This window comes from Lutimaribacter pacificus (genome assembly GCF_900142185.1).
Classification (GTDB): domain Bacteria; phylum Pseudomonadota; class Alphaproteobacteria; order Rhodobacterales; family Rhodobacteraceae; genus Lutimaribacter; species Lutimaribacter pacificus.
The window spans coordinates 448,284-503,480 of sequence record NZ_FQZZ01000002.1; the positions used below are offsets into that span (position 1 = coordinate 448,284).

General features: G+C 67.1%; 56 protein-coding genes (2 of these 56 running past the window's edge). 41 read left to right on the top strand and 15 right to left on the bottom strand.

Annotated features, from left to right (window positions below):
• Window positions 1-201, top strand: the final stretch of a protein-coding gene (locus tag F3H87_RS08195) for a DUF4159 domain-containing protein (protein WP_149788092.1). 2,589 nt of this gene lie to the left of the window's left edge; 201 of the gene's 2,790 nt are visible here — the last part of the coding sequence; its start codon lies off the left edge, out of view; its stop codon occupies window positions 199-201.
• The gene (locus F3H87_RS08200; RefSeq protein WP_149788093.1) at window positions 198-2,249 is read left to right on the top strand and encodes a hypothetical protein; all 2,052 of its coding nucleotides are present in this window, start codon (window positions 198-200) and stop codon (window positions 2,247-2,249) included. The genes F3H87_RS08195 and F3H87_RS08200 overlap by 4 nt, the downstream gene beginning before the upstream one ends.
• A gap of 108 nt (window positions 2,250-2,357) precedes the next feature.
• Here the strand turns inward: F3H87_RS08200 and F3H87_RS08205 are convergent, their stop codons facing one another.
• The 7 genes from F3H87_RS08205 to ispH are packed head-to-tail and all read right to left on the bottom strand — an operon-like array spanning window position 2,358 to window position 6,625.
• On the bottom strand, window positions 2,358-2,984 hold the full coding sequence (locus F3H87_RS08205) for a trimeric intracellular cation channel family protein (protein ID WP_149788094.1): 627 nt from the start codon (window positions 2,982-2,984) through the stop codon (window positions 2,358-2,360).
• Complete coding sequence (gene rnhA / locus F3H87_RS08210; RefSeq protein WP_149788095.1) at window positions 2,981-3,445, bottom strand: ribonuclease HI; 465 nt, start codon at window positions 3,443-3,445, stop codon at window positions 2,981-2,983. Before rnhA ends, F3H87_RS08205 begins: the two co-directional genes overlap by 4 nt.
• 40 nt (window positions 3,446-3,485) lie before the next feature.
• The gene (locus F3H87_RS08215) at window positions 3,486-4,091 is read right to left on the bottom strand and encodes a class I SAM-dependent DNA methyltransferase (RefSeq protein ID WP_149788096.1); all 606 of its coding nucleotides are present in this window, start codon (window positions 4,089-4,091) and stop codon (window positions 3,486-3,488) included.
• A complete protein-coding gene (locus tag F3H87_RS08220) occupies window positions 4,088-4,540 on the bottom strand; it encodes a DUF3429 domain-containing protein (RefSeq protein WP_149788097.1) in 453 nt (150 codons plus the stop codon). Before F3H87_RS08220 ends, F3H87_RS08215 begins: the two co-directional genes overlap by 4 nt.
• 16 nt (window positions 4,541-4,556) lie before the next feature.
• Complete coding sequence (locus F3H87_RS08225) at window positions 4,557-5,171, bottom strand: LysE family translocator (protein ID WP_149788098.1); 615 nt, start codon at window positions 5,169-5,171, stop codon at window positions 4,557-4,559.
• 42 nt (window positions 5,172-5,213) lie between these two features.
• A complete protein-coding gene (locus F3H87_RS08230; protein WP_149788099.1) occupies window positions 5,214-5,675 on the bottom strand; it encodes a pyridoxamine 5'-phosphate oxidase family protein in 462 nt (153 codons plus the stop codon).
• Complete coding sequence (ispH, locus tag F3H87_RS08235) at window positions 5,675-6,625, bottom strand: 4-hydroxy-3-methylbut-2-enyl diphosphate reductase (RefSeq protein WP_149788100.1); 951 nt, start codon at window positions 6,623-6,625, stop codon at window positions 5,675-5,677. Before ispH ends, F3H87_RS08230 begins: the two co-directional genes overlap by 1 nt.
• Before the next feature lie 193 nt (window positions 6,626-6,818).
• Here ispH and F3H87_RS08240 point away from each other — a divergent pair, with 193 nt between their 5' ends.
• Both F3H87_RS08240 and F3H87_RS08245 read left to right on the top strand, forming a co-directional pair.
• Window positions 6,819-8,948 (top strand): ATP-binding protein, encoded by a 2,130-nt coding sequence (locus tag F3H87_RS08240; RefSeq protein WP_188129197.1) that lies wholly within the window; start codon window positions 6,819-6,821, stop codon window positions 8,946-8,948.
• A 91-nt stretch (window positions 8,949-9,039) separates the two neighbouring features.
• Window positions 9,040-9,462: a c-type cytochrome gene (locus F3H87_RS08245; protein WP_223228010.1), complete on the top strand. Its 423-nt coding sequence runs from the start codon at window positions 9,040-9,042 to the stop codon at window positions 9,460-9,462.
• A 4-nt stretch (window positions 9,463-9,466) separates the two neighbouring features.
• Here F3H87_RS08245 and F3H87_RS08250 read toward each other — a convergent pair whose 3' ends face one another.
• Window positions 9,467-10,036 carry a LabA-like NYN domain-containing protein gene (locus tag F3H87_RS08250; RefSeq protein WP_090029050.1) on the bottom strand — a complete coding sequence of 190 codons (570 nt, stop codon included), beginning with the start codon at window positions 10,034-10,036 and terminating at the stop codon, window positions 9,467-9,469.
• Window positions 10,037-10,176: 140 nt separating this feature from the next.
• Between F3H87_RS08250 and folK the strand changes: the two genes are divergently transcribed.
• From folK to recO, 12 genes are all read left to right on the top strand, one after another.
• Window positions 10,177-10,740 carry a 2-amino-4-hydroxy-6-hydroxymethyldihydropteridine diphosphokinase gene (folK, locus tag F3H87_RS08255; RefSeq protein WP_317511202.1) on the top strand — a complete coding sequence of 188 codons (564 nt, stop codon included), beginning with the start codon at window positions 10,177-10,179 and terminating at the stop codon, window positions 10,738-10,740.
• Between the two features lie 75 nt (window positions 10,741-10,815).
• Window positions 10,816-11,175, top strand: a complete 360-nt coding sequence (gene rpoZ, locus F3H87_RS08260; protein ID WP_149788104.1) for a DNA-directed RNA polymerase subunit omega — start codon at window positions 10,816-10,818, stop codon at window positions 11,173-11,175.
• Window positions 11,176-11,200: 25 nt separating this feature from the next.
• Entirely contained in the window at window positions 11,201-13,333 is a 2,133-nt protein-coding gene (locus tag F3H87_RS08265; RefSeq protein WP_149788105.1) for a RelA/SpoT family protein, read from the top strand.
• A gap of 14 nt (window positions 13,334-13,347) precedes the next feature.
• Window positions 13,348-14,010, top strand: coding sequence for a DUF2062 domain-containing protein (locus F3H87_RS08270; protein ID WP_149788106.1), 663 nt, complete (start codon window positions 13,348-13,350; stop codon window positions 14,008-14,010).
• Window positions 14,011-14,050: 40 nt separating this feature from the next.
• Entirely contained in the window at window positions 14,051-14,800 is a 750-nt protein-coding gene (locus tag F3H87_RS08275) for a pyridoxine 5'-phosphate synthase (RefSeq protein ID WP_149788107.1), read from the top strand.
• A complete protein-coding gene (locus F3H87_RS08280) occupies window positions 14,797-15,273 on the top strand; it encodes a CAP domain-containing protein (protein WP_149788108.1) in 477 nt (158 codons plus the stop codon). Before F3H87_RS08275 ends, F3H87_RS08280 begins: the two co-directional genes overlap by 4 nt.
• Window positions 15,270-15,671, top strand: coding sequence for a holo-ACP synthase (gene acpS, locus F3H87_RS08285; protein WP_149788109.1), 402 nt, complete (start codon window positions 15,270-15,272; stop codon window positions 15,669-15,671). Before F3H87_RS08280 ends, acpS begins: the two co-directional genes overlap by 4 nt.
• A 55-nt stretch (window positions 15,672-15,726) precedes the next feature.
• Window positions 15,727-16,563, top strand: a complete 837-nt coding sequence (gene lepB, locus F3H87_RS08290; RefSeq protein ID WP_149788110.1) for a signal peptidase I — start codon at window positions 15,727-15,729, stop codon at window positions 16,561-16,563.
• Window positions 16,560-17,246, top strand: coding sequence for a ribonuclease III (gene rnc / locus F3H87_RS08295; protein ID WP_149788111.1), 687 nt, complete (start codon window positions 16,560-16,562; stop codon window positions 17,244-17,246). The genes lepB and rnc overlap by 4 nt, the downstream gene beginning before the upstream one ends.
• Window positions 17,247-17,332: 86 nt before the next feature.
• Entirely contained in the window at window positions 17,333-18,241 is a 909-nt protein-coding gene (gene era / locus F3H87_RS08300) for a GTPase Era (RefSeq protein ID WP_149788112.1), read from the top strand.
• A gap of 46 nt (window positions 18,242-18,287) precedes the next feature.
• The gene (locus F3H87_RS08305; RefSeq protein ID WP_149788113.1) at window positions 18,288-18,620 is read left to right on the top strand and encodes a DUF1491 family protein; all 333 of its coding nucleotides are present in this window, start codon (window positions 18,288-18,290) and stop codon (window positions 18,618-18,620) included.
• 39 nt (window positions 18,621-18,659) lie between these two features.
• Window positions 18,660-19,391: a DNA repair protein RecO gene (gene recO, locus F3H87_RS08310; protein ID WP_149788114.1), complete on the top strand. Its 732-nt coding sequence runs from the start codon at window positions 18,660-18,662 to the stop codon at window positions 19,389-19,391.
• A gap of 234 nt (window positions 19,392-19,625) precedes the next feature.
• Here the strand turns inward: recO and F3H87_RS08315 are convergent, their stop codons facing one another.
• Together F3H87_RS08315 and F3H87_RS08320 are read right to left on the bottom strand one after the other, a co-directional pair.
• Window positions 19,626-20,159, bottom strand: coding sequence for a TetR/AcrR family transcriptional regulator (locus tag F3H87_RS08315; RefSeq protein WP_149788115.1), 534 nt, complete (start codon window positions 20,157-20,159; stop codon window positions 19,626-19,628).
• Window positions 20,160-20,740: 581 nt separating this feature from the next.
• Window positions 20,741-21,916, bottom strand: a complete 1,176-nt coding sequence (locus F3H87_RS08320; RefSeq protein WP_149788116.1) for an amidohydrolase family protein — start codon at window positions 21,914-21,916, stop codon at window positions 20,741-20,743.
• Between the two features lie 160 nt (window positions 21,917-22,076).
• On the opposite strand from F3H87_RS08320, the gene F3H87_RS08325 reads away from it, so the two are divergent.
• The 6 genes from F3H87_RS08325 to F3H87_RS08350 are packed head-to-tail and all read left to right on the top strand — an operon-like array spanning window position 22,077 to window position 29,207.
• Complete coding sequence (locus F3H87_RS08325; protein WP_149788117.1) at window positions 22,077-22,904, top strand: FAD binding domain-containing protein; 828 nt, start codon at window positions 22,077-22,079, stop codon at window positions 22,902-22,904.
• A complete protein-coding gene (locus F3H87_RS08330) occupies window positions 22,904-25,648 on the top strand; it encodes a molybdopterin-dependent oxidoreductase (protein ID WP_149788233.1) in 2,745 nt (914 codons plus the stop codon). Before F3H87_RS08325 ends, F3H87_RS08330 begins: the two co-directional genes overlap by 1 nt.
• A 59-nt stretch (window positions 25,649-25,707) precedes the next feature.
• Complete coding sequence (locus tag F3H87_RS08335) at window positions 25,708-27,201, top strand: 6-hydroxynicotinate reductase (RefSeq protein WP_149788118.1); 1,494 nt, start codon at window positions 25,708-25,710, stop codon at window positions 27,199-27,201.
• A complete protein-coding gene (locus F3H87_RS08340; RefSeq protein WP_149788119.1) occupies window positions 27,198-28,049 on the top strand; it encodes a UPF0280 family protein in 852 nt (283 codons plus the stop codon). The genes F3H87_RS08335 and F3H87_RS08340 overlap by 4 nt, the downstream gene beginning before the upstream one ends.
• Window positions 28,042-28,626, top strand: a complete 585-nt coding sequence (locus tag F3H87_RS08345; RefSeq protein ID WP_149788120.1) for an amino acid synthesis family protein — start codon at window positions 28,042-28,044, stop codon at window positions 28,624-28,626. Before F3H87_RS08340 ends, F3H87_RS08345 begins: the two co-directional genes overlap by 8 nt.
• Window positions 28,623-29,207 carry an amino acid synthesis family protein gene (locus F3H87_RS08350; protein WP_149788121.1) on the top strand — a complete coding sequence of 195 codons (585 nt, stop codon included), beginning with the start codon at window positions 28,623-28,625 and terminating at the stop codon, window positions 29,205-29,207. Before F3H87_RS08345 ends, F3H87_RS08350 begins: the two co-directional genes overlap by 4 nt.
• 361 nt (window positions 29,208-29,568) lie before the next feature.
• Here F3H87_RS08350 and F3H87_RS08355 read toward each other — a convergent pair whose 3' ends face one another.
• On the bottom strand, window positions 29,569-29,994 hold the full coding sequence (locus tag F3H87_RS08355) for a MarR family winged helix-turn-helix transcriptional regulator (RefSeq protein WP_149788122.1): 426 nt from the start codon (window positions 29,992-29,994) through the stop codon (window positions 29,569-29,571).
• Between the two features lie 162 nt (window positions 29,995-30,156).
• On the opposite strand from F3H87_RS08355, the gene F3H87_RS08360 reads away from it, so the two are divergent.
• The 11 genes from F3H87_RS08360 (at window position 30,157) to F3H87_RS08410 (ending at window position 41,838) form a co-directional block, all read left to right on the top strand.
• Window positions 30,157-31,224 carry an aromatic ring-hydroxylating dioxygenase subunit alpha gene (locus tag F3H87_RS08360; protein WP_149788123.1) on the top strand — a complete coding sequence of 356 codons (1,068 nt, stop codon included), beginning with the start codon at window positions 30,157-30,159 and terminating at the stop codon, window positions 31,222-31,224.
• 33 nt (window positions 31,225-31,257) lie between these two features.
• Window positions 31,258-32,463 carry an ABC transporter substrate-binding protein gene (locus F3H87_RS08365; protein WP_149788124.1) on the top strand — a complete coding sequence of 402 codons (1,206 nt, stop codon included), beginning with the start codon at window positions 31,258-31,260 and terminating at the stop codon, window positions 32,461-32,463.
• Between the two features lie 78 nt (window positions 32,464-32,541).
• Window positions 32,542-34,404, top strand: coding sequence for an ABC transporter permease (locus tag F3H87_RS08370; protein WP_149788125.1), 1,863 nt, complete (start codon window positions 32,542-32,544; stop codon window positions 34,402-34,404).
• Window positions 34,401-35,180 carry an ABC transporter ATP-binding protein gene (locus F3H87_RS08375; RefSeq protein ID WP_149788126.1) on the top strand — a complete coding sequence of 260 codons (780 nt, stop codon included), beginning with the start codon at window positions 34,401-34,403 and terminating at the stop codon, window positions 35,178-35,180. The genes F3H87_RS08370 and F3H87_RS08375 overlap by 4 nt, the downstream gene beginning before the upstream one ends.
• Window positions 35,173-35,874 (top strand): ABC transporter ATP-binding protein, encoded by a 702-nt coding sequence (locus F3H87_RS08380; protein WP_149788127.1) that lies wholly within the window; start codon window positions 35,173-35,175, stop codon window positions 35,872-35,874. Before F3H87_RS08375 ends, F3H87_RS08380 begins: the two co-directional genes overlap by 8 nt.
• 75 nt (window positions 35,875-35,949) lie before the next feature.
• Window positions 35,950-36,864 (top strand): lipid A-modifier LpxR family protein, encoded by a 915-nt coding sequence (locus F3H87_RS08385; protein WP_149788128.1) that lies wholly within the window; start codon window positions 35,950-35,952, stop codon window positions 36,862-36,864.
• 127 nt (window positions 36,865-36,991) lie between these two features.
• On the top strand, window positions 36,992-38,059 hold the full coding sequence (locus tag F3H87_RS08390) for a Hint domain-containing protein (protein WP_149788129.1): 1,068 nt from the start codon (window positions 36,992-36,994) through the stop codon (window positions 38,057-38,059).
• Between the two features lie 239 nt (window positions 38,060-38,298).
• Complete coding sequence (gene rpsD, locus F3H87_RS08395; RefSeq protein WP_149788130.1) at window positions 38,299-38,919, top strand: 30S ribosomal protein S4; 621 nt, start codon at window positions 38,299-38,301, stop codon at window positions 38,917-38,919.
• A 161-nt stretch (window positions 38,920-39,080) separates the two neighbouring features.
• Window positions 39,081-40,166: a histidinol-phosphate transaminase gene (gene hisC, locus F3H87_RS08400; protein WP_149788131.1), complete on the top strand. Its 1,086-nt coding sequence runs from the start codon at window positions 39,081-39,083 to the stop codon at window positions 40,164-40,166.
• Complete coding sequence (locus tag F3H87_RS08405) at window positions 40,163-41,083, top strand: prephenate/arogenate dehydrogenase family protein (RefSeq protein ID WP_149788132.1); 921 nt, start codon at window positions 40,163-40,165, stop codon at window positions 41,081-41,083. Before hisC ends, F3H87_RS08405 begins: the two co-directional genes overlap by 4 nt.
• Complete coding sequence (locus F3H87_RS08410; RefSeq protein WP_149788133.1) at window positions 41,080-41,838, top strand: extensin-like domain-containing protein; 759 nt, start codon at window positions 41,080-41,082, stop codon at window positions 41,836-41,838. Before F3H87_RS08405 ends, F3H87_RS08410 begins: the two co-directional genes overlap by 4 nt.
• A gap of 4 nt (window positions 41,839-41,842) precedes the next feature.
• Here the strand turns inward: F3H87_RS08410 and F3H87_RS08415 are convergent, their stop codons facing one another.
• Complete coding sequence (locus F3H87_RS08415; RefSeq protein ID WP_149788134.1) at window positions 41,843-42,844, bottom strand: DUF2125 domain-containing protein; 1,002 nt, start codon at window positions 42,842-42,844, stop codon at window positions 41,843-41,845.
• A 65-nt stretch (window positions 42,845-42,909) separates the two neighbouring features.
• On the opposite strand from F3H87_RS08415, the gene F3H87_RS08420 reads away from it, so the two are divergent.
• The 3 genes from F3H87_RS08420 (at window position 42,910) to F3H87_RS08430 (ending at window position 46,662) form a co-directional block, all read left to right on the top strand.
• Entirely contained in the window at window positions 42,910-43,440 is a 531-nt protein-coding gene (locus F3H87_RS08420) for a gamma-glutamylcyclotransferase (protein WP_188129198.1), read from the top strand.
• Between the two features lie 66 nt (window positions 43,441-43,506).
• The gene (locus F3H87_RS08425) at window positions 43,507-44,718 is read left to right on the top strand and encodes a biopolymer transporter ExbB (protein ID WP_149788135.1); all 1,212 of its coding nucleotides are present in this window, start codon (window positions 43,507-43,509) and stop codon (window positions 44,716-44,718) included.
• 3 nt (window positions 44,719-44,721) lie between these two features.
• Window positions 44,722-46,662, top strand: coding sequence for a peptidoglycan -binding protein (locus F3H87_RS08430; protein ID WP_149788136.1), 1,941 nt, complete (start codon window positions 44,722-44,724; stop codon window positions 46,660-46,662).
• Between the two features lie 4 nt (window positions 46,663-46,666).
• Here F3H87_RS08430 and F3H87_RS08435 read toward each other — a convergent pair whose 3' ends face one another.
• The 3 genes from F3H87_RS08435 to gloB all read right to left on the bottom strand — a co-directional run bounded on the left by F3H87_RS08435 (window position 46,667) and on the right by gloB (window position 50,888).
• Window positions 46,667-47,629, bottom strand: coding sequence for a M23 family metallopeptidase (locus F3H87_RS08435; protein WP_149788137.1), 963 nt, complete (start codon window positions 47,627-47,629; stop codon window positions 46,667-46,669).
• Entirely contained in the window at window positions 47,629-49,956 is a 2,328-nt protein-coding gene (gene clpA, locus F3H87_RS08440; protein ID WP_149788138.1) for an ATP-dependent Clp protease ATP-binding subunit ClpA, read from the bottom strand. The genes F3H87_RS08435 and clpA overlap by 1 nt, the downstream gene beginning before the upstream one ends.
• A gap of 164 nt (window positions 49,957-50,120) precedes the next feature.
• Complete coding sequence (gene gloB / locus F3H87_RS08445; protein ID WP_149788139.1) at window positions 50,121-50,888, bottom strand: hydroxyacylglutathione hydrolase; 768 nt, start codon at window positions 50,886-50,888, stop codon at window positions 50,121-50,123.
• 64 nt (window positions 50,889-50,952) lie between these two features.
• Here gloB and F3H87_RS08450 point away from each other — a divergent pair, with 64 nt between their 5' ends.
• The 5 genes from F3H87_RS08450 to atpD all read left to right on the top strand — a co-directional run.
• Window positions 50,953-51,705 (top strand): methyltransferase domain-containing protein, encoded by a 753-nt coding sequence (locus F3H87_RS08450; protein WP_149788140.1) that lies wholly within the window; start codon window positions 50,953-50,955, stop codon window positions 51,703-51,705.
• A 306-nt stretch (window positions 51,706-52,011) separates the two neighbouring features.
• Complete coding sequence (locus F3H87_RS08455) at window positions 52,012-52,572, top strand: F0F1 ATP synthase subunit delta (protein WP_149788141.1); 561 nt, start codon at window positions 52,012-52,014, stop codon at window positions 52,570-52,572.
• A complete protein-coding gene (gene atpA, locus F3H87_RS08460; RefSeq protein ID WP_149788142.1) occupies window positions 52,573-54,108 on the top strand; it encodes a F0F1 ATP synthase subunit alpha in 1,536 nt (511 codons plus the stop codon).
• Between the two features lie 12 nt (window positions 54,109-54,120).
• Window positions 54,121-54,999, top strand: a complete 879-nt coding sequence (locus F3H87_RS08465) for a F0F1 ATP synthase subunit gamma (protein ID WP_149788143.1) — start codon at window positions 54,121-54,123, stop codon at window positions 54,997-54,999.
• 18 nt (window positions 55,000-55,017) lie between these two features.
• On the top strand, window positions 55,018-55,197 hold the 5' end (the start) of the coding sequence (atpD, locus tag F3H87_RS08470; protein WP_149788144.1) for a F0F1 ATP synthase subunit beta. The gene runs 1,245 nt beyond the window's last position; the window shows 180 of its 1,425 coding nt (coding positions 1-180); it begins with the start codon at window positions 55,018-55,020; the stop codon falls past the right edge of the window.

The following is a 55,197-nucleotide window of genomic DNA, read 5'->3' on the forward strand; positions in this document are numbered from 1 at the left end:
GGCGGCAATGACTGGGCCGCGGCCTGGGCGATGGATACGCGCGGCAACCCGCTCTATCCCGTCGGCCGGGGGTTCAGCGGGGAACGCCAGCGCGAACTGGCCTATCGCTTCGGGGTGAACCTTGTGATGCATGTGCTGACGGGCAACTACAAATCCGACCAGGTGCATGTGCCTGCGCTGCTGGACAGGCTGGGCCAATGACGGGAACGGTGATCTTCGACCCGCTGCTGCCCTGGGCGGTGCTGGCGGTGCTGGCGGCGGTGGCTGCGGCGGGTGTCGGGCTGGCGCTGTGGCGCGGGCTGACCGGCTGGGCGCTGCGGGCGCTGGCCGCGCTGGTGGTGCTGGGCGCGCTGGCCGGGCCCGGCTGGCAGACCGAGGACCGCGCGGCGCTGTCGGATATCGTGCTGATGGCGGTCGACGGCTCGTCCAGCCAGCGCCTTGGCGACCGTGCCGCGCTGACCGAGGACGCCGCCGCCCGGGTCGAGGCCGCCATCGCCGCGCGCCCCAATACCGAGCTGCGCCGGATCGAGCTGGGCGATGGCGAGGACGACAGCGGCACGCTGCTCATGACCGCCATCAACGAGGCGCTGGCCGAAGAGCCGCGCGGCCGTATCGCCGGTATCGTCGCGCTGTCGGACGGTCGCGTGCACGATGCAGGGCTTGCCGGCGACCTGCCCGCGCCCTTCCACCTGTTGCATACCGGCCGCGATACCGACTGGGACCGCCGGCTGGTGGTCCAGAACGCCCCGGCCTTCGCCATCCTGGGCGAGCCGGTCACCCTGTCGATACGGATCGAGGACATGGGCGCCGCCCCCGAGGAAAACGCGATGGCGGCGCTGGATATCTCGGTCGACGGGGGCGAGCCGCAGCGGTTCGACCTGCGCGTGGGCCGCACGGTGGACCTGCCGCTGGAATTGCCGCATGGCGGGCGCAACGTGATCCAGTTCTCGGTGCCCGAGGCCGAGGGTGAGCTGACCGACCGCAACAACACCGCGCTGGTGCAGATCAACGGCGTGCGCGACCGGCTGCGCGTGCTGCTGGTGTCGGGCGAACCCCATGCCGGCGGGCGCACATGGCGCAACCTGCTGAAATCCGACAGCTCGGTCGACCTGGTGCATTTCACCATCCTGCGCCCGCCCGAGAAACAGGACGGCGTGCCGGTGGCGGAGCTGAGCCTGATCGCCTTTCCCACGCGCGAGCTGTTCCTGGACAAGATCGAGGATTTCGACCTGATCATCTTTGACCGCTACAAGCGGCGGGGGATATTGCCGTCGCTCTATCTCGACAACGTGCGCAACTATGTCGAAACCGGCGGCGCGGTGCTGATCGCAGCGGGGCCGGATTTCGCCAGCGCGGATTCGATCTATCGCTCGCCGCTGAGCCAGGTGGTGCCGGCCGCGCCGACCGCGCGGGTGATCGAACAGGGCTATACCCCCGCCGTCACCGATATCGGCCAGCGCCACCCCGTCACTGCCGGCCTTGCGCCCGGGGGCGAGGGCGACTGGGGCCGCTGGATGCGCCAGATCGAGGTCGAACCGCAGGCCGGCCACGTGGTGATGTCAGGCGTCGAGGACAAGCCGCTGCTGGTGCTGAACCGCGTGGGCGAGGGGCGGATCGCGCTGCTGGCCTCGGACCAGGCATGGCTGTGGGATCGCGGGTTCGAGGGCGGCGGGCCGCAGCTGGAACTGCTGCGGCGGCTGGCGCACTGGATGATGAAGGAACCCGAGCTTGAGGAAGAGGCGATCTGGGCCGAGCCCACCGGCCAGACCATGCGCATCATCCGCCGCACGCTGGGCGACAGCGTGGGTGACGTGACGGTGACCACGCCCTCGGGCGAAGAGGTGCAGGTGCCGCTGCAAGAGGTGCGCCCGGGCCAGTACGAAGCGATCTACCAGGGCCCCGAGATCGGCCTTTACCGCCTGCGGGAAGGCGAGGAAGAGGCGGTGATCGGCCTTGGCCCCGCGGCGCCGCGCGAATTCGTGCAGACCATCGCCACCGACACGGTGCTGCGCCCGGCAATCGACGCGCGCCGTGGCGGCGCGGTGGCGCTGGCCTCTGACGGCGTGCCGCAGATCCGCGCCGTGCGCGAGGGCCGCCCGGCCGCGGGCCGCGGCTGGATCGGCATCACCCCGCGCGAGGCCTATCAGACGCTGGACGTGACCAAGGTGCCGCTGCTGCCGGAATGGCTGGTGCTGCTGCTGGCCTCGGCCCTGATCGTGGGCGCATGGCTGCGCGAGGGCCGGCGATAGGTCAGCGGTGCGGGCCTGCGCCCGCGCCCGTATATGCATCGCTGGCGCGATGCGGAATGAGGGGCGCTGCCCCTCAAACTCCCCGGGATATTGTCGGAGAGAGGAAACTCAGGCGCGCGGCGGGCGGCTGCGGTAGACCGGCAGGCGCCAGCCGAAGCGCAGCGAGCCCGCGCGCAGGGTCAGGGTGACGGCGGCGCAGGCGCTCAGGGTGATCCAGAGCGCGGCGCCCAGCCACCCGGCAAGCACGGCGGCCGAGGCACCGGCGAAGGCGGCGCTGACGTAAAGCTCGCCCTGTTTCAGCACCAGCGGCACCTCGCCCACCACCACGTCGCGCATCAGCCCGCCCATGCAGCCGGTGATCATGCCCATGATGATGACGATCGGCGCGGGCTGGCCCATCGACAGGGCGACGCCGACGCCCGCCGTGACCGCGACCGCCAGCGCACAGGCATCGAGCCACAGCAGCGCGCGGTAGCGGCTTTCCAGCAGGTGCGCGGTGAAGAAGACGAGCACGGCGGCGGTGATGGCGACCGCGAGGAAACCGGGCGCCGCGATCCAGAATACCGGGTCGCGGTCCAGCAGCACGTCGCGCAGCGTGCCGCCGCCCACCGCCGTCAGGCAGGCGAGAAAGGCGAAGCCCACGATATCGAGCTGCGCGCGGCTGGCCACCAGCGCGCCGGTCAGCGCAAAGATCAGCACGGCGATGTAATCGAGGGCGGGGACCAGCGCGCTCATGCCGGTTTGCCCGGCTTGAAGGGCGCCATGCCGGCGCGGGCCAGTTCGTCGGCGCGTTCGTTCTCGGGGTGGCCGGCATGGCCCTTGACCCATTCCCAGGTCACGTCATGGCGGCGCTGCGCCTCGTCCAGGCGCTGCCAGAGTTCGACATTCTTGACCGGTTTCTTGTTCGCGGTCTTCCAGCCGTTCCGCTTCCAGCCGTGAATCCAGCCGGTCACGCCGTTCTTCACGTAGGCGCTGTCGGTGACGATGGTGATCTGCGACGGTTTCGACAGGGTTTCCAGCGCGGCGATCGCGGCCAGAAGCTCCATCCGGTTATTGGTGGTCGCGGGCTCGCCGCCGCTGAGCTCACGCTCCTTCAGAACGGTGTCGCCGTCCATCGCGCGCAGCAGGACGCCCCAGCCGCCCGGGCCGGGATTGCCGGAGCACGCTCCGTCGGTATAGGCGAACAGCTTTGTCATGGGCGCATCTAGCGGAGGGCGGGGGCGGGGTGCAAGCCGGTCACGCGCGGGCGGCGCGGATGGCGACCCAGTCGGCCGGTTTGCCGTCAAGGCCGGGCTCGCGCCCCTGCCTTTGCGCCTGCGGAACCAGCCCGGCGGCGCGCAGCAGCCCCGACAGCTCGTCCGGCATGTAATAGGTATAGGTCCGGCCAAGGCTGTCGCGCGCCTGGCCGGTGCCGATTTTGACCGCGATGTGGAATTGCCCGCCGGGCCGCAGCGCGGTGTGGATCGCGGCAAGATAGCCGGGCAGGGCCGCGCGCGGGGCGTGCAGCAGGCTGAAATTGGCCCAGATGCCGTGGTAGCTTTGGCTGTGGCGTTCGGTCACGAACATGTCGAAATCGGCCTGCCGCGCGGCCACGCCGTCGCGGGCGCGGGCCAGGTCGACCATGGCGGCCGAGGCATCCATCGCCTCGACGACAAGGCCGGCGGCCGCCATGTGCCCGGCGTCGATGCCCGGCCCGCAGCCGAGGTCGAGCACCCGCCCGCCGCCGGGCAGCGCCGCGATGAAGGCGGAAAGCAGCCGGCCCGGCGCATCCGCCGCCGTCACCCCTGCGTATTCGGCGGCGCGGGCGTCATAGACGCGCAGGGTTTCGTCGTCGCGGCTCATCCCAGCAACGGCACGGCAAGGCAGGCGATGGCGACCACGCTCAGCATCACCCGCAGCGACATCCACCAGGGCGGCGCGAGGCCCTGTTTCCAGAACAGCCAGTCCAGCCCCAGCAGGCCGGTGAACCCCGCGATCAGGCTGATGCCCGCGCTGGTCGGGCCGCCGCCGGTCATGAAAAAGGCCCAGAGCGCGGGAATGACCGACAGGGCATAGCCGGTGGCGGCCACCTTGCCGCTGGCGCGGGTCGCAAAGCCCCAGAGCACACCGGACATGAAGGACAGGATCACCGCGCCGTAGAACAGCCCGACATAGGGCCCGCTAAAGCGCGGGCCGATGGCGCGCGCGCTCCACATCCCGAGATCGGGAAAGACGGTGGTGACCGCGCCCCACAGGAACGGGATCAGACCGGCAAGGCCAAGCAGAAGGGCGGCGCGGGGTATCGGTGTCATGCCGCCTTTATGGCCCTCAGGCGCGCTCCAGCGCAAGACGCCCGGCGAGCGCGGCAAAGATCGCCGCGAACGAGCGGTTGAGCCAGGTCATCACGCGGTCGCTGCCAAGCAGCCAGTCGCGGGCGCGGGCGGCGAAAAGACCGTAAAGGACGAACACGGCCAGGGTCATGGCCATGAACACCGCGCCCAGTATCGCCATTTCCAGCGTCGCGGCGGCGGGATCGCCGGACAGGAAGGGCGGCAGCAGGGCAAGAAAGAAGATCGACAGCTTGGGGTTCAGGATGTTGATCAATGCCCCGCGCCGCGCGATGCGAAGGCCCGGATCGGATTGCGTGGCGGGTTTGATCGCCAGCGCCCCGTCGCTGCGCAGCGCGCTCCACGCCAGGTAGAGCAGATAGGCGACACCGGCGAATTTCACCACGTTGAACAACAGCGCCGAGGCATGAAGCACCGCCGCCAGCCCAAGCGTGGCCGCCAGCAGGTGCGGCACGATCCCCAGCGTGCACCCCAGCGCGGCGGCGATGGCGGGCCAGCGCCCCTGTCCCAGCCCGACGGCAAGGGTATAGATCACCCCGGTGCCGGGGGCGATGACGACGACGAAGGCGGTCAGCAGGAACTGGAACGAGATCATGCAGCCATGATTGCCCCGGCGGGCGCGGCCTGTCCAGCGCGATCAGCGCGGTGGCGCAAGATCGGGGCCGGTGCGGAAATAGCTGACATCGTTGGTGAAGGTGCTTTCGGGCACCAGCCGGATCAGCCGGCCGGACGGGTCTTCGATCCGGGCAACATGCTCGATGAACCAGGGGTTCCACGTTTCCGCAGGGCCAAGATAGCGGCGCAGCAACCGGCGGAACAGCGCCGGGTCCATCGGTTCGACGCTGGCCCGCCCGCGCAGGCCCAGGTGGCGCAGCCGCCCGGCGGCGTTGTCGTAATCGACGATCTCGACCGAAACGCGCGGATCGGCGGCGATGCGGCGGGCCGAACTGGCGCTCTCGTCGCTCAGCATCCACAGCGCGCCGTCCTCCCATGCGAACCACACTGGCGCGGTGCAGGGCGCGCCATCGCCGGACAGGGTGCCCAGCGTGGCCATCAGCGGCAGGCGCAGCACCTCTTCTGGGTCGAACGCGGTCGGCATCACGCGTCTTCGCGCAGCACGCGGGGGACCTTGAAATTCACCCGTTCCTGCGCGGTTTCGACAAGTGACACCGTCACGTCGTAGCGGTCGCGGAACGCGTCGATCACCTCGGTCACCAGCACCTCGGGGGCCGAGGCCCCGGCGGTGATGCCAAGGCTGGCGATCCCGTCCAGCGCGCGCCAGTCGATATCGCCCGCACGTTGCACCAGCTGCGCGTAGGCGCAGCCGGCGCGCGCGGCCACTTCGACCAGCCGGCGCGAGTTGGACGAGTTCGGCGCCCCCACCACCAGCAGCGCATCGCAAAGCGGCGCGATCTCCTTGACCGCCTGCTGGCGGTTGGTGGTGGCGTAGCAGATATCTTCCTTGTGCGGGCCGGTGATGGCGGGGAACCGCGCCCGGAGCGCGGCCACCATTTCCGCGGTGTCGTCGATCGACAGGGTGGTCTGCGTGACATAGGCCAGCTTGCCCGGATCGCGCACCTGCAGGGTGGCGACATCGCCGACGGTTTCCACCAGCAGCACCTCGCCGGCGGGCAACTGGCCCATCGTGCCGATGGTCTCGGGGTGGCCGGCATGGCCGATCATTACGATCTGTAACCCGTTCTCGGCGTGGCGCTCGGCCTCGATATGGACCTTGCTGACCAGCGGGCAGGTGGCGTCGACATAGATCATCTGCCGCGCCTCGGCGGCGGCGGGCACGGATTTCGGCACGCCATGTGCGGAAAAGATCACCGGGCGGTCGCCGGGACATTCGTCCAGCTCCTCGACGAAAACGGCGCCCTTGTCGCGCAGGTCGTCGACCACGTATTTGTTGTGCACGATCTCGTGCCGGACGAATACCGGCGCGCCCCATTTCTCCAGCGCCATCTCGACGATCTTGATCGCGCGGTCCACGCCCGCGCAAAACCCGCGCGGGGCTGCAAGGTGAATGGTCAGCGGTGGCTTGGTCATCGCGGTCTCCGGGCTTTGGCCCACAGGTAGGGGAATGGCACGCCCGCGTCCAGTGCGGGCGCCCCATCCTTGCCATGATTTGACCGTCCTAATTCCACGGTACCATGCGATCACGATCCCGGCGCAATCCGTCCGCCGTGCCCGCGGCGGCGCAGGCGTGCGTATAAGAACCAGTGATTTTCGAGGCGACAACGTGAGCAACGAGCCAGACCTTTTGTCCGACGGCGACGTGCACATCACCTACACGGTGCGCGTGACGGCCTGGATCGTCATCACGCTCAGCATGTTCTGGCTCATGATGAGCCTGGCGGCACAGCAATGGGTGGTGGGGGCCGTTGCGGGGTTCGTGCTGATCGGCACCTGCCTGTCGCTGCTTGCGGTCCTGCTGGGCTACAGCCTGCTGGGGCGGGTGGTGTGGTATTTCATCTGCGTCGCGGCGATCACGGTTGCGGTGTTCCTCGTGCACCCCGCCGGCAATGTCGAGACGATGTATGCCGCGCTTTTGGGGGGGCCGTTCCTGACCTTCTCGCTCATACGCGAGCGGAATTACCTGATCGCGGCGGTGCTGGGCGTCATGACGGCATGGCTCGGCACCCGCTTTCTGGGGCACGATTATTTCGGGCCGCCGCTGCTTGGCGCGGAATTCGCAAGCCAGCATGTCTCGTTCTTCGCGCTGTCCAGTACCTTCATCGTGGTCAGTTTCGAGATGGGCGTATTCACCTACCTGATGTACAGGAACAACGAAAGCCTGCGCGCCTCGCGCGAGGCGGCGGATGTGGCGAACCGCGCCAAGAGCGAATTCCTCGCCGCGATGAGCCACGAGATACGCACGCCGATGAACGGCGTCGTGAGCATGGTCGAGATCCTCGAGAATACCGAGCTGACGCCGGACCAGCGCCGCATCCTGCAAACGGTGCAGGAATCCTCGGCGTCGCTGCTGCGCATCATCGAGGATATCCTCGACATGTCCAAGATCGAGGCCGGCAAGCTGGAGCTGGTGAACGAACCCACCGACCTGCTGCACACGGTCGAGGCGGCGGTGGATACGCTACGCTCCTACGCCGACTCCTACAATGTCGAACTCGGCCTGCACTTCGACATGTCGCTGCCGCGCGAGGTGACCTGCGATGCCGGCCGCCTGCGGCAGGTGATCCTGAACCTGCTGGGCAACGCGATCAAGTTCTCGCGCCGGCCGGCGGACGAGGCGGGCGGCCATGTCGATCTGGTGGTGACGCGGGATGCCGACGACCGGATGCGCCTTGTCTTCCGCGACGACGGCATTGGCATCAGCGAGGAATTCCAGCAGCAGCTTTTCGAGCCGTTCCGCCAGTCCGAAGAGGTGACGACCCGGCGCTTTGGCGGCTCGGGCCTGGGGCTGACGATCGTGCATCAGCTGGTGACCAAGATGAACGGCACGATCTCGGTCGAAAGCACGCCGGGGGAGGGGGCGGAATTCACCCTGTGCCTGCCCATCGTCGCGCCGTCGGGCGCCATGGACCGCCCCGATTTCACCGATACCGCCTTTGTCGTCTATCGCGCGGGGCAGCGGCACCTGGCGGCGTGGAAGGATTACATCGGAGCCTGTGGCGGTGTGATGATCGCGCTCGACGACCGGGGCGCGCTGTGGGACCGCGCCCGCGCCCTGACGCGGGACACGGTCTTTGTCATGGACATGGAGCCCGACGCCCAGCCCGCGCGTGACGCGCTGGTCGCCGGGTTCGGGCAGGATTTCCCACAGGCCCGGATACTGGTTCTGAATCGCACGCGCAGCCTGCCGGGCAGTGCGCCGCTCGATGGCACGGCGGCGGTGCAGGCCGGCCCGCTGCTGCCGTCGGAACTGTGGGATGCACTGCGGCAGTTGCGCAGCCGTGGCGCCCCGGGCCAGGAGGGCAAGTCGCTGCGCCCCGGCGCGATCACCGCAAGGCCCTCGGCCCTGGTGCCGCGTATCCTCGTGGCCGAGGATAACGAGATCAACCAGGTGGTCATCCGCCGCCAGATCGAGCAACTTGGCTACCGCGCGACGATCGTCGGCGACGGACGCGCCGCGATGAAGGAATGGCTGAACGGGGATTTCGACATCGTGCTGACCGATTGCCACATGCCCGAGATGGACGGTTTCGCGCTGACCCGGCATATCCGCGAGATCGAATCCGCCCGCCCGGGCGGGCATATCCCGATCGTTGCGATCACCGCCAACGCGCTGAACGGCGAGGCCGAGAGATGCCTTTCGGCGGGGATGGACGGCTACCTGTCCAAGCCGGTGAAGCTGGCCGAGTTGAAATCCACCATCGACACGCTGGTCCGCCAAAGCGACGCGGCCTGATCCTCACGCAGATGTGGGTTGCGCGGGCGCCGGTCTGTGGCAGCCTGTGGCCATGTCGGCAGGAACGCTTCCCATTCCCGCGCTTTGCGCCATGATACTGGTTCTCCCGGGCCAGGCCACGGCCTCGGACCATGGCGGGATCCTGCCCTACCGCGATCCGGCGGCGCTGCGCGAGGGCGCGCGGATCTATGCGGATTACTGCGCCAGCTGCCATGGCGTGCAGCTCGAAGGGCAGGAAAACTGGCGCGACCGCGATGCCGAGGGCTATCTGCCCGCGCCGCCCCATGACGCAAGCGGGCACACGTGGCATCACCCCGACGACCAGCTTGTCGCCATCACGAAATACGGGATCGAGGCATTGGTCGGGAATGGTTACCAAAGCCGGATGATCGGCTTTGGCGATGTCCTGAGCGACCAGGAGATACTGGCGACGCTGGCCTATATCAAAAGCACCTGGCCCGCACAGATCATCGCCCGCCACGACGAAGTCAATGCCATGGCGGCGGACGATTGACCCCTCAACCGGCCTGGTAGGCGGTTTCGCGCTGCGCGCTGGGTTCGCGGGGCGGGCGGCCGATCACTTCCTTCAACTCGTCGAGTTCGATGAAATTGTCGGCTTGCCGGCGCAGCTCGTCGGCGATCATCGGTGGCTGGCTGCGGATCGTGGATACTACCGAAACGCGCACGCCCTGCCGCTGGAGACTTTCGACAAGGGGGCGGAAATCGCCGTCGCCGGAAAACAGCACGATGTGATCGACGCGCGGTGCCAGCTCCATGGCATCGACGGTCAGTTCGATATCCATGTTGCCCTTGACCTTGCGGCGTCCCTGGCTGTCGGTATATTCCTTCGCCGGCTTGGTCACCATGGTGAAACCGTTATAGTGCAACCAGTCAACAAGGGGTCGGATAGGCGAATACTCGTCATTTTCCAGCAGCGCCGTATAGTAGAATGCACGCAGCAGCTTTCCGCGGCGCATGAATTCCTGTCGGAGCAGCTTGTAATCGATGTCAAAGCCCAACGCCTTCGCTGCGGCGTAAAGGTTCGACCCATCGATGAACAGCGCCAGCCGTTCGTCTTTATAGAACATAAAAGGTCCTTCCGATTGTACCCGAAGACGACACTCGTGAGTGAAAATGTGCGGTCGCTTCAGGCGTGGCAAAAAAATACGGCTATCGGTTGCCTCCGGCAAGGGCTTTATTGTCGCAAAAGGATAGGGCTCCGATGACGATGGATCAACGTTGCTTGATCGCCTTGGGCGCGAATATGCCAATAGGCGACAAATTACCGCAGGTTGTTCTGCGGGATGTCTTGTCCCGCATCGGTAATATTGTCGGCCCCGTTTCCGCCTGCAGCCGGTTCTATCGCACGCCCTGTTTCCCGCCCGGTGCGGGGCCCGATTACGTCAACGCCGCCGCGCAGGTCGAGAGCGCCCTTGCCCCCGGCGAACTGCTGGACCGGCTGCACCGGATCGAGGCCGCTTTCGGCCGCGAGCGCACCGAAAGATGGGGCGCGCGCACGCTGGACCTGGACCTTCTGGGCATCGGCGACCTGGTGCTCCCCGACCGCGAGACGCAGGCCGCATGGATGCGGCTTGGCCCCGACGAGCAGCGCGAAAAGGCGCCCGACCGGCTGATCCTGCCGCATCCGCGCCTGCAGGACCGGGCCTTCGTGCTGGTGCCGCTGGCCGATATCGCCCCCGGCTGGCGCCACCCCGTTCTGGGCCGCAGCGTATCGCAGATGTGCGCCGACCTGCCCGAGCGGGACCGCGCCGCGGTGATCCCGATCGCGTGAACGCCCTTGTCATTTCCCCGGCGATGCGGTAGGCACCGGCTTTCTGACCCGCCCACGATGATTGGAGTGTGCTGAATGGCCCGCGTGACCGTAGAAGATTGCGTCGACAAGGTTCCCAACCGGTTCGAGCTGGTGATGCTTGCCGCACACCGCGCACGCGAGATTTCCGCCGGTGCCGGCCTGACCGTCGACCGCGACAACGACAAGAACCCGGTCGTGGCGCTGCGGGAAATCGCCGAGGAAACGCAATCGGCCGACGAACTGCGCGAGCGTCTGATCGAATCGAATCAGACCCAGATCGAGGTGGACGAGCCCGAAGAGGATTCCATGGCGCTGCTCATGGGCCGTGGCGAACCCGCCGACAAGCCGGCCGAGGACGATCTTTCCGAAGAAAAGCTCCTGCGCGCCCTGATGGAAGCACAGGGGCAGGGCTGAGCTCGCCGAACGGGACGCGGATGGAATGATCGCGGCTGACGACCTGATCGCGCTTGTCCGCAACTACAACCCGAAAACCAACGAGGCGCTTATTCGCGCGGCCTATGACTATGGCCTCTCGATGCACGAGGGGCAGTTCCGCCGCTCGGGCGAGCCCTATTTCACCCATCCGGTTGCGGTGGCGGCGATCCTGACCGAACAGCGGCTGGACGACGCGACGATCATCACCGCCCTGCTGCACGACACGATCGAGGATACCAAGGCCAGCTATGCCGAGGTCGAAACCCGGTTTGGCCACGAGATCGCCGAACTGGTCGACGGCGTCACCAAGCTGACCAACCTGCAGCTGTCCAGCACCGAAACCCAGCAGGCCGAGAACTTCCGCAAGCTGTTCATGGCGATGTCCAAGGATCTGCGCGTGATCCTGGTCAAGCTGGCCGACCGGCTGCACAACATGCGGACGATCAAGGCGATGAGCGCGGAAAAGCAGGCCAAGAAGGCGCGCGAGACGATGGATATCTACGCGCCGCTGGCCGGGCGCATGGGTATGCAGTGGATGCGCGAAGAGCTTGAGGACCTGGCCTTCAAGGTGCTCAACCCCGAAGGCCGCGCCTCAATCATGCGCCGCTTCATCACGCTGCAGAAGGAAACCGGCGACGTCATCCCGCGCATCACCGGCGACATGCGGACCGAGCTGGAAAAGGCGGGCATCGACGCGCAGGTGTTCGGCCGCGCCAAGAAACCCTATTCGATCTGGCGCAAGATGCAGGAAAAGGACATGGGCTTTTCCCGCCTGTCCGACATCTACGGGTTCCGCATCATCACCCGCTCGGAAATGGATTGCTACAAGGCGCTGGGCGCGATCCACCAGCGCTGGCGCGCGGTGCCGGGCCGCTTCAAGGATTACATCAGCCAGCCGAAATCGAACGGCTACCGTTCGATCCACACCACGGTGTCGGGGCGCGACGGCAAGCGGGTCGAGGTGCAGATCAGGACGCAGGCCATGCATGACGTGGCCGAAACCGGCGTGGCGGCGCACTGGTCCTATCGTGACGGGGTGCGCAGCGAAAACCCCTTTGCCGTCGACCCGGCCAAATGGATCAGTGGCCTGACCGAACAGTTCATCTCGGAAGAGGATCACGAGGATTTCCTCGAGGCGGTCAAGCTCGAGATGTATACCGACAAGGTGTTCTGCTTCACCCCCAAGGGCGAGGTGGTGAAGCTGCCGAAAGGCGCCACGCCGATTGATTTCGCCTATGCCATCCACACAAGGATCGGCAACGCCTGCGTCGGCGCCAAGGTCGATTCGATGCGCGTGCCGCTGTGGACGCGGCTGAAGAACGGCCAGTCGATCGAGATCATCACCGCCGAGGGCCAGACGCCCCAGGCCACCTGGCTTGAGATCGCGACCACCGGCAAGGCCAAGACCGCGATCCGCCGCGCCCTGCGCGAAGCCGACCGCGAACGGTTCTCCAAGCTGGGCCGCGAACTGGCGCGCGCCGCGTTCGAGAACGTCGGCAAAAAGGCGACCGACAAGGCGCTCGATACCGCGGCCAGGCAGTTGCGGCTGTCGGACCGGAACGAGCTTCTGGCGCGACTGGGCAGCGCCGAGCTGACCGGGCGCGAGGTGGTGCAGGCGATCTACCCCGACCTCGCCCCCACCAAAACCGAGGAAATCGACCGCGCCCGCGCCGTGATCGGCCTGTCGCCGGACCAGAGGTTCGACCGCGCGCCCTGCTGCCAGCCGCTGCCGGGCGAGCGGATCGTCGGCATCACCTATCGCGGCCGCGGCGTGGTGGTCCATGCCATCGACTGCGAGGCGCTGACCGAATACGAGGACCAGCCCGAACGCTGGCTCGACCTGCACTGGCACAGCGGCACGCACCCTGCGATCTATACCGCGACGCTGGATGTCACCATCGGCAACGACGCCGGTGTGCTGGGACGGATTTGCACATTGATCGGCGAGCAGAAGGCCAATATCTCGGACCTTGAGTTCGTGGACAGGAAACCTGATTTCTATCGACTACATATTGATGTGGATTTGCGCGACGCCGAGCATCTTCATTCGCTTGTCTCCGCGCTTGAGGCGGAAAGCGATGTCGCCGCCGTCAGCCGTCTGCGCGACCCGACGCGCCTGAACGCGCAAAGGAATTGACGAAAGGGCCCGAGGTGGTTTTCAAACGCAGGGACAGACGGCCGATCTGGAAGATCGTGCTGGAATTTTTCTGGCCCCGCGGCGGTTGGCGGCGGGCCGCGCTTTACGTCAAGCACCGCCTGCGCCGCCTTCCCGATCCGCCCCACCGCATCGCGCGCGGCATCTTTGCCGGTGTCCTGACCACCTTTACCCCGTTTTACGGCCTGCATTTCGTGATCGCCGCGACGATCGCCTGGATCATGCGCGGCAACATCATCGCGGCGCTGCTGGCGACGTTCTTCGGCAACCCGCTGACCTATGTGCCGATCGGGGTCGTATCGCTGAATACCGGCTATTGGCTGCTGGGCATCAACAAGCGCGCCCATGCCGAGATGCACGGCTCGTTCGGGCGGATGTTCGTGGATGCGGGCGCCGACCTGAAACACAATTTCGTCGCCGCCTTTACCGATGCCAATATGGACTGGTCCCGCCTCTCGGTCTTCTATGACGAGGTGTTCTTTCCCTATCTCATCGGCGGGATCATCCCCGGCATCGTCGCCGGTGCGGTCTGCTATTACATCAGCGTGCCGCTGATCCGCGCCTACCAGAATCGCCGCAAGGGTGCGATCAAGGCCAAGCTGGCGGCGTTGCGGAAGAAACGGCAAGCGGCCGCAGAGGATCGCGCAAAGGGGGATTAGGCTGCCGCGCAACCTGCCCCGTCAGAGGAAAGGACAACCGATGGAGCCGTTGGGGAAACTGCGCCTGGGTGTGAACATCGACCACGTGGCCACCGTGCGCAACGCGCGCGGCGGGGCCTATCCCGATCCGGTGCGCGCGGCGAAACTGGCCGAAGAGGCCGGTGCCGACGGTATCACCGCCCACCTGCGCGAAGACCGCCGCCACATCGCCGATGCCGATATCGACGCGCTGACGCAGGCGCTTTCGGTGCCGCTGAATTTCGAGATGGCGGCCACCGACGAGATGCAGAAGATCGCCCTGCGCCACAAGCCCCACGCCGTCTGCATCGTGCCCGAAAAGCGCGAGGAAAAGACCACCGAGGGCGGGCTCGAGGTTGCACGCGAGGAAAACCGCCTGGCCCATTTCATCGCCCCCCTGCGCGATGCGGGTTGCCGGGTGTCGATCTTCATCGCCGCCGACCGTCCGCAGATCGAGGCCGCGGCGCGCATCGGCGCGCAGGTGATCGAACTGCATACCGGCGCCTATTGCGATGCCCATGCCGAAGGCCGGTTCGACGCCCGCGATGCCGAGCTGGAGCGGATGCGCGACATGGCCGCGCTGGCCCATGACCTCGGGCTCGAGGTCCATGCCGGCCACGGGCTGACCTACGACACCGTGAAACCCATCGCCGCCTTCCCGCAGGTGATGGAGCTGAATATCGGCCATTTCCTGATCGGCGAGGCGATCTTTCGCGGGCTGGGCCCGGCCATCGCCGAAATGCGCCGCCTGATGGACGAGGCGCGCGCGTGATCCTGCTGCGCCGCCTTGCGCCGGTGCTGCTTGCCGCGATGGCGGCGGGCGTTGCGCGGGCGGATTGCGCGCTGCCGCCCGATGCGCAGGCGCAGGCCGCGCAGGTGGTCGCGCTGGTCAACGGCGAACGGCAGCGGCACGGCCTGCCCGCACTGGCGCAGAGCGGCGCGCTTGCCGGGGCGGCGGGCGATCACTCATGCTTCATGGCCGCCACCGGGCGCATGTCCCATACCGGCCGGGGCGGCCGCAAGCTGGGCGCGCGGCTGCGCGATGCGGGCTATGGCTATCGCGCCGCGGCCGAGAACGTGGCCCATGGCTACCGCGATGCCGGGGGCGTGGTGGCGGGCTGGATGCAGTCAGACGGCCACCGCCGCAACATCCTGATGCGCGACGTCACGCAGGCGGGCGCCGCGATGCGCGCGGGCGGCGACGGGCGCCCCTACTGGACGCTGATCCTGGGGCGGCCGCGATGATCCTGGGCATCGGCACCGACCTTGCGAATATCGAGCGTATCCAGAACACGCTCGACCGTTTCGGCGACCGCTTCCGCAACCGCGTATTCACCCCCGTCGAACAGGCCAAGGCCGAACGCCGCCGCGACACCGCCGGCACCTACGCAAAGCGTTGGGCCGCGAAAGAGGCGTGCTCCAAGGCGCTTGGCACCGGGCTGCGCATGGGCATCGCGTGGAAGGACATGGCCGTGTCCAACCTGCGCTCGGGCCAGCCGGTGATGGAGGTGACGGGCTGGGCAAAGGACCGGCTGGACGAGATGACGCCGCCGGGCCACGAGGCGATCATTCACGTAACCTTGACCGACGATCACCCTTGGGCGCAGGCTTTTGTCGTGATCGAGGCCAGGCCGCTGGCTTGACTCCCACCGCCCCCGCCCGCATGAAGCGCCAGACCCCAACCGCAAGGAACACGCAATGACCTCCGAGGCCAAGAAGGGCAACGCCTTCGTCGAAACCGTCAAGACGATCGTCTACGCGCTTCTGATCGCGGGCGTCTTTCGGACGATCTTTTTCCAGCCGTTCTGGATTCCCTCCGGGTCGATGAAGGATACGCTGCTGATCGGCGATTTCCTGTTCGTCAACAAGATGACCTATGGCTATTCCTACGCCTCCTGCCCGACGATCCGCATCCCGGCCATCGGGCTGCATATCGACGCCAGGAACATCTGCGGGTTCCTCGACGGCGACAACACCCGCATCCTCGGCGGCGAGCCCAGGCGCGGCGACGTGGTGGTGTTCCGCCACCCGGTCAACGGGACCGATTACATCAAGCGCCTGATCGGCCTGCCCGGCGATACCGTGCAGATGCGCGAGGGGCGGCTGTTCATCAACGGCACGCCGGTCGAACTCCGCGATGCCGGCACGTTCGAGGAACTGGCCCAGCCGCAGGGCCCGCAACGCCTGCGCCCGCGCTGCGAAAACGGGCCGGTGGGCATGGGCGCGGTCTGCACCAAGTCGCGCCAGATCGAAACCCTGCCCGAAGGGACCGAACACGCGATCCTGAACATCACGCGGCAGGGGTCGGACGACACGCCGGTCTACACCGTGCCCAGCGGGCATTACTTCTTCATGGGTGACAACCGCGACAATTCCACCGACAGCCGCGTGCCGCCGCAGGCGGGCGGCGTGGGTTTCGTGCCTTACGAAAACCTGATCGGCCGCGCCGACCGGGTGATGTTCTCGTCTGCCGGGCGATCAATGCTGGCCTTCTGGACATGGCGCGGCGACCGTTTCTTCAAGGGGATCGAGTGAAGCTTGCGGCCGAGCTGAAGGCGCTTGAGGCGCGCATCGGGCACGGGTTTTCCCGGCCCGACCTGCTGACGCGCGCGGTCACGCATTCCTCGATGTCCTCGCCGACGCGCAAGGACAACCAGCGGCTTGAATTCCTGGGCGACCGGGTGCTGGGCCTCGTGATGGCCGAGGCGCTGCTGGCCCATGACACATCAGCGACCGAGGGCCAGCTTGCCCCGCGCTTCAACGCGCTGGTGCGCAAGGAGGCCTGCGCCGATGTCGCGCGCGAGATCGGGCTGGGCGAGGCGCTGAAACTGGGCCGCTCCGAGATGCTGTCGGGCGGGCGGCGCAAGCAGGCGCTGCTGGGCGACGCGATGGAGGCGGTGATCGCTGCCGTCTATCTCGATGCCGGGTTTGACGCGGCGCGCGACATGATCCTGCGGCTCTGGGGCGACCGCATCGGACGGGTCGAGGCCGACGCCCGCGATCCCAAGACCGCGCTGCAGGAATGGGCGCAGGCCCGCGGGATGCCGCCGCCCGCCTATTCCGAGGTCAGGCGCGCCGGCCCCGATCACGCCCCCGAATTCACCATCGCCGTCGAATTGCAGAACGGCGACCGGGCCGAGGCCGTGGCCGGATCGAAACGGCAGGCCGAACAGGCAGCCGCCAAGGCATTGCTGGAACGGTTGTCGGCCGGGGCCTGACCCGCCGCCGCGCCCCGATCAAGCGGACTCGCCTTGGCCGCCGCAATCGGCTATGCCCGCCGCACCATCACGAAGGATAGACCCAGATGACCACGCGCTGCGGCTTTGTCGCCCTGATCGGCGAACCGAATGCCGGAAAATCCACCCTCACCAACCGGATGGTGGGCGCCAAGGTGTCGATCGTCACCCACAAGGTGCAGACCACCCGCGCGCGTATCCGCGGTGTCGCGCTGCAGGGCGATGCGCAGATCGTGTTCGTCGACACGCCGGGCCTGTTCAGGCCGCGCCGCCGGCTGGATCGCGCGATGGTCGCCGCGGCCTGGGGCGGGGCGGCGGATGCCGATATCGTCGTGCTGCTGATCGAGGCGCATCGCGGCGTCACCGAGGGCGTCGAGGCGATCCTGACCGAACTGCCCGAGGTGGCGAAGGGCCGCAAGGTCGCGCTGGCCATCAACAAGATCGACCGCGTCGAAGCGCCCGCGCTGCTGGCGCTGACCAAGGACATGAACGAGCGTTACGATTTCGCCGAAACCTTCATGATCTCGGCGGAAAAGGGGCACGGGGTCGAAGACCTGAAGACATGGCTGGCGGGCGAATTGCCCGAGGGTCCGTGGCTTTACCCCGAGGACCAGATCGCCGACCTGCCGCTGCGCATGATCGCAGCGGAAATGACGCGCGAAAAGCTGACGCTGCGGCTGCACCAGGAACTGCCCTATCAGCTGACCGTCGAAACCGAGAACTGGGAAGAGCGCAAGGACGGATCGGCCCGGATCGACCAGGTGATCTATGTCGCGCGGGACGGGCACAAGGGCATCATCCTTGGCAGGAAGGGCGAGACGATCAAGGCGATTTCCAAGGCCGCGCGCGAGGAGCTGGAGGAATTCCTGGGCCGCCGGGTGCATCTGTTTTTACAGGTGAAGGTGCGCGAAAACTGGCTGGACGAGGCGGAGCGATACTCGGAAATGGGCCTCGATTTCCGCGACGGGAACGCCTGATGGCAGGCGTTTTATCGAGTATTTCCAGAACGATGAAGGGGGCCGCGTGGGCGCGCGGCTGACAGCGCGGTTCTGGGTGGATGCCTATCTGGCGCGGCTGCGGCTGCTGGATATCCCGGCCTTCGTGGTGGCGCATGGCGACGACACCGGCGGCGCGGTGCTGGTCAAGCTGAACACGCTGGACGGACAGGCGCGGCTGTTCCACCGCACCTTCGATTTGATGAGCGGCGACAGGGTGTGGGACGTGCTGGCCGACGGGGTTGAGCGGGATGTCGACGCCACCCTGGCGCGGCAGCGGGCGACCGATCCCGACCTTTGGGTAATCGAGGTCGAGGACCGGCAGGGCCGGCACCTTCTGGACCGGGCGGGGCTTGGATAAGCCCTTGTTTTTCTGGGGCTTGCGCGGGATGATCCGGGCATGGAATGGCGCGATCAGGGGATATTGCTGCACAGCCGCCGGCATGGCGAAAGCGCCGCGATCATCGAGGTGTTCACACCCTCGCGCGGGCGCCATGCGGGCGTGGTGCGGGGCGGTGCGGGGCGGCGGATGGCGCCGGTGCTGCAACCGGGCGCGCAGCTTGACCTGACGTGGCGCGCGCGGCTGGAGGATCACATCGGCGCCTTCACGGTCGAGCCGTTGCGCAGCCGGATGGCGGCGGTGATGGGCGACCGGCTGGCGCTGGCCGGGCTGAACGCTGTCGTGGCCCTGTTGCAGTTCGCGCTGCCGGAGCGCGAGGCCCATGAGGGGCTGTATCGGCACAGTCAGAACCTTCTGGATTTGCTGGGAAATTCCGACCTCTGGCCGCTGGCCTACTTGCGGTGGGAGCAGGTTTTGCTGGAGGATCTGGGCTATGGGCTGGACCTGTCGCGTTGCGCTGTGACGGGGGGTGAGGAGGGGTTGGCCTATGTCTCGCCGCGCACCGGGCGGGCGGTTTCGCGCGCGGGTGCGGGGGAGTGGGCGGACCGGTTGTTGCCCTTGCCCGCCTGCCTTTTGGGGCAGGGTGAGGCGGCGGATTCCGAGATTTCCGAGGCATTGCGGGTGACGGGGTATTTCCTGACGCATCACCTGGCGCATGACCTGGGCAACAGGCCCTTGCCCGAGGCGCGTCAGCGTTTCCTGGATGCGCTGGCGCGGCGTGCGGTGCGTTAACCGCGCGGTCGGGCTGCGAAACCGCGCGGTTCCTGACAAAAGGTTAAGAAAAACCGCGCGGTTGCGGGCACAGGCCGCGCGGTTCCTGACGAAAGGTTAACGGGTGGAGGGGCGAAACGGCCCCGAATTGGCCGAACGCGCCCCGATTTCGGGAAAACCGCGCGGTTTCGCTCTGAAATCGCGCGGTCGTTAAGTTTTGGCGTGATGTGCCTGTCGGGCCAGCCCGATGAGCGCCTAGCGCAGCGCGAGCACCAGATCGACCAGCGTGCCCATCGGGTCGCCCCCGGTCTTTGCGGGCAGCCCGTTGGCGGCGGCGAGGATCAGCTGCGCGATTTCGCGGTTCGACACGCCGATCCGGTCGAGCAGGGCGCCGATCACCTGCAGCCGGGCGCTGTCGATCGTGGCGATGGCCCCGGCCGCGCCGTCATGCGATGCGGCCCAGGCGCGCATTGCCGGTTCGGCGCGGGCGAAGGGATCGCGCGGGTTCGGGGCCGCGATCTGCTGGGCCATGCCGCGCAGCGCGGCGGTGTGGGTGTCGGCCTGTTCGGCGGCATCGAAAAGCGCGATATTCGCATTGTCGGCCCAATGCGCGATCAGTTCGGCGTGAAAGGCCGGCACATCGGCGAAATGCCAGTAGAACGACCCCTTGGTGGTGCCCAGTGCGCGGGCCAATGGCTCGGCCTTGAGCGCGTCGGGGCCGTGCCTGGCCAGGGCATCAAGCCCGGCATCAAGCCAGTCGGATTTCCTGAGACGTGATGATCTGGCCATGTCCGTTCCGTGATCCCGCTGTCGGGGTCACGCATACAGTGCCGGGGCGCAAGGTCCAAGATCAATTGAAAATGGCCACATGGGTGTTCCACGTTCTGCCGGAAAAACCGGCAAAACCAATGCACCGGAAAGCACATGACGCAGATGCGTTTCCATTTGGGACATATGGTTCTGCCATCCGGCTTGTGCCATTGTTCGAACCTCGCACCCTGCCCGGAACAGCCGCGCAGCGGCCCGGGCACCGCACGGCCGCCCCCGACCGGGCGATTGGCTGCCGCAAGTGCCACGGTCTGAGGGAGGATGTGGCGGCGCGATAAACTGCCACTCACAGTCGTCGGATCGCCCGACCGCGGCCATGCGCTGCCCTTCGGTTGCGCTTAACGTGGAATGTTGGCTCGGCTCGATCCCGTCATTCGCTGCACGTCGCGCGAAGGCCCGCCGACAGTCCTGACTCAGGCCGCAGCCTCTCGATCCTCGATAAAATGGAAAAACCGTTGTCGAAAACGGCAGATCCCCGCGTTGCGCGTCATCAATCGCGCCGCCGGGGCCGTCCCGCGCGGGATTTTCAAATAATCACCGCGTCACGACACCACCTGCGGCAGGCGCATGGCGGGGGGCGTGTTTCGGCTGCGTTCCGAGCGCACGATACCGTCGATGATCATCATGCCGACGCCGGGCAGGTTGCCCAGTTGCACCGATTCGAGGATGTGCTTGCCCGGCGCGTGCTGGGCCTGGTCCATCAGCACGAAATCCGCCGCGCGCCCTTTTTCGATCAGCCCGCAATCGAGGTTGCGCCGCCGCGCGGTGTTGCCGTTGGCGAAGCAGAACGCCACCTCGGCCGGGATGTTGCCGAGCGCGGACAGCATCGCCACCATGCGCAGGATGCCCAGCGGCTGCACGCCCGAGCCCGCAGGGCCGTCGGTGCCGAGGATCAGCTGGTCCATCTTGTCCAGCTCGCGCGCGGTGTTCAGCGTCAGAAGGGCGGCGCGTTCGTTGCCGTTATGCACGATTTCCAGCGCCGCCTTGCAGTTTTCGCACAGGCACACGATCTGGTCGTCGGGCAGGGCCGAGTGGCCGCCGTTGATATGGCCGACCACGTCGGTGCCGGTTTCCAGCACCATGTCGGCGTCGATCAGCCCCGAGCCGGGGATCGACGGGCCGCCGGTGTGGATGGTCGATTGCATCCCGTATTTGCGCGCCCAGCCGATCATTTTGTTGGCGGTCTTGCCGTCCTTGACGGTGCCAAGGCCGACCTCGCCGATCAGGCGCACGCCGGCGGCGGCCATTTCCCTGAAATCTTCCTCTTCAAGACCCTGCTGGAGCAGCGGCGCACCGGCATGGACCTTCATCCCCGAGGGGCGAAGGTTGTCGTACCAGCGTTGTGCTGCAATCGCCATCGCCTTGGTGCCGATGGGGTCGTTGGGGCGGCCGGGCATATGCACCTCGCCCGCCGAGATCATCGTGGTCACGCCGCCATGCAGGGTGCTGTCGATCCAGTGCAGCTGTTGCTGGCGCGGGGTGTAATCGCCCACCACCGGGTGCACGTGGCTGTCGATCAGGCCGGGGGCCAGCGTGACGCCCTGCGCGTCGATCGTGGTATCGGCGCCGGAGGTATCCAGATCGGCCTCTTTCCCCCAGTCGGAAATCCGGCCGTCGAGCGCGATCAGGCAATCGGCGTCGTAGATCGGTTCTTCCATCCGGCCCGAAAGCATCAGGCCGATGTTGCGGATGACAAGTTTCTTCGGCGCGTCTGACATGGCCGGCGACTCCCTGTTGCAATTCATTTGAACGCTAACAGAATTGGCAAAGCGATCAAGACGGGGCGTTTGCATTTGCAGCAAATGGAAAAGGGTTTGACAGAATCCCCCGCGGGGCGCTTTCTTGTTCGTGTGCAAACGAAATCACGCGGGGTTGCGCATGGGGTTTCACCGGCCTGACAGGATCGACGACGCGCTGGCCGCGCTGGGCGCGGGCGCGTCGGTGATCGCGGGGGGCACCGACTGGTACCCGTCGCGCGGCGACGGGCCGGTGCCGCAGGACGTGCTGGACGTGACGCGCCTGCCGGGTTTTCGTGGGATCGCGCGCGACGGCGATGGCTGGCGCATCGGCGCGGCGACCACCTGGACCGAGATCGCGCGCGCCGAGCTGCCGCGCGGGTTCGACGGGTTGCGGGCCGCGGCGCGGGTGGTCGGGTCGGTCCAGATCCAGAACGCGGGCACGGTGGGCGGCAATATCTGCAACGCCTCGCCCGCCGCCGACGGGATGCCGCCGCTGCTGACGCTGGACGCCACGGTGGAGCTGGTGGGGCCCGGGGGCGTGCGGCAGGTGCCGCTGGACCGCTTCGTGACCGGCGTGCGCCGGACCGGCCTGCGACCGGGCGAATTGCTGCGGGCGATCCACATTCCCGATCCCTTGTCGGCGGGGGCGGCGTTCGAAAAGCTGGGGTCGCGGAAATACCTCGTGATCTCGATCGCGATGGTGGCGGCGCTGGTGCGGGCCGAGGCGGGCCGGGTGGCGGATGCGCGCGTGGCGGTGGGCGCCTGTTCGCCGGTGGCGCGGCGGCTGCCCGAGTTGGAGCGCGCGCTGGTCGGCGCCGACGCGGGCGCGGTTGCGCGCATCGTGACGCCGGACCTGCTGGGCGGGCTGGCGCCCATATCCGATGTGCGGGGCAGCGCGGATTACCGGATGGACGCGGTTGCGGCGCTGGTGGCGCGCGCGGTCGGGACAGCGGCGGAGGAGGCATGATGGACAGGCCCAACGCAATCACGCGCACGGGGTTCACCCTGAACGGTCAGGCGGTGTCGGTCGATGCCGATGCGGGCGAGCGGCTGTCGCACTCGCTGCGCGAAAGGCTGGGTGCGCGCGAGGTCAAGATCGGTTGCAACGCGGGCGATTGCGGGGCCTGCACGGTGCTGGTGGACGGCGCGCCGGTCTGTGCCTGCCTGATGCCCACGGCGCGGGCCGGGGGGGCGCGCATCGAAACGGTCAGCGGTGTTGCCGGCAGCGACGAGGGGCAGCGGCTGGTGCAGGCGTTCCAGGCGCACCAGGCGGCGCAATGCGGGATCTGCACGCCGGGCATGATGGTCTCGGCCATAGCGCTGCTGCGCGAACGCGCGCGCCCCGACGCGGCGGCGGTCGAGGATGCGCTGGGCGGGGTTCTGTGCCGCTGCACCGGCTATCGCAAGATCGTCGATGCGGTGGTGGCGGCCGGGCAGGGCGATGTGGCGCCTGCGCCGGTCAGCGGGGCGGTGGGCACGCCGCTGATGCGGCTGGACGGGCTGCCCAAGGTCGACGGGCGCGAGCGGTTCGGCGACGACGTGGCGCCCGTGGGCGCGCTGGTGTTGCGGGTGATCCGCAGCCCGCATTTCCACGCGCGGTTCCGCCTTGGCGATCCGGAGGCGTTCCGCGCGGCGCATCCGTGGGTGCGGCTGGTGCTGACGGCGGCGGATGTGCCGGGGCGCAATAGCTATGGCGTGATTCCCGGGTTCGAGGATCAGCCGGTATTCGGCGAGGGCTATGTCCGGTTCCGGGGCGAGGCGGTGGCGGCGGTCGTTGGCCCTGCGGACGAGATGGCGCGGTTCGATCCGGCGGATTTCCCGGTGGCGTGGGAAGAGTTGCCCCCTGTCCTGACGGTGGGTGAAGCGATGGCCGGGGACGCGCCGCAACTGCACGAGGGCCATGCGCAGAACGTGATGACCGGCGGGTTCGTGAAACACGGCGAGGCCGGGGCGGCGCTGGACCGGGCGGATGTGGTGGTGGAGGGGGATTTCACCACCTCGTTCGTCGAGCACGCCTATATCGAGCCCGAGGCGGGATTTGCCGAGGTGGTCGAGGGCCGTGTCCATGTCCATGCCTGCACGCAGGCCCCGGTGATGGACCAGGAGATGCTGGCCGGTGCGCTGGCGATGCCGCTGCGGGATATCCGCATCGTGCCCACGGCGACGGGCGGCGGGTTCGGGTCCAAGCTGGATGTCTCGGTGCAGCCTTACCTTGCGCTGGCGGCGCTGAGGCTGGGGCAGCCGGTGCGCATGGCCTATAGCCGGATCGAATCGATGCAATCGACCACCAAGCGGCACCCGGCGCAGATCCGACTGGAGATCGGCGCGACGCGGGACGGCGTGATCTCGGGGATGCGGTTCGAGGGGCTGTTCAACACCGGTGCCTATGCAAGCTGGGGGCCGACCGTGGCGAACCGGGTGCCGATCCATGCCTCGGGGCCCTATCGCGTGCGCGACTACCTGGCGCGGGCGCGGGGGATTTACACCAACGGCCCGCCCGCCGGGGCGTTTCGCGGTTTCGGCGTGCCACAATCGGCCATCGCGCAGGAGCTTTTGTTCGACGAACTGGCTGGCAAGCTGGGTATGGACGCGCTGGAGTTCCGGCTGAAGAACGCGCTGGAGAACGGTGTGCCCACGATCTGCGGGCAGGTGTTCGAACAGGGCGTGGGCATTCGCGCCTGTCTTGAGGCGCTGCGCCCGCACTGGAAGGCGTTGGGCGCCGACTGCGATGCCTTCAATGCGCGCGGCGGTGTGCTGCGGCGTGGGGTGGGGATCGGCGCGGGCTGGTATGGCTGCGGCAATACCTCGTTGCCCAACCCCTCGACCATCAAGGCGGGGTTGCGGGCGGATGGCACGGTTGTGCTGCACCAGGGGGCGGCGGATATCGGGCAGGGCTCGAACACCGTCATCACGCAGATATTCGCGCAGGCGCTGGGGGTCGATCCGGCGGGCATCCGGCTTGTCGGGGGCGACACGGATGTGACGCCGGACGCGGGCAAGACCTCGGCCAGCCGGCAGACCTTCGTGACCGGCAACGCCGCGCGGCTGGCGGGCTTGGCGCTGCGGCGGCAGGTGCTGGCGCTGGTCAACGCGCCCGGGGATGCGGTTTTGCGGCTGGGCGCGGGCGCGTGTGTCGAGGACGGGACGGGCCGCCATCCGCTGCGGCTGGACCGGATGGCCGGGGATGACGAGGGTTATGTGCTGCGGGTGACCGAAAGCTATGACCCGCCGACCGCGCCACTGGACGAGAACGGGCAGGGCGTGCCTTATGCGCAGTTCGGCTATGCCGCGCATCTGGCGATGGTCGAGGTGGATACGGCGCTGGGCACCACGCGGGTGCTGCGGCTGGTGGCCGCGCATGACGTGGGTCGCGCGATCAACCCGCTGCTGGTCGAGGGCCAGGTGCAGGGCGGCGTGGCGCAGGGGCTGGGCATGGCGCTGATGGAGGAATTCCTGCCGGGGCGCACCGAGAACCTGCACGATTACCTGATCCCCACCTTCGGCGACGTGCCCCCCATCGACACGCTGATCATCGAGGAGGCGGACGCGCACGGCCCGTTCGGCGCCAAGGGGCTGGGCGAACATGCGCTGATCCCCACCGCGCCGGCGATCCTGAACGCGATCACGCGCGCCACGGGGGCGAAGCTGCGGCAGGTGCCGGTGACGCCCGCGCGGTTGCGCGCCGCGCTGAAGGAGGCGGGGCATGGGTGAGGTTTTTCCGGTCGGCCCGGCGCTGCCGAGGCTTTTGCATTCCATCACAGGAGGCAGCGATGCCTGACGATACCCCCCGCACCAGACCCGAAAAGATCCGCTGCGATGCCTGCCCGGTGATGTGCTATATCGCCGACGGCAAGGCCGGGGCCTGCGACCGCTATGCCAATCACGACGGCGAGCTTGTGCGGCTGGACCCGCTGACGGTGATCCAGTCGGGCGCGCAGGCGGTGGCGTTCCTGCATGACGACGCGCAGGCGCAGGACTGGGACGGCGACATGATCCAGGGCGACCGCACCTTCGTGACCGCCGTGGGCGCGGGCACCACCTATCCCGATTACAAGCCCGCCCCCTTCATCGTCAGCCAGGAGGTCGAGGGCGTCGACATGGTGACGGTCGTGACCGAGGGAATCTTCAGCTATTGTGGGGTCAAGGTGAAGATCGACACCGACCGCCATATTGGCCACGAACGCGCCGTGGTGCGCGTGGACGGCGAGGCGATCGGCCATGTGATGACATCCGAATACGGATCGAAAATGCTGTCGCTTGGCGGGGTCGAACACCTGACCGGCGGGTCCAAGAAAGAGGGCCGCGTGACCTGCGACGCGCTGCTGCGGCTGTGCAACCGCGAGGCGGTGGAGATGGTGATCGACGGCGGCGCGATCCTTGTGGTGCAGGCCGGTCAGCCGCCGGTCATCAACGGCCAGCCGGAAAAGCTGATGCGGGTGGGCTGCGGCTCGGCCACGATCGGGATGTTCGCCAAGCAATGGGAGCCGCATGTGGACGAGGTGATCGTGGTCGATGACCACATCACCGGCGTGCTGACCGAGCACGAGGCGGGCAAGCAGTTGGGGATGCGGCCCTCGGGGATCAAGATCAACGGGCGGCGCTCGACGCCGGGGCGGTATTTCCAGGTGGCGGAACCCGGCACCGGCTGGGGCGGCACCGATGTGGAGGACCCGCTGACCATCCTGCGCCCGGCCGATCCCAAGCTGGCCTGGCCGGGGCTGCGGCTGCTGATGGTGTCGACCACGGGCGAGCAATGGGCCTATTTCACGCTGGACGAGGATTTGCAGCCGCAGGTGGCCGGGATCACCCCGCCGCTGCTGCAAAGCTGTGAGCGGATCGCCGAGAATTGCGAGCCGTCGCTGTGCTCGGTGCTGTTCATGGGCGGCGCGGGCGGCAGCCTGCGGGCGGGGGTGACGGAAAACCCGGTGCGGCTGACCCATTCGGTCAAGGATGCGCTGACCTATGTCAGTTGCGGCGGGGCCGAGGCCTATGTCTGGCCGGGGGGCGGCATCACCTTCATGGCGGATGTGATGGAGATGCCCAGCAATTCCTTCGGCTACGTGCCGACGCCCGCGCTGGTCGCGCCCATCGAGTTCACGCTGCGGGCCGGGGATTACGCCGCCCTGGGCGGGCATGTGGACCATGTGAAACCCGTGGGCCAGGTGCTGAACCCCGATATCCGCAAGGTGTTGCCGACCGGCGGGCCCGATCCGCATACCCGCCAGCACCACCGCTGGAGCCATGCGAAGAAGGGCCGGACATGACCGGCCCGGTGGCTGCCATGCTGCCCGGGGACCGGCTGCATTTGCAGCACGGGCCCATCGACCTTGTGATCGGGGCCGATGGCGACCGGCGCGCGGCCTATCGCGCGGCCTGGGCGCGGTTTCAGACGGTGCTGCCGGAGCTGGTGGAGGAGTTGCCGCTGCTGCGGTCCGCGCCGGGCGACAGGCCGGCGGGCGCGGTGGCGCGGCGGATGCATGCGGCCTGTGTGCCCCATGCGGCGGGGTTCGTCACGCCGATGGCCGCGGTTGCGGGATCGGTCGCCGACGAGGTGCTGGCGGCGATGGTGGCGGCGGGGCCGCTGACTCGGGCCTATGTGAACAATGGCGGCGATATCGCGCTGCACCTTGGAGCGGGGCGGCGGTTCTCGGTCGGGGTGGCGGGGCTGGACGGCGCGGCGCTGGGGCAGGCCGAGATTGCCGCCGACAGCCCGGTGCGCGGCGTGGCGACCAGCGGCGCGGGCGGGCGCAGCCTGTCGCTGGGCATCGCCGACAGCGTGACGGTGCTGGCGCGCGATGCGGCGCGGGCGGACGTGGCGGCGACGCTGATCGCCAACGCGGTGGATCTGCCGGGCCATCCCGCGATTGCGCGCGTTCCGGCACGTGAGTTGCAACCCGACAGCGATCTGGGCGGGCGGCTGGTGGTCACCCGTGTCGGGGCGCTGGTGGCGGCGGACGTGGCGCGCGCGCTGGAGGCCGGTGTTGCGGTGGCGCGCGGGATGCGCGAGCGTGGGTTGATCGAAGGGGCGGCTTTGATGCTGCGGGGGCAGGCACGGCAGGTGGATGCCAATGCCGGTGCAAGGAAAATCGAAAGGAACTATGTGAATGCCTGATGTCGAGATAAGAAAGATCGCCACCTCGCTGGAGGAGATCCACCACGAGGGCGGGCCGCGGGCCGAGACACCCTATCGCCGGGCGGCTATCGTGGCGGTGATCCGCAACCCCTATGCCGGGGCCTATCACGAGGATATCCAGCCCTTCATGGACGATCTGAAACCGCTGGGCGTGATGATGGCGCAGCGGCTGGTCGACATGCTGGGCGGCGACCCTTCGGTGGTCGAGGGCTATGGCAAGGGCGCCATCGTCGGACTGGCCGGCGAGACCGAGCATGGCGCGCTGTGGCACGCGCCGGGCGGCTACGCGATGCGCGAGGTTCTGGGCGGCTCGAAGGCCATCGTGCCCTCGACCAAGAAGGTCGGCGGGCCGGGCACCCGGCTGGACGTGCCGGTGACCCATACCGGGGCAAGCTACGTGCGCAGCCATTTCGACAGTATCGAGGTGGGGCTGAACGATGCGCCGCGCGCCGATGAAATGGCGGTGGTGCTGGTGATGACGACCGGTGCGCGGGTGCACAACCGTGCGGGCGGTCTGGCCGCTGCGGATATCAAGGGAGAGGACGGTCTGAGATGAAAGCCGGGATTCGCAAGCTGGCGGTCTGGGTCGAGGAGACCCATGCCGAGATCGGGAAGAAAATCCTGCCGCCCACGCGCAAGGCCGTGGCGGTGGCGGTCATCCGCAACCCGTTCGCCGGGAAATATCACGAGGATCTGTCGGAGCTGATGGAGATCGGCGAGGAGCTGGGCGGGCTGCTGGGCGAAAAGGCGGTGGCCGCGCTGGGGATCGAACCCGCGCAGGCCGAAAGCTATGGCAAGGCCGCGATGGTGGGCGAGAACGGCGAGCTGGAGCACGCCGCCGCGATCCTGCATCCGAAACTGGGCGCGCCTTTGCGCAAGGCGGTGGAAAAGGGCGCCGCGCTGGTGCCGTCGTCGAAAAAGATGGGCGGGCCGGGGCAGGATCTGGACGTGCCGCTGGGCCACAAGGACGCAGCCTATGTGCGCAGCCATTTCGACGGGGTCGAGGTGCGGATGAACGACGCGCCGCGCGCGGACGAGATCATGGTGGCGGTGGCCGTCACCGACAGCGGCCGCCCCCTGCCGCGCGTCGGCGGGCTGACCCATGAAGAGGCCGAGGGCAAGGACGGGTTGCGGTAGGATGACGGCTTTGCCGGAGGAGGTATAACCCGAGGGCAGCTTCGCGGGCTTTTCTACTGTTCGATTTGTTTCGCAACAAAAGGGCAGCGCATGGCCGCGGTCGGGCGATCCAACCTTTGTTGCGGTCACTTTATCGCGCCGCCACTTCCTCCCTCAGACCGTGGCACTGGCGGCAGCCAATCGCCCGGCCGGGGGGCGGCCGTGCGATGCCCGGGCCGCTTCGCGGCTGTTCCGGGCAGGGTGCGAGGTTCGAATGTCGGCTCGGCGTTCCAAGTAAACTTCTGGATTTTTATGAAGTGCGGCCCCCGTGCGGCGGGTGCATGTAAGGTGCTTACCCTCCGACACCGGGCAACAACCCGGCCTACAGCTTGTCCAGCAACGCCAGCAGGCGGTCGAGTTCGCGCGGGGTCAGGTTGGCGGCGGTGGCGCGGGAAATCTCGGCCGCGGTCACCACCGCCCTGTCGGCAAAGCGCCGCCCCTCGTCGGTGAGCGAGATCACCAGCCGGCGCATGTCGGTGGGGCTTTTGGCGCTGGTCACCAGGTTCTTGACCTTGAGCCGGTCGACCACGCCCTTGGTGGTCGCCGCGTCGAGCCCGACCAGCCGGCCCAGGTGATTCTGCGAGATCGGGCCGGAATCGCGCAGCCGGGACAGGATGGCGAATTGCGTCGGCGTCACCTCGGGCATCATGCGGGCGAAAAGCTCCAGATGCTTCTGGTTTGCCAGCCGCAGCTTGAATCCGATCTGGTCCTCGAGCCGGTAATCGTGGTTGGTTTCCGCGTCCATCATGTTCACATCGCCTAATTTCGGTTCACTCTTTCACGAACCGCGCCGATGGTCCAACATTTGCGCGGAGATCGGCGCAGAAATTGTTTGACAACTAACAATATGATGGTGCCCAATCGTGACAAGGTGCCGCAGGGCGCGCAAGGCAGCAGGGGGATGTTCGCGATGAGCTTCGTCAGGAACGCCTGGTATGTCGCGGGGTGGTCGCGGGATTTCGGCGATGCGCTGAAACCCGTCACGATCACCGGTCAGAACATGGTGATGTTCCGCGCCTCGACCGGCCGGGTCGTCGCGCTGGAGGACCGCTGCCCGCACAAGCAACTGCCGCTGTCGAAGGGCAAGCGCATCGGCGACACGGTGCAATGCGGCTATCACGGGATGACCTTCGATTGTTCGGGCAAATGCGTGCGCGTGCCGGGGCAGGACAACCTGCCGCGCAGCGCCTATGTCGATGCCTTCCCTGTCGAGGAGCGTAACGGCATCGTCTGGGTCTGGACCGGCGAGCCGGACAAGGCCGATCCGTCGAAGATCTTTCATATGGAAGAATTCGACGATCCCGGCTGGCACGCCCATCATGGCGGGGCGCTGCATATCCGCGCGCATTACCTGAACGTGGCGGAAAACCTGGTCGATCCGGCGCATGTCAGCTTTGTGCATCCCACCACGCTGGGCAGCGCGGCGTCCGAGGACGTGCCGGTGCATGTCTCGACCAGCGGCGAGGTGATCACCGCCTGGCGCTGGATCAGGAATGCGCCGCCGGTCGGGTTCTTCCAGAAATTCGGCGGTTTCGCGGGCAACGTGGATCGCTGGCACTATTACTACCTCCACCTGCCGTCGACCGCGGTGATAGATTTCGGCAGCGTCGATGCGGGGCTGAACCTGCCCGAGGAAAGCCGCGACCGGGGCGTTCGCATTTTCGCATTGCATTTCGTCACCCCGGTGACCGAGGATTACACCATCGACCACTGGATGCATCTGCGAAACATCGCGCAGGGCGACGAAGACGCCAGCGCGCAGATGGATGCGATGTTCCGTATCGCGTTCGACGAGGATAAAGAGGTGTTGGAGGCCATACACGAGGAAGAGCAGCGGCCGCAAAAGCGCAAGCCGATACGGATCGCCATCGACAAGGCGCCGAATGTCTATCGCAAGCGCATCCGCGATCTGATCGAGGCGGAAACGACCGAGTATCTGGGAGAGCCGGTAAGGCCGACATTCGTTCAGCTCGACTGAGGCTGGACACGGGACCAACAAAGAGGACACAGAATGAAACGCAAGACGTTTTTGAAGGGCCTGATGGGTGCTGCCACCCTTGCGGCCCTGCCGCTGACGGCGATGGCGCAAGAGGCCATCAAGATCGGCGAGATCAACCATTACAAGCGCATGGCGGCCTTTGCCGAGCCCTACCGGAAGGGGATCGAGCTGGCGCTGGAGCAGGTGAACGAGGCGGGCGGCGTGATGGGCCGGCCGGTCGAGTTCATCTTTCGGGACGACCAGGGCGAGCCCGGCGAGGCGGTGAAGATCGCCGAAGAGCTGATGACGCGCGACGGCGCGGTGATGCTGACCGGCGCGATCCTGTCCAATGTGGGGCTGGCGCTGTCCTCCATGGCGGCGCAAAAGGGCTATGTCTACCTGGCGTCCGAGCCTCTGGCCGACAGCCTGGTCTGGGAAAGCGGCAATGCCTACACGTTCCGGCTGCGCAGCTCGACCTACATGCAGGCGGCGATGCTGGCCGAGCAGGCCGCCAAGACCGACGCGGTGAAATACGCGCTGATCGCGCCCAACTATGCCTATGGCAAGGACGCGGTGGCGGCGTTCAAGGAAAACCTGCAGCGGCTGAAGCCGGATGTCGAGTTCGTGGCCGAACAATGGCCCGCGCTGTTCAAGATCGACGCGGGCGCAGAGGTGCAGGCGCTGGAACGCGCCAAGCCCGACGCGATCTACAACGTGACCTTCGGCCCCGACCTGGCCAAGTTCGTGCGCGAGGGCACCGATCGCGGGCTGTTCGACGGGCGCGAGGTCTTTGGCCTGCTGTCGGGTGAGCCGGAATACCTCGACCCGCTGGGCGACGAGGCGCCCGAGGGCTGGGTCGTCACCGGATACCCGTGGTACGACCTGAAGGACGGTCCGGGCGGCGAATTCGTGGCCGCCTACCAGGAGCGGTGGGACGATTATCCGCGGCTGGGCTCGATCGTGGGCTACATGACCGCGCAATCCATCTTTGCCGCGCTTGAAAAGGCCGGGAGCACCGATTCCGAGGCGATCCGCGAGGCGTTCTCGGGCCTGCAACTGGATACGCCGGTGGGGCAGATCACCTATCGCGCGATCGACCATCAGTCGACCATGGGCGCCTATGTGGGCAAGACCACCCTGCGCGACGGCAAGGGCGTCATGACGGACTGGGAATACAAGGACGGCGCGAACTACCTGCCGTCCGACGAAGAGGTCAGCAAGCTGCGCCCCGCAGACTGATCCCGCAACTTCCCCCGTCGCGCGGCGATGCCGCCTGCGCGGCGGGGCAATAATCCTCAAACCGGAACAGGGACGTAGATGGGCCTTTTCATCGCTCAGCTATTGACGGGTCTTGCCAATGCCGGGGCGCTTTTCATGGTCGCCTCGGGGCTGAGCCTGATCTTTGGCGTCACCCGCATCGTCAATTTCGCGCATGGCAGTTTCTACATGCTGGGGGCCTATATCGGCTATACGCTGATGCAGGTCCTGCCGGGCGCGGTGGGCTTCTGGGGCGCGATCCTGCTGGCGGGTATCGCGGTGGGCGTGATCGGGATGCTGGTCGAGATCCTGGTGCTGCGGCCGATCTATCGCGCGCCGGAACTGTTCCAGCTTGTCGCCACTTTCGGGGTGATCCTGGTGGTGCAGGACCTGGCGCTGATGGTCTGGGGGCCGGACGACCTGCTGGGCCCGCGCGCGCCGGGGCTGCGCGGCGTGGTGCGGATCATGGGCGAGCCGATCCCGAAATACGATATCGCGCTGCTGGTCATCACGCCCTTCGTGGCGCTGGCGCTGTGGTACCTGATCACCAAGACCCGTGTCGGCATCCTTGTGCGCGCGGCCACGCAGGACCGCGAGATGGTGGGCGCGCTGGGCGTCAACCAGGCGTGGCTGTTCACCGGGGTCTTTGCGCTGGGTTGCGCGCTGGCCGGCCTGGGGGGGGCGCTGCAACTGCCCAAGGGCGGGGCCGACCTGCTGATGGATTTCAACATCCTGACCGCCGTTTTCGTCGTGGTGGTGATCGGCGGCATGGGGTCGCTGCCGGGGGCCTATCTTGCGGCGGTCATCATCTCGGTCCTGAACGTGTTCGGCGTGACCTACCTGCCGCAATCGACGCTGGTGCTGATGTTCGTCGTCATGGTGCTGGTGCTGATGGTCCGGCCCTATGGCCTGTTCGGCCGCGAGGAGGTGGCGGGCGAGCACGGCCAGGTCGGCGAGCCAGAGCGCCCGATCAAGCCCGCCGGGCTGCAGGTGCGGCTGCTGGTGGCGGCAGGTGTCGCGGCGCTGGCGGCGCTGCCGCTGTTCGGGTCGAACTTTACGCAGGTGCTGGCGACCGACATCCTGATCTTCTGCCTGTTCGCGGCCAGCCTGCATTTCCTGCTGGGGCTGGGCGGGATGGTCAGCTTCGGGCACGCGGCCTATTTCGGCGGCGGGGCCTATGTCGCGGCGTTGCTGGTGACCCATGCGGATACGCCGATGGAACTGGCCTTCCTGCTGGCGCCGATCGGGGCGGGGATGGCGGCGATCATCATCGGCTGGATCTGCCTGCGCCTGACCGGCGTCTATTTCGCAATGCTGACGCTGGCCTTTGCGCAACTGCTGTGGAGCCTCGTGTTCCAGTGGGGCGAGGTGACCGGCGGGGATGACGGGCTGCTGAGCATCTGGCCCGCGCCATGGCTGTCGGGCACGACCGCCTATTACTATTTCGCGCTGGTGCTGAGCGTGGGCGGCATCCTGTTCTTGCGCCATGTCGCGCATTCGCCCTTCGGCTATGCGCTGCGCGCGGCGCGCGACAGCGAAAGGCAGGCCGAGGCGACGGGGATCGACACCCGCCGCGTGCGGATGTTCGCCTTTGCCTTCGCGGGCATGATGGCGGGATTGGCCGGTGGGCTGTTCGTGTTCTCGAAAGGCAGTATCTTTCCCAACGAACTGGAGATCACGCGCAGTTTCGATGCGCTGATCGTGGTGTTCCTGGGCGGGGTCAAGACGCTGTCGGGCGGGATCGTCGGCGGTGCCTTCTTCAAGGGGGTCGAGGATATGCTGACGCGGTATGAATACTGGCGGCTGGCGATGGGCCTGCTGATCATCTTCGTGGTGATCGTGGCGCCTGACGGCATCGTCGGCACCCTGCGCAAGCTGGCCGAGCGGGCCGGCCTGCTGCGCCGCGCGGAGGACGAGACATGAGCGTGGTTCTGGAAACCCGGGGCCTGACCAAGGCGTTCGGCGGGCTGGTCGCGGTGAACGACGTGTCGTTCAAGCTGCAAAAGGGCGAGTTGCTGGCGCTGATCGGCCCGAACGGCGCGGGCAAGAGCACGTGTTTCAACATGCTGATGGGGCAGTTGAAGCCGACTGGTGGCCGCGTGTTCCTGATGGGCGAGGACATCACCGGCAAATCCCCGCGCGATATCTGGCGGCGCGGTGTCGGACGGACGTTCCAGATCACGGCGACCTATGCCTCGATGACGGTGATCGAAAACGTGCAGATGGCGCTGCTGTCGCATAATCGCCAGGTGTTCAGGGCGCTGCCCTTCGCCCACCGGATGCACCGCGCCCGCGCGCTGGAGTTGCTGGGCATGGTCGGCATGGAAGCGCAGGCCGAGCGGCATTGCGCGGTGCTGGCCTATGGCGATCTGAAGCGGCTGGAACTGGCGATCGCGCTGGCGCATGAACCCACGTTGTTGCTGATGGACGAGCCCACCGCCGGCATGGCCCCGCGCGAACGGATCGCGCTGATGCAGCTGACCGCCGATATCGTGCGCGACCAGGGGGTGAGCGTGCTGTTCACCGAACATGACATGGACGTGGTGTTCGCCCATGCGCACCGGATCATGGTGCTGAACCGGGGCGAGCTGATCGCCGATGGCAGCGTCGATCAGATCCGCAACGATCCGCGCGTGCAGGAGGTGTATCTGGGCGGCGGCACCGTGTTCAAATCCGAAGACGAGGCGGCAGATGCTTGAACTGAGCGCGGTCAATTCCTTTTACGGCAAGGCCCATGTGCTGAACGATCTGAGTTTCACCGTCGCGCGCGGGCAGGTGGTGGCGCTCTTGGGCCGCAACGGCGCGGGCAAGACCACGACGATGAAATCCATCATGCAGCTGGTCGTGCCGCGATCGGGCAAGGTGACGTTCCAGGGCCACGACATCACCGGGTCGGCGCCGCACAAGGTGGCCAAGCTGGGGCTGGGTTACGTGCCCGAAGAGCGGCGCATCTTCACCGACCTGACGGTTCTGGAAAACCTCGAGGTCGGCCGCCAGCCCCCGCGCGAGGGCAGCTATGCCTGGACCACCGAGATGCTGTTCGACCTGTTCCCGAACCTGGCCGAGCGGCGCGGCAACCGGGGCAAGGCGCTGTCGGGGGGCGAGCAGCAGATGCTGACCATCGCGCGCACGCTGATGGGCAACCCGTCCTTCGTGCTGCTGGACGAACCGAGCGAGGGCATCGCCCCGGTGATCGTCGAACAGATGGCGCGGGTGATCATCCAGCTGAAACAGGAGGGGCTGACCGTGCTGTTGTCGGAGCAGAACCTGCATTTCGCCCGCGCGGTGGCCGACATGGCCGTGATCATCGAGGGCGGCACGCAGAAATTCACCGGCACGCTGGACGAGCTGAACGCCCACCCGGAAATCCGCGACGCCTATCTGTCGGTCTGAGCATTCGGGGCCTATCGCCGGCTTGCGCCTTTGGGTAGAAAAGGGGTTCGTGCGCGGCGAACCGGGATGAATTTCATGATCCGTATCATTGCAACGGGCCTTCTGTGCCTTGGTCTTCTGGGCCAGCAGGCGCTTGCCGGCGACAGGGACCTGATCGGCCGGGGCGGTGTGATCGTGAACGATTCCTTCGGCGACCTGCACGACCGCTGGCGCACCGGCTCGGCGGTGGGCAGCCGGGTCTGGGGGCCGGAATGGACGGGCCGCGCGCCCGAAGGGTTCGGCCGGCTGCTGGAGTTGCGGTTCGGCGGGCAGATCATCGCGCCGGCCAATACCCGCACCCCCGATCCGCGCGACCGGCCCTATGCCGGGGCGCTGTTTGCCGGGCTGCATACGCATTTCAGCCGTGGTGCGATGGATTTCGCGCTGGGCGCCGACCTGGTGGTGACCGGGCCGCAGACCGGGCTGGACGATTTCCAGGATGCGCTGCACGACCTGGCGGGGATCGACCAGACCTCGGACGGCGTGCGGGCGGGGCAGATCGAAAACGGGGTCCACCCCACGCTGGTGTTCGAGGCGGGCCGCGACCTGCGCCTGTCGCCCGGCGCGGTGCTGCGCCCCTTCGTCGAGGCGCGCTGGGGCGACGAGACCCTGCTGCGCGTCGGCGGCGACCTGGTGCTGGGCACGGTCGGGCAGGGCGAACTTTGGGTGCGCGATGCGGTGACGGGGCACCGCTATCGCACGGTGCGCCAGCCGTTTTCGGGCTTTGCCTTCGTGCTGGGGGCGGATGTTGCCCATGTGGCCGACAGCGTCTACCTGCCCGAGGCGCGGGGGTACGAGCTGACGGATACGCGCACGCGCCTGCGCATGGGGCTGCATTACGAGGGGCGCAAGGCGCGGCTGTTCTATGGCCTGACCTACATGGGCGAAGAGTTCGACGACCAGCCCGAGGGGCAGTTGTCGGGCGCGGTCAGCGTGAATTTCCGCTTCTGATCCGCCGGGCCCGCGTGGCCGATCCACCACAGCGCGTAATTCCCTGAGAATAAAAACCCTTTTCGGGGCGAATCGGGTCTGTTAGCGTCGGTGCAATAATAAACCGAGGCAGACATACAGGCAGAGCATGGGAACGGGCTTTGGGGGCACGTTCGTCATCTCCTGGTCGCAAACTGAAGTGGACGGTCTTGAGGCCGCGCCGATTGAATCGCTGACCGTAGGGGCCGCGTGGGCGTGGCGCGGGGATGCGGTTCGGGTCGACGGACCACGGGAATTGTTGCGGCTTGAACAGGCGGATGGCGAGGATAACGTCCGGCGGCGCGCCGCGCGCATGGTGCGGCGGCTGGTCGGCGCGGCCATCAGCGGCGAGCGCGACCTGGACCGGGTCGAGGCGCCCGAGCAGGCCGGCGATTGCGCGGTCGTGGTGACCGACGGGGCGCAGACCTATACCATGACGGTGATCGAGACCGGCACCGGGACGCCGCCCCTGCTGATGTTTCTCGATGCGCTGCCGCCGCGCAACAGCGACCTGTGGGTTGTGCATCATTCGCTGGACAACCTGACGCAACAGAACCCGCTGGGCCCGTCCAGCGGCGGGGTGATCTGCTTTACCCCCGGCACGATGATCGCAACGGCCGACGGCCCGCGCCTTGTCGAGGATCTGCGCGAGGGCGACAGGGTGCAGACCCGCGACAACGGCGCGCAGGAGGTGCTTTGGATCGGCAGCCGCCACATGACCGGCGCGCGACTGTTCGCGATGCCCAAGCTGCGCCCGATCCGGTTTCGCCCCGGCGCGCTGGATGTCGACCGGCCCGACCGGGAACTTGTTGTCTCGCCCGAGCACCGGATGCTGGTGCAGGGCCGGGTGGCACAGGCGCTGTTCAACACCCCCGAGGTGCTGGTGGCGGCGCGCGATCTTGTGAACGGTTCGACCGTCGCGGTGGATACCGCGCTGAAGGAGGTGACCTATATCCACCTGCTGCTGCCCCGGCACGAGGTGATCTGGGCCAACGGCGTGCAAAGCGAAAGCTTCCACCCGGCCAACGCGGCGATGAGCACGCTGGCCGACGACGACCGCGCGCGCCTGCTGGCGATGTATCCCGAACTGGAATACGACGTGACCAGCTATGGCAGCTACGCGCGGCGCAACCTGAGCACCTCGGAGGCGGCGATCCTGCAGCACGAGGCGGCCTGAGGCGGCTTTTGCGTGTTGACTCTGGCTTCGGCGGGCGTATAAGCGCGGCTTCATTGGTGTTGGTGGCCCCCGCAAGGGGATGCCTGTCGGGTCGCAAGGCCAGAGGACAACGCCCTTTAGCAACGGCACGAGGCTGACCGCCTGACCGCCCACGGATCAAGCTGAAACGCGATTTCAGCCCGAAAAGTGGGACCCGGTTTTCGGATCAAGCTGAAATGCCTCTATAAAGGAGATCAGCCGTGACCAAACGCACGTCTGCCAAGTACAAAATCGACCGCCGGATGGGCGAAAACATCTGGGGCCGTCCGAAATCCCCCGTCAACCGCCGCGAATACGGCCCCGGCCAGCACGGCCAGCGCCGCAAGGGCAAGCTGTCGGATTTCGGCATCCAACTGCGCGCCAAGCAAAAGCTGAAGGGCTATTACGGCGACCTGACGGAAAAGCAGTTCCGCCGCATCTTCCGTGACGCCGAGCGTCAGCGCGGCGATACCGGCGAGCTTCTCGTCGGCCTGCTGGAGCGTCGCCTGGACGCCGTGGTTTACCGCGCCAAGTTCGTGCCGACGATCTTTGCCGCGCGCCAGTTCGTGAACCATGGCCATGTGCTGGTGAACGGCAAGCGCGTGAACATCCCCTCCTACCGCGTGAAAGAGGGTGACGTGATCGAGGTGCGCGAGAAATCCAAGCAGATGGCCGCGATCCTGGAAGCCGTGCAACTGGCCGAGCGTGATGTGCCCGATTACATCGACGCCGACCATTCGAAGCTGACCGCCACCTTCGTGCGCACCCCGGGCCTGAGCGACGTGCCCTACCCGGTGATGATGGAACCGAACCTGGTCATCGAATTCTACGCGCAGAACTGATCTGCGCCGATCTTCGACGTTTCGGAAAACCCGCCCGGCCTTGCCGCGGCGGGTTTTTCATGCGCGGGCACGTGCATTGCGGCAACAGCCGCCCGGGCTGCCGCGTTTCAATCTTTCCATGGGCGGGCGCCATCGCTAAAGACGGGGCGAGGAGTGCTGCCATGACCAAGATCACCCCCCAGCCGGGCATCCTTGAAATTGCGCCTTACGTGGGCGGGGCGAGCCATGTCGACGGCGTGTCGGACGTGGTCAAGCTGAGTTCGAACGAAAACCCCTTCGGCCCGTCCGAGGCCACGGTCGAGGCGTTCCGCCGTGCCGGGTTCGAGCTGCACCGCTATCCGTCGACCGACCACGGCGCCTTGCGCGCGGCCATCGGCGCGGTGCATGGGCTGGACCCCGAACGTATCGTTTGCGGTGTGGGCAGCGACGAGATCCTGCACCTGCTGTGCCAGGCCTATGCCGGGCCGGGCGACGAGGTGATCCATACCGAGCACGGGTTCGCCATCTATCGCATCGGCGCGCTGGCGGCGGGGGCGACCCCCGTCGAGGTCAAGGAAAACAACCGCGTGACGGACGTGGACGCGATCCTTAAGGCCTGCACCCGGCGCACGAAGCTGGTGTTCATCGCCAACCCCAACAACCCCACCGGCACGATGATCGGCGCCGAGGATGTGCGGCGGCTGGCCGACGGCATCCCGGAAACCGCGCTTCTGGTGCTGGACGGGGCCTATGCCGAGTATGTCGAGGGGTTCGACGGCGGCGCGGCGCTGGCCGAGGGGCGCGACAACGTGGTGATGACGCGGACATTCTCGAAAATCTACGGGCTGGGCGGGTTGCGCGTCGGCTGGGGCTATGCCCCGGCGCATGTGATCGACGTGCTGAACCGTATCCGCGGGCCGTTCAACCTGTCGACGCCGGCGCTGGCCGCCGCCGAGGCGGCGGTGAAGGATCAGGCCTGGGTCGAGAAATGCCGCGCCGACAACACCCGCCTGCGCGCCTGGCTGGCCGAGGTGCTGGCAGGCCACGGCGTGCCGAGCGACCCGAGCGAGACCAATTTCATCCTGGCGCGGTTCACTGACGCCGGTGAGGCCGCCGCCTGCAACGAATACCTGAAATCGCAGGGCCTGATCGTGCGGCCGGTGGGCAGTTACAACCTGCCGGAATACCTGCGCATCACCGTGGGGGACGAGGCATCGTGCCGCCGGGTGGCCCATGCGATCGGGCAGTTCAAGGGGGGTGCCGCGTGAGTGTGATCTATGACCGCGTGGCACTGATCGGGCTGGGCCTTATCGCCGGCTCGATGTCGCTGGCGATGCGCCGGCGCGGGCTGGCGGGCGAGGTCACGGGCTATGCCCGCAGCCAGACCACCCGTGACACCGCGCGGCGGATCGGGCTGGTCGACCGGGTGTGCGACAGCGCGGCCGAGGCGGTCGAGGGCGCGGACCTTGTGGTTTTGTGCGTGCCGGTGGGCGCGATGGAAGCGGTGGCCGGGGAAATCGCCCCGCACCTGAAACCAGGCTGCACGCTGTCGGACGTTGGATCGGTCAAGCGCGCGGTGATCGACGCGGTCGGCCCGCATGTGCCCGCGGGCGTCGATTTCATCCCCGCGCACCCGCTGGCGGGAACCGAGCATTCCGGCCCGGAATCGGGCTTTGCCACGCTGTTCGAAAACCGCTGGTGCCTGCTGGTGCCCGAGGGCGATGTGCGCCCCGAGGCGCTGGACCGGCTTCGCGCGCTGTGGGAAGGGATGGGCGCGCATGTCGATACGATGGAGCCCGATCACCACGATCTTGTGCTGGCGGTCACCAGCCACGCGCCGCACCTGATCGCCTATACGATGGTGGGCGTGGCCGATGATTTGCGCCGGGTGACCGACAGCGAGGTGATCAAGTATTCCGCCGCCGGTTTCCGCGATTTCACCCGGATCGCGGCCAGCGATCCGACCATGTGGCGCGACGTGTTCCTGTCGAACAAGGACGCGACGCTGGAGATACTGGGCCGTTTCACCGAAGAGCTGTTCGCGCTGCAGCGCGCGATCCGCATCGGTGATGGCGACCACCTGTTCGATTACTTCACCCGCACCCGCGCGATCCGGCGCGGCATCATCGAGGCGGGGCAGGACACCGACGCGCCGGATTTCGGCCGGGTGAAACCGGCGGAATGAGGGCGGCGGCGCTGATACTGGCCCTTGCGGTGGCCGGTGCGGCGCGGGCCGACGCGCCCGAACAATCGCTGCGCCCGGTGCCGCGCGCGGCCAGCGCGGAAACCGCCCCTGCGGGGGACGCGGCGACGGGGCAGGGGCAGGGGATGCGGGGCTTTTTCCGCTCGCTCCGGCCGCAGCCGCGCAGCGCCCGGGTCGAGGATCAGGCCCGCGTGACGCGCGCCGCCCTGCGCCGTGGCGCGGTGTGCGGCGATGTGGATCTGCAGGGCGATGCCGTCGGCCGGGTGTCGGGCCAGATGGGCGGCTGCGGGATCGACCAGGCGGTGCGGCTGAAAAGCATCTCGGGCGTGCGCCTGTCGACGCCGGCGGTGATGGATTGCGGCACCGCCAGGGCGCTCAAATCATGGGTTGCGGGCGGGATGCGCCCGGCGGTGGGCAGCCACGGTGGCGGTGTCGACAGCATCCGCGTCATGGCCAGCTATGCCTGCCGCACCCGCAACAGCCAGAAAGGCGCCAAGGTTTCGGAGCACGGCAAGGGGCGGGCGCTGGATATCGGCGGTTTCGCCCTGCGCAACGGCACCGAGATCAGCGTTCTGCGCGACTGGGGCCGCGGAAGCGAGGGGCGCATCCTGCGCCAGATGCATCGCAGCGCCTGCGGCCCGTTCGGCACGGTGCTTGGCCCCGAGGCGAACCGCTTTCACCGCGACCATTTCCATTTCGACACCGCGCGCTATCGCAAGGGCAGCTACTGCAAGTAGACGCTCAGCGCAGTTTCAGCACCGGGGCCGGCCCGATGGGGACGGGGCCGAGAAAGACGCGCCCGCCGCGAAAATCCAGCGGGATGTCGAGTGTCTGGCTGTTGCCCGACAATTGCGCGATCATCGACAGCCCGGTTTCCAGCTGATCGGCCAGCCCGCCCGGCAGCCGCCCCGAGGCGCGGGCCAGTTGCAGGATGTCGCGCCAGTTGCGGGCCTTGACGGTCATCTGGCCGGTGGGATGGCCATCGGCGTCGACATCCACCTGCCCCGCCACGGCGAGTTCCAGATCGCCCCAATGCGCCTCGGCCAGCCTGACGGTGATCTGCGTGGGCTGGGGGCGCGCGGTTTCGATCGCGTGGCGATCCCACGGGCGGTCGAAACTGGCCCGGATATCGGCGCGGAAGGCGCTGAGGGTTTGCGGCAACTCGCCCGTGGTGTCGAGCCTGAGCCGCGCGGCACGGGCGGGGGCGAGGTTCTCGGCCGCCCAGCCAAGGTGATAGGTCGCCTCGCCGCCTTCGACGCGTTCGACGGCAAGGCGCAGGGCGGTCATGGCGGTGGTCTCGCCCGCCTCGTCGGTGATCGACAAGGTGTCGGCGACAAGGTTGGCACGCTCCAGCGGCAGGTCGGTATCGGCGCCGACAACCGCGCTGGCCTGCATCTCGGCGCTGGTGACGGTGTATTTCTGCAGCGGCGTGGCGAGTTTCTGGTCGCGCGGCCAAACGGCGATCACGTGGTTGGGCCGATAGCTGAGCGCGAGCAACTGGAAGAACGGGGCCTCCCACGCCCAGCCGGTTTCGGGGTCGGCAAGGCGGATGTCGGTGAAGGTGGTGTCGAACCGGTTGGGAAAGCCGTTCACGGTCATGTCGCCGCTTTCGGCCACCCACCCCTCGGTGCGGCGGGCGTCGAACCAGGCGGCGAAACCGGATTTCACCCCGCTTGCGCCGATCCACCAATACCCCGCCCACAGCCCGGCGGCGACAAGGACAACAACAAGAAGGCGTTTCATCGGCGGCCCCTTTTCCTTTCGGTTGCCGTGGTGTTTACAGGGGCCGAAAGGGAAGGGCCAGACAGATGACGATGTGGGTGTTCGGATACGGATCGCTGCTTTGGAACCCCGGTTTCGGGGTGGCGGAAAGCGTGCTGGCGCGGTTGCCCGACTATCACCGCAGTTTCTGCATGCGTTCGATCCACCACCGCGGCACGGTCGCGGCGCCGGGGCTGGTGCTGGCGCTGGACGAATGGCCGGGCGCATCCTGCCTGGGGCTGGCGCTGGCGGTGGATGCCGGGCAGGAGGACGCCACACTGGCCTATCTGCGCGAGCGTGAGCTGATATCCTCGGCCTACCTGGAAAAGATGCTGGACCTGGAACTGACCGATGGCCGGAGGGTTACGGCGGTGACCTATGTGATCGACCCCGACCACGACCAGTATTGCGGCGGGCTGCCGCTGGAGGAACAGGCCGGCATCATCGCCCGCGCGGTGGGCGGGCGCGGGCCGAACACCGAGTATCTGCACAATACCGTGGCGCATCTGCGCGGTCTGGGCATCGACGACGCCGATCTGGAATGGCTGGACGAACGGGTGCGGTCGATCGGCGGATAAATCCTTGGCTTGCCCCGGCTGACGCTCTAGGATCGCGCAAGAAAACAAGTGTCAGGAGCTGTCCTTATGGACCAGCCGGACCGCGAGGCCGAGCCGCAGTTTACCAAGCCCGTCCGTCAGATCCTTCTGATGGTGCTCGTGCTGTTGCTGACTGCGGGGGTTGTGGCGCTGGCGCTGCCCACGATCCTGCCGATTTTCGAGGCCAACCCGTATCTGAACGGGTTTATCGGATTCGTGTTCCTGCTGGGGATCGTCGCCTGTTTCTACCAGGTGGCGCAGTTGTTCAACTCGGTGCGCTGGATCGGCGATTTCGCCGGCGGGGACGATGCGGGCCGCGCGCCGGTCCTGCTGGCGCCGCTGGCCACGCTTTTGCGCGCGCGCGGGCAGCGGATGCAGATTGCCGCGACCTCCACCCGCTCGATCCTCGATTCCGTCAGCACGCGCATCGACGAGGACCGCGAGATCACGCGCTATATCGTCAACCTGCTGATTTTCCTCGGGCTTCTGGGCACGTTTTACGGGCTGGCGACCACGGTGCCGGCGCTGGTGGACACGATCCGCGGCCTCGCCCCGGGCGAGGACGAGGAAGGCGTTGCCGTTTTCGGCCGGCTGATGAGCGGGCTGGACGCGCAGCTTTCTGGCATGGGCGTCGCGTTCGGGTCGTCCCTGCTGGGCCTGGCCGGGTCGCTGGTGGTGGGGCTGCTGGAGCTGTTCGCCGGGCACGGGCAAAACCGGTTCTACCGCGAGCTTGAGGAATGGCTGAGCTCGATCACGCGGCTGGGATTCTCCGGCGAGGGCGAGGGCGGCGGCGATCATGGCGCGATGGCGCAGGTGATCGACCACATGGCCGAGCAGATGGAGGAACTGCGCGTGCTGCACGCGCAGGGCGAGGCGGGGCGCCGGGACCTGGACGGGCAACTGGGCCTGCTGGTCGGCTCGGTCGAGCGGCTGACCGACCGGCTGGCCGGGGCGGGCCAGTTGCACGACGCGCTGAGCCGCATCGCCGAAAGCCAGGAACAGCTTGTCGCCACGATGGCCGAATCCGGCGGCGATGGCATGGATGCCGAAAGCCGGATGCGCCTGCGCTCGATCGACGTGCAGCTTTTGCGCATCCTTGAGGAGCTGAGCGCCGGTCGGCAGGAAACCATGACCGAGCTGCGCACCGACCTTGCCGCGCTGACCCGCGCGGTCGGGCAGGTGCCGCCGCGCAGGCCCCGGCAGGTGAAGCTGGCCGAGACCGCCGCCCGGAGCGACACCGACCCGGAGCGGGAGGGCTGAGCCATGGCCCTGTCGCGCCGCACCGGGCAAAGGTTCCAGGGCTCGATCTGGCCGGGTTTCGTGGATGCGGTGACCGGCCTGCTGATGGTTCTGGTATTCGTGCTGACGATCTTCATGGTCGTGCAATACGTGCTGCGCGAAACGATCAGCGGGCAGGACAAGCGGCTGGACGCGCTGTCCTCGGAAATCGCGGCGCTGTCGCAGGCGCTGGGGATGGAACGGCGGCGCAACGAGGATCTGACCGCGCGGGTGGGCGAGCTGGACAGCACGCTGAGCGCCGCGCGCGCCGAGGCCGAGCAGCAATCGTCGCTGATCGCGGCGCTGCGGGCCGATCTGGGCGCGCGCGAGGCCGAGTTGTCGGCGGCACAATCCCGCATCACCGATTTCGAGGCGCAGGTGGCCGCGCTGATTGCGCAGCGCGATACCGCGCTGGGTGAGGTGACGGCGCTGGAGGGCGAAAAGACCGAGCTTTTGTCGCAGCAGGAGGCGCTGAACGCCGCGCTGGCGCAGGCCCGCGACGAACTGGACGCCGGGGCCGAGGCGGCCCGGCTGGCCGCCGCCCGGCGCGAGGCGCTGGAGGCATTGATCGCCGATCTGCGCCGCCAGAACGCCGAGGCGCAGGACACCGCCGCCGGGTTGTCGGCGCGCGTGGACGACTTGCAGGAGTCGCTGAGCGAGGAAGAGGCCGCCCGGCTGGCCGAGGCCGAGGCGGCGGCGGCCCTGCGCAAGCGGCTGGAAGAGGCCGATGCCGAACTGACCGCGATGACCCTGGCGCTTGAGGAGCAGCGCAGGCGAGCCGAGGATACGCTGAGCCTGCTGGCCGCCGCCGAGGCCGCGCAGGAGGATCTGAACACCCGGCTGGCGCGGGCGCTTCTGGCGCAGGAAGAGAGCGAGGCCGGGAATTCGGCGCTGGAGGCGCGGCTGGACGAGGCGCTGACCGCGCTGCGCGAGGCCGAGGGGCAGGTGGCCGACATGCAGGCCACGCAGGCGCGTGACGAGGCCGCATTGCGCGCCGAGCTTGAGCGCGCGCTGGCGGCGAAACTGGCCGCCGAGACCCGCGCGCAGGAGGCCGAGGGCGCACTGGCGCAAACCGAGGAAGAGGTGCAGCAACGGCTGGCCGAGGCATTGGCTGCAAAGCTGGCCGCCGAGCAGGAGACCGAAACCGCCCTGAGCGCGGCCGAACAGCGCGCGGCGCTGCTGGCGCAGGCCCGGCGGGAACTGGCGGATGCGCAGGAGACCAGCACCGAGGCACAGCGGCAGCAGGCGTTGTTGAACCAGCAGGTTGCCGCCTTGCGCACGCAACTGGGCGAGTTGCGCGCGCTGCTGGACGATTACGAGGACCGCGACGCCGCCGCGCGGGTGCAGATCGAAACGCTGGGTTCCGACCTGAACGCCGCGCTGGCGCGTGCCGCGGCCGAGGAACGCCGCCGCCGGCAGCTGGAAGAGGAAGAGCGCAGGCGGCTCGAGGCGGAAAAGGCCGATCTGGAACGCTATCGCAGCGAGTTCTTCGGCCGGTTGCGGGAAATCCTCGGCAACCAGGAGGGCGTGCGGATCGAGGGGGATCGCTTTGTCTTTTCCTCGGAGGTGCTGTTCGATGCGGGCAGCGCGGATCTGAGCCCCGATGGCGAACGCGAGATCGCCAATGTCGCGGGCATCCTGCGCAACGTGGCCGACGATATCCCCGCCGGGATCGACTGGATCATTCGCGTGGACGGGCATACCGACGACGTGCCGGTGCGGCCCGGCGCGGCCTTTGCAGATAACTGGGAACTCAGCCAGGCGCGTGCGTTGTCGGTGGTGCGCTACATGATCGAGGCGCTCGGTATACCGCCCGACCGGCTGGCGGCCAACGGGTTCGGGCAATACCAGCCGGTGAACCCCGCCGACACGGCCGAGGCGCGGGCGCAGAACCGGCGGATCGAACTGAAGCTGACCGAACGCTGAAGGCTCAGCCCCCGATCCGCAATTCGGCCGTCACGCTGTCGATCACCGATCCGCCGCGCAACAGCGTGGCGGTGCCGGTATATGTTCCCGGTGCGGGTGCTGTCCGCAGGCGTTTGCCCGCGGCGCGGAAAAGCTGCGCCTTGGGGGCGTCGATTGTCGTGTCATGGGCGAAGAACGGGCTGCCGTCGGGGGCGAGGATCGTCAGCCGCATCACGTCGCCGGCGCGGGCGCCGAAGGCATAGCCCCACAGCACGACCGCCCCGGTATTGCCGGGCAGGGCGGGGCTGTGGGCGGTGCCGTCCTTGATCGCGTCGTACTCCGGCACGCGATCGGCGAACCCCGCGCCCAGCAGCCCGCCGGGTGCATAATCGGGCGGGGTCAGCCAAAGCGTGTTTTCATCCGGCGTGCCGCAGGTGATCCGGCCATCGGGGTCGAACGGATCGACCACCTTGCCGTCTTTGCGCACCGAGAGGTGAAGGTGGGGAAACTGCGTGCGCCCCGAAAATCCGACCTGCCCCAGAACCTGGCCCATTGCGACGCGCTGGCCGGACTGCACCGTGACCGAACCCTGTTTCAGGTGGCAATACTGCGTCTGCCAGCCGCCGCCGTGGTCGATCACCACGCCATTGCCGCAATCCTTGCCCGCGAATGCCTTGGACCAGCCGGTATCGGGCATGTCGCCGCGCCGCCCGATCACCGTGCCGGGGCTGGCTGCCAGCACATCGACCCCCGCCCGCATCGCGGCAAGGGAGGGCAGGCCGAAATCCGTGCCCTTGTGCCCGTCATAGGACAGCGGGCCGCAGGTGAAATCCCGCGCGCCGGGGCCGGGATCGGTATCGACGAATTGCTGGATGAAACAGGTGTCGCCCAACGTGCAGTCGATGGGTTGGGACAGGGGCAAATCGCCAGCGGCGGCCGGAAGGGCCGCCGCTGTCAGAACCGTTGCCAGCGCAAGGCGCGCGCGCATCAATCCGCGGTCAGAAGGGGCGGCTTGTTGCCCGACAGGCGCGGGTTGTCCGGGCCTTCGATGCGCAGGTCGATCTCGCCGTTCTTGACGCCGACCCTGACCACCCCGCCCTTGGCCAGCTTGCCGAACAGCAATTCCTCGGCCAGCGGCTTCTTGATGTATTCCTGGATCACGCGGCCCAGCGGGCGGGCGCCCATCTTGTCGTCATAGCCCTTGTCGGCCAGCCATTCGGCCGCCGGCTTGGTCAGTTCGATGGTCACGTTGCGATCCATCAGCTGCGCCTCGAGCTGGAGGACGAATTTCTCGACCACCTGCAGGATCACGTCCTTCGGCAGCGGCTGGAAGCTGATGACCGCGTCCAGACGGTTGCGGAACTCGGGCGTGAAGGTGCGTTCGATGGCGGCGGTATCCTCGCCCTCGCGCCGGTCGCGGCCGAAACCGATCGCCGCCTTGGCCTGTTCCGTGGCGCCGGCATTCGACGTCATGATCAGGATCACGTTGCGGAAATCGACCGTGCGGCCGTTATGATCGGTCAGCGTGCCATGGTCCATCACCTGCAGCAGGATGTTGTAGACATCCGGGTGCGCCTTTTCGATCTCGTCCAGCAGCAGCACGCAATGCGGGTGCTGGTCGACGCCATCGGTCAGCAACCCGCCCTGGTCGAACCCGACATAGCCCGGAGGCGCACCGATCAGGCGGCTGACGGCGTGTTTCTCCATGTATTCCGACATGTCGAAGCGCAGAAGCTCCACACCCAGCGTATCGGCCAGTTGCTTGGCGACCTCGGTCTTGCCGACGCCCGTGGGTCCGGCGAACAGGTAGTTGCCGATGGGCTTTTCGGGTTCGCGCAGGCCCGCGCGCGCGAGCTTGATCGCGCTGGACAGGGCGACGATGGCGTCGTTCTGGCCGAACACCACGCGCTTGAGCGTCTTTTCCAGGTCCTTGAGCACTTCGGCATCGTCTTTCGACACGTTCTTTGGCGGGATGCGCGCGATCTTGGCCACCACGGCCTCGATCTCCTTGGCGCCGATGGTCTTGCGGCGCTTGCTTTCGGCCACAAGGTGCTGGGCCGCCCCGGCCTCGTCGATGACGTCGATGGCCTTGTCGGGCAGCTTGCGGTCATTGATGTAGCGGGCCGACAGCTCGACCGCGGTCTTGATCGCGTCGGCGGTGTATTTGACGCCGTGGTGATCCTCGAAATAGGGTTTCAGCCCTTTCAGGATCTTCACCGTGTCGTCGACCGAGGGTTCGTTCACGTCGATCTTCTGGAACCGGCGGCTGAGCGCGCGGTCCTTTTCGAAATGCTGGCGGAACTCCTTGTAGGTGGTCGAGCCCATGCAGCGCAGCTTGCCGCCCTGCAACGCGGGCTTGAGCAGGTTGGACGCGTCCATCGCCCCGCCCGAGGTTGCGCCAGCGCCGATCACGGTATGGATCTCGTCGATGAAAAGAACTGCGTCGGGGTGGTTTTCCAGCTCGGTCACCACGGCCTTGAGCCGCTCCTCGAAATCGCCGCGATAGCGGGTGCCGGCCAGCAGCGCGCCCATGTCGAGGCTGAAGATGGTGGTGTTGGCCAGGACCTCGGGCGTTTCACCCTGCACGATCTTGCGCGCAAGCCCCTCGGCGATGGCGGTCTTGCCGACGCCCGGATCGCCCACCAGCAGCGGGTTGTTCTTGCGGCGGCGGCACAGCACCTGGATGCAGCGTTCGACCTCGGCACTGCGGCCGATCAGCGGGTCGACATCGCCGGTGCGGGCCTTTTCGTTCAGGTCCACGCAGTATTTGGCCAACGCGGATTCGCCCTCGGTCACCTTGTCCGAGGAGGTGTTTACCTCTTCCGCCTCGGGCGTGGTGGAGCCCGAGACCGGGCGGCTTTCGCCATAGGCGGGGTCCTTGGCGACGCCATGGGCGATGAAATTCACCGCGTCATAGCGCGTCATGTCCTGCTGCTGCAGGAAATAGGCGGCGTTGGATTCGCGTTCGGCAAAGATGGCGACCAGCACGTTGGCGCCCGTCACCTCGGTCCGGCCCGAGCTTTGCACATGGATGGCGGCGCGCTGGATCACGCGCTGGAAGGCGGCGGTCGGCACCGCCTCGGAGCCGTCGATATCGGTGACGAGATTGACAAGCTCCTCGTCGATGAATTCGACCAGGGTTTGCCGCAGCTCTTCGGTATCGACCGAACATGCCTTCATCACGCGCGATGCGTCCGGCTCGTCCACCAGGGCGAGCAAAAGGTGTTCCAGCGTTGCGAATTCGTGGCGGCGCGCATTGGCCAGCGCCAGCGCCGCATGGATTGCCTGTTCGAGCGTGTTCGAGAATGAAGGCACGATACGTGCTCCTGTCTTGTTTGATCGATCGGTCCGCGGGGCAGACCGAACATGGCCTCGATACTTTAAAGTTTGGTCGATATCGGCCGCGCTTCAAGTTTTTTCTGGGTGCCGCCGATCACAATTCTTGTCCGATCGCCGGCTCCGCTCACGGTTTGGTCTTTTCAGAATGCGTCCTTGCGGCGGCGCACCTCTGCGAAAACCCGGGCCGGATCCGCGCCCGGCATGTCGACACCGTCCTGAACGCCGGGCTGGTCGGCCCGCAGAAACGGGTTGGTCGCCAGTTCGACGGAGAGAAGGGAGGGTACGGTCGGCAGTCCCTTGGCGCGCGCTTCTTCGATGCGGCCGACCCTTGAGATAAGATCGGGATTGCCGGGTTCAATACTCATGGCGAAACGCGCGTTCGCGGCGGTGTATTCATGACCCGAGCAGATCAGTGTCTCGGGCGGCAGCGCGGCCAGCTTTTGCAGGCTGTCATACATCTGGTCGAACGTGCCCTCGAACACGCGGCCGCATCCCAGCGCCATCAGGGAATCGGCGGTGAACGCCACGTGGCTTTGCGGAAAATGAAAGGCGATATGCCCGATCGTGTGGCCCGAAACGTCGATGACATGCCCGGTTTCGCCGCCGATCCGCACGCTGTCGCCTTCCTTTACCGCGACGTCCAGCGGCGGCAGGCGATGCGCATCCGCCGCCGCGCCGACAACCCTGGCGGGATGGGCGGCGAGGATCGCGTCGATCCCCTGCACATGGTCGGGATGGTGGTGGGTGATCAGGATATGCGACAATCGCCAGCCCCGGCGGTCGAGCTCGTCCAGGATCGGGCCGGCCTCGGGGATGTCGACCAGCGCGGTTTCCCCCGTTTCCCTGTCATGGGCGAGATAGGCGTAATTGTCGCTCAGGCAGGGGATGGTGACGATCTCAAGGGGCATGGCGTTTCATCCTTTGCTTGATATGGTGTGGCCTACAGACTGACGGATCGGGGACCGGGCCGCAATGCATCTCGACGTGCAGGATCTGCGCAATTTCTATTATCGCAGCGCGCTGGGGCGGGCGGCGCAAAAGTCGGTCCGCGACGCGATGCTGACGCTGTGGCCCGAGGCGCAGGGCCAGACCGTCGTCGGGTTCGGCTTTGCCGTGCCGCTGCTGCGGCCCTACCTGGCGGATGCGCGGCGGGTGGTCGGGCTGATGCCCGGCCCGCAGGGGGTGATGCCCTGGCCGGCGGGTATGCCCAATGTCAGCGTGCTGTGCGAGGAAACGCTGTGGCCGATCGAAACCGGACATGCCGACAAGCTGATCCTGCTGCACGGGCTGGAGACCAGCGAGAACCCGACCGCCCTGCTGGAGGAATGCTGCCGGGTGCTGGGGCCGGGGGGCAAGGCGCTGTTCATCGTGCCGAACCGCGCCGGGCTGTGGTCGCGGTCGGACCGCACGCCGTTCGGATACGGCCGGCCTTACACGCTGAGCCAGCTCGAGGCGCAGTTGCGCCGGCATCATTTCCTGCCCGAACGGCACGTGACCACCCTGTTCCAGCCGCCGAGCCACCGGCGCTTCTGGCGCAAGACCGCCCCGTTCTGGGAACGCGCGGGCCGCAGCCTGCCGCTGGCGATCGCGGGGGGGGTCCTGATCGTCGAGGCGACGAAACGCGTGCACGCACCGACCAACGGGCTGAAAGAGGCGGTGCGCCGCCCGTTCGAGGTTCTGGACGGGCTGGGCAAGCCGGTTGCGGGGCGCAATCCGGTGCGCTGAGAGGCCCGTTTTCGGGTGATAGCGTTAACGCCCGGGGGCAAAGCGGCGCGCAGGAATCGGAAAACCGCACGCTGCCGCACAAAAAAGTTGCCCAAGAAATGCGCACAAAGGGTCGCACTTGGGGTAAGTGTTTGAAAACACGAAGTATACAATCGCATACGAAAGATTTATAGCAGGTTGCTAGGTCAGGAATGCTCTGCTACACCCCTGCCGAATTTCCGTGACTTGATAACAGTCAGGCTGTGCAATCACCCCCGGGGCCGCAAGGCCATGCAAGACCGGGGCCAGACTATCGGAAGGGTGGACGTGTCCGAACCAGCTTCGATTTCCTCCGGCATCGCCGCGCGCTATGCCACGGCCGTCTTTGAACTGGCCAAAGAAGACAAATCCGTCGCCAAGATCGAATCCGACCTGGATGCGCTGGACGCCGCGCTGACCGACAGCGCAGATTTCCGCGACCTGATCGCGTCGCCGGTGTATTCGCGCGATGCGCAGGGCAAGGCCATCACGGCACTGGCCGGCAAGATGGGCCTGACCCCGGTGATGACCAACGTGCTGGCCCTGATGGCGCAGAAACGCCGCCTGTTCGTGCTGCCGCAGCTGGTTTCCACGCTGCGCGCCCGGATCGCCGAGGACAAGGGCGAGGTGACCGCCGACGTGGTGAGCGCCAAGGCCCTGACCAAGACGCAGGCCGACAAGCTTGCCAGGACGCTGAAAGAGCGTGTGGGCAAGGACGTCAAGATCAACGCGACCGTCGATGAAAGCCTCATCGGCGGTCTTATCGTCAAAGTGGGTTCGAAGATGATCGACACGTCGATCGCTTCGAAGCTGAACTCCCTCCAGAATGCAATGAAAGAGGTCGGATAAATGGGTATCCAAGCGGCAGAGATTTCTGCGATCCTGAAGGACCAGATCAAGAACTTCGGGCAAGAGGCCGAGGTGGCCGAGGTTGGCCGGGTGCTGTCGGTTGGCGACGGTATCGCCCGCGTCTACGGTCTGGACAACATCCAGGCCGGTGAGATGGTCGAATTTCCCGGCGGCATTCAGGGCATGGCCCTGAACCTTGAAACCGACAATGTCGGCGTCGTGATCTTCGGCTCCGACCGCGACATCAAGGAAGGCGACACCGTCAAGCGCACCAACGCCATCGTGGACGTGCCCGCGGGCGACGCCCTGCTGGGCCGCGTTGTCGACGGCCTGGGCAACCCGCTGGACGGCAAGGGCCCGATCAAGGCCTCGGAGCGCCGCATCGCGGACGTGAAGGCCCCCGGCATCATCCCGCGTAAATCGGTGCACGAGCCGATGGCCACCGGCCTCAAGGCCGTGGACGCCATGATCCCGATCGGCCGCGGCCAGCGCGAGCTGATCATCGGCGACCGCCAGACCGGCAAGACCGCGGTGGCGCTCGACACGATCCTGAACCAGAAATCCTATAACGATGCGGCCAAGGACGAGAGCGACAAGCTTTACTGCGTCTACGTCGCCATCGGCCAGAAGCGTTCGACCGTGGCGCAGCTGGTGAAGAAGCTGGAGGAAAGCGGCGCGATTGATTACTCGATCGTCGTGGCCGCCACCGCGTCGGACCCCGCGCCGATGCAGTTCATGGCACCCTATGCCGCAACCGCCATGGCGGAATATTTCCGCGACAACGGCAAGCACGCGCTGATCATCTACGATGACCTGTCCAAGCAGGCCGTGGCCTATCGCCAGATGTCGCTGCTGCTGCGCCGCCCGCCGGGCCGCGAAGCCTATCCGGGCGACGTTTTCTACCTGCACTCCCGCCTGCTGGAGCGTTCGGCCAAGCTGAACGAGGATAACGGCGCCGGTTCGCTGACCGCGCTGCCGATCATCGAAACCCAGGGCGGTGACGTGTCGGCCTTTATTCCGACCAACGTGATCTCGATCACCGACGGCCAGATCTTCCTGGAAACGGAACTCTTCTACCAGGGCATCCGCCCCGCCGTGAACACCGGCCTGTCGGTTTCGCGCGTGGGCTCGTCCGCACAGACCAACGCGATGAAATCGGTTGCCGGCCCGGTGAAACTGTCGCTGGCCCAGTATCGCGAGATGGCGGCATTCGCCCAGTTCGGTTCGGACCTCGACGCCGCCACCCAGCAGCTGCTGAACCGCGGCGCGCGCCTGACCGAGCTGATGAAGCAGCCGCAGTACTCGCCGCTGACCAACGCCGAAATCGTCTGCGTGATCTATGCTGGCACCAACGGCTATCTCGACAAGGTCGCCGTGCGTGACGTGGGCCGGTTCGAACAGGGCCTGCTGCAACACCTGCGCGGCAAGCACCAGGATCTGCTGGACTGGATCACCACCGAAGATCCCAAGGTCAAGGGTGAGGCCGAAGACAAGATCAAGGCTGCGCTGGACGAATACGCCGCCGATTTCTCGTAAGGAGACGAGGCTATGCCAAGTCTTAAGGACCTGAAAAACCGGATCGAGTCGGTCAAGTCGACCCGCAAGATCACCAAGGCCATGCAGATGGTGGCCGCCGCGAAACTGCGGCGGGCACAGGACGCGGCCGAGGCGGCCCGGCCCTACGCGGAACGGTTCAATGCCGTGATGGCGGGGCTGGCGGCATCGGTCGGCGAGTCCGACAGCGCCCCCCGGCTGCTGAGCGGTACCGGCAAGGACGACGTGCACCTGCTGGTCGTCCTGACGGCCGAGCGCGGGCTTTGCGGTGGCTTCAACGCCAACATCGCCAAGCTTGCCAAGCAGCACGCCGACAAGCTCAAGGCCGAGGGAAAGACCGTCAAGATCCTGACCGTCGGCAAGAAGGGCCGCGACAACATGAAGCGTGATTACGGCGACCTGTTCGTCGGGCACGTGGACCTGACCGAGGTCAAGCGCGTCGGTTATTCCAATGCGCAGGACATCGCGCGCGACATCCTTGGCCGTTTCGACGACGGCGAGTTCGACGTTGCGACGATCTTCTACGCGGAATTCGTCAACGTGGTCAGCCAGATCCCCACCGCGCAACAGATCATCCCGGCCTCGTTCGAGGAACGGGACGACGCCGAAGGCGCCTCCACGCTCTATGATTACGAGCCGGACGAAGAGGCCATCCTGGCCGACCTTCTGCCGCGCGGCGTGGCGACACAGATCTTTGCGGCACTTCTGGAAAACGGTGCGTCCGAGCAGGGCGCGCGGATGTCGGCCATGGACAACGCAACGCGCAACGCGGGTGAGATGATCGACAAGCTGACGATCGAATACAACCGCTCGCGCCAGGCCGTGATCACCAACGAGCTTATTGAAATCATCTCGGGCGCCGAGGCGCTCTAAGAGGACGGAGACGAATAGATGGCAAACGCAAAAGGCAAAATCACCCAGGTGATCGGTGCCGTCGTGGACGTGCAGTTCGGCGACACCCTGCCGGAGATCCTCAACGCGCTGGAAACCGACAACAACGGCAAGCGCCTGGTTCTGGAAGTGGCGCAGCACCTCGGTGAAAACACCGTGCGCACGATCGCAATGGACGCG

Excerpts from the sequence above, each read along its gene's own strand:
- F3H87_RS08330 (WP_149788233.1), top strand. The coding sequence starts at position 22,904 with ATGGACAGGCCCAACGCAATCACGCGCACGGGGTTCACCCTGAACGGT.
- F3H87_RS08205 (WP_149788094.1), bottom strand. The coding sequence starts at position 2,984 with ATGAGCGCGCTGGTCCCCGCCCTCGATTACATCGCCGTGCTGATCTTT.
- F3H87_RS08410 (WP_149788133.1), top strand. The coding sequence starts at position 41,080 with ATGAGGGCGGCGGCGCTGATACTGGCCCTTGCGGTGGCCGGTGCGGCG.
- F3H87_RS08335 (WP_149788118.1), top strand. The coding sequence starts at position 25,708 with ATGCCTGACGATACCCCCCGCACCAGACCCGAAAAGATCCGCTGCGAT.
- hisC (WP_149788131.1), top strand. The coding sequence starts at position 39,081 with ATGACCAAGATCACCCCCCAGCCGGGCATCCTTGAAATTGCGCCTTAC.
- F3H87_RS08200 (WP_149788093.1), top strand. The coding sequence starts at position 198 with ATGACGGGAACGGTGATCTTCGACCCGCTGCTGCCCTGGGCGGTGCTG.
- F3H87_RS08465 (WP_149788143.1), top strand. The coding sequence starts at position 54,121 with ATGCCAAGTCTTAAGGACCTGAAAAACCGGATCGAGTCGGTCAAGTCG.
- F3H87_RS08365 (WP_149788124.1), top strand. The coding sequence starts at position 31,258 with ATGAAACGCAAGACGTTTTTGAAGGGCCTGATGGGTGCTGCCACCCTT.
- F3H87_RS08430 (WP_149788136.1), top strand. The coding sequence starts at position 44,722 with ATGGCCCTGTCGCGCCGCACCGGGCAAAGGTTCCAGGGCTCGATCTGG.
- F3H87_RS08380 (WP_149788127.1), top strand. The coding sequence starts at position 35,173 with ATGCTTGAACTGAGCGCGGTCAATTCCTTTTACGGCAAGGCCCATGTG.
- F3H87_RS08215 (WP_149788096.1), bottom strand. The coding sequence starts at position 4,091 with ATGAGCCGCGACGACGAAACCCTGCGCGTCTATGACGCCCGCGCCGCC.
- F3H87_RS08230 (WP_149788099.1), bottom strand. The coding sequence starts at position 5,675 with ATGCCGACCGCGTTCGACCCAGAAGAGGTGCTGCGCCTGCCGCTGATG.
- F3H87_RS08390 (WP_149788129.1), top strand. The coding sequence starts at position 36,992 with ATGGGAACGGGCTTTGGGGGCACGTTCGTCATCTCCTGGTCGCAAACT.
- F3H87_RS08350 (WP_149788121.1), top strand. The coding sequence starts at position 28,623 with ATGAAAGCCGGGATTCGCAAGCTGGCGGTCTGGGTCGAGGAGACCCAT.
- era (WP_149788112.1), top strand. The coding sequence starts at position 17,333 with ATGACCACGCGCTGCGGCTTTGTCGCCCTGATCGGCGAACCGAATGCC.
- F3H87_RS08320 (WP_149788116.1), bottom strand. The coding sequence starts at position 21,916 with ATGTCAGACGCGCCGAAGAAACTTGTCATCCGCAACATCGGCCTGATG.
- atpA (WP_149788142.1), top strand. The coding sequence starts at position 52,573 with ATGGGTATCCAAGCGGCAGAGATTTCTGCGATCCTGAAGGACCAGATC.
- F3H87_RS08340 (WP_149788119.1), top strand. The coding sequence starts at position 27,198 with ATGACCGGCCCGGTGGCTGCCATGCTGCCCGGGGACCGGCTGCATTTG.
- F3H87_RS08385 (WP_149788128.1), top strand. The coding sequence starts at position 35,950 with ATGATCCGTATCATTGCAACGGGCCTTCTGTGCCTTGGTCTTCTGGGC.
- acpS (WP_149788109.1), top strand. The coding sequence starts at position 15,270 with ATGATCCTGGGCATCGGCACCGACCTTGCGAATATCGAGCGTATCCAG.
- F3H87_RS08435 (WP_149788137.1), bottom strand. The coding sequence starts at position 47,629 with ATGCGCGCGCGCCTTGCGCTGGCAACGGTTCTGACAGCGGCGGCCCTT.
- F3H87_RS08355 (WP_149788122.1), bottom strand. The coding sequence starts at position 29,994 with ATGATGGACGCGGAAACCAACCACGATTACCGGCTCGAGGACCAGATC.
- F3H87_RS08370 (WP_149788125.1), top strand. The coding sequence starts at position 32,542 with ATGGGCCTTTTCATCGCTCAGCTATTGACGGGTCTTGCCAATGCCGGG.
- folK (WP_317511202.1), top strand. The coding sequence starts at position 10,177 with ATGGATCAACGTTGCTTGATCGCCTTGGGCGCGAATATGCCAATAGGC.
- rnhA (WP_149788095.1), bottom strand. The coding sequence starts at position 3,445 with ATGACAAAGCTGTTCGCCTATACCGACGGAGCGTGCTCCGGCAATCCC.
- F3H87_RS08415 (WP_149788134.1), bottom strand. The coding sequence starts at position 42,844 with ATGAAACGCCTTCTTGTTGTTGTCCTTGTCGCCGCCGGGCTGTGGGCG.
- F3H87_RS08275 (WP_149788107.1), top strand. The coding sequence starts at position 14,051 with ATGGAGCCGTTGGGGAAACTGCGCCTGGGTGTGAACATCGACCACGTG.
- F3H87_RS08225 (WP_149788098.1), bottom strand. The coding sequence starts at position 5,171 with ATGATCTCGTTCCAGTTCCTGCTGACCGCCTTCGTCGTCGTCATCGCC.
- F3H87_RS08325 (WP_149788117.1), top strand. The coding sequence starts at position 22,077 with ATGGGGTTTCACCGGCCTGACAGGATCGACGACGCGCTGGCCGCGCTG.
- F3H87_RS08420 (WP_188129198.1), top strand. The coding sequence starts at position 42,910 with ATGACGATGTGGGTGTTCGGATACGGATCGCTGCTTTGGAACCCCGGT.
- F3H87_RS08450 (WP_149788140.1), top strand. The coding sequence starts at position 50,953 with ATGCATCTCGACGTGCAGGATCTGCGCAATTTCTATTATCGCAGCGCG.
- F3H87_RS08345 (WP_149788120.1), top strand. The coding sequence starts at position 28,042 with ATGCCTGATGTCGAGATAAGAAAGATCGCCACCTCGCTGGAGGAGATC.
- ispH (WP_149788100.1), bottom strand. The coding sequence starts at position 6,625 with ATGACCAAGCCACCGCTGACCATTCACCTTGCAGCCCCGCGCGGGTTT.
- F3H87_RS08220 (WP_149788097.1), bottom strand. The coding sequence starts at position 4,540 with ATGACACCGATACCCCGCGCCGCCCTTCTGCTTGGCCTTGCCGGTCTG.
- F3H87_RS08250 (WP_090029050.1), bottom strand. The coding sequence starts at position 10,036 with ATGTTCTATAAAGACGAACGGCTGGCGCTGTTCATCGATGGGTCGAAC.
- F3H87_RS08265 (WP_149788105.1), top strand. The coding sequence starts at position 11,201 with ATGATCGCGGCTGACGACCTGATCGCGCTTGTCCGCAACTACAACCCG.
- recO (WP_149788114.1), top strand. The coding sequence starts at position 18,660 with ATGGAATGGCGCGATCAGGGGATATTGCTGCACAGCCGCCGGCATGGC.
- gloB (WP_149788139.1), bottom strand. The coding sequence starts at position 50,888 with ATGCCCCTTGAGATCGTCACCATCCCCTGCCTGAGCGACAATTACGCC.
- F3H87_RS08375 (WP_149788126.1), top strand. The coding sequence starts at position 34,401 with ATGAGCGTGGTTCTGGAAACCCGGGGCCTGACCAAGGCGTTCGGCGGG.
- F3H87_RS08315 (WP_149788115.1), bottom strand. The coding sequence starts at position 20,159 with ATGGCCAGATCATCACGTCTCAGGAAATCCGACTGGCTTGATGCCGGG.
- F3H87_RS08360 (WP_149788123.1), top strand. The coding sequence starts at position 30,157 with ATGAGCTTCGTCAGGAACGCCTGGTATGTCGCGGGGTGGTCGCGGGAT.
- rpoZ (WP_149788104.1), top strand. The coding sequence starts at position 10,816 with ATGGCCCGCGTGACCGTAGAAGATTGCGTCGACAAGGTTCCCAACCGG.
- lepB (WP_149788110.1), top strand. The coding sequence starts at position 15,727 with ATGACCTCCGAGGCCAAGAAGGGCAACGCCTTCGTCGAAACCGTCAAG.
- F3H87_RS08245 (WP_223228010.1), top strand. The coding sequence starts at position 9,040 with ATGATACTGGTTCTCCCGGGCCAGGCCACGGCCTCGGACCATGGCGGG.
- F3H87_RS08425 (WP_149788135.1), top strand. The coding sequence starts at position 43,507 with ATGGACCAGCCGGACCGCGAGGCCGAGCCGCAGTTTACCAAGCCCGTC.